This is a genomic window from Alphaproteobacteria bacterium, from assembly GCA_002869105.1.
In the GTDB taxonomy this organism is placed as follows: domain Bacteria; phylum Pseudomonadota; class Alphaproteobacteria; order UBA7879; family UBA7879; genus UBA7879.
This window is the reverse complement of record PKTP01000003.1, coordinates 115,344-173,014: the sequence shown is the minus strand read 5'-3', so window position 1 is coordinate 173,014 and position 57,671 is coordinate 115,344. Positions and strand designations below refer to the sequence as shown.

Genomic DNA, 57,671 nt, shown 5'->3' with positions numbered 1-57,671 from the left:
CCCCATTTCGCTGATACTTTACGCTTCACTCTATCAACGGCGGTTGTTTAAAACTGCGGGCCTTTATTGCCTGCTTTTGGCGGCCTTTACTGTTGTTCTTCCACATCTGATTTGGCAGGTGAACCATGGTTTCACAACGATAGCGCATACCCTTAATTCTAATATGGTGGTGAATAGCTATGGGACAAAACTTAACTTTTCTGCTTTTTTTGAGTATGTGATTGGTCAATTTGCCTTGTTTGGCCCCTTTTTAATGGGCCTGCTGGTAACGCGGGCTTTTTGGCGCCCCAAGACACCGTTTGAAAAATTTAATCACTGCCTGATTTGGCCGCTGTTTATAACGATGTGCCTTCAGGGGTTGCAGCCCAAAGTGAATTTGAATTGGGGAGTCTTAACGGTTCTTGGGGTTGTTTTGCTGTGTGCACACGTTGAATCAGAGACGTTTTTGAAACGGATGATTGTGACTAATACCACACTTGGTTTCATTGGAATGGGGTTGCTGCTCAATCCTGAAGCCTCTATGCAACTGTTTGGAGTCAAATATAAGGGGCTTAACCATTATCAGTTGTTGCAGAAAGCTCAGCACTATACCGATCAGTGGTGTAAGCCCAACCAGTGTCATTTGATTGCTGATCATCGATGTGTGGCAGCCCTTGCACGGTTTTATGGCAATTATGCTTCTGCCCACAAATGGTATCGCGGGGTTGGTGGCAAGGATTATTTTGAATGGGTCAGCCCTTATAAAGAAAGAAATGATGGTAAAAGAGGCTTATATGCCATTGTAACACAAAGACCCATCGACGACTTTGGACAATTTGATCAGCTTGACTCTCATCAAAAAATTGATCCAAATCACACCTTGTATTTGGTGACATCAAAACCTGGATTCAGCGGGCCTGAGGACTCCTAGTCTCCATAAGAGCCACGAACATTTCCTTGAAGTTAATGATGAGTTTGAGTAGGGTTAAGCGTTAAATTGAGGTTTTGGATGTACTCTGTTGTGATTCCCCTTCATAATGAAGAAGGAAATGTTGAAAAGCTGGTTCATGAAATTGCCGCAGTCTTTAGAGCAAGCATCAAGCGAAAACATGAAATTGTATTGATTGACGATGCATCGATAGATTCAACGGCAGCGCTTGTTGAAAAAATGATGCAAAACAATCCTGCAATTACGTTGCTACAGCACAATAAAAAAGCCGGTCAGAGCCGAGCGCTTAAAACAGGTATTGAGCGTGCACGGTTTGAAACCATTATTACACTTGATGGGGATGGGCAGAACAACCCGGCTGATATTCCCGCGATGATTGAAGCGTTTCATAAACAAAGCAATACAGGTTTGGTAATCGGGTGGCGGCAGAAACGACAAGATCCGGGCTTAAAAACCAAAGCATCAAAGGCAGCGTTTCGCGTGCGCCAATGGATCTTGAACGATGATACTCCTGATACCGGCTGTGGGCTGAAAATCTTTAAGCAAACCCTCTTTGTGGCGATGCCGTTTTTTAACCACATTCACCGCTACATGCCAATATTGACCAAACATTTTGGGGAGCCCGTGACCTCTGTTGAAATCAGCCACAGAGCCAGAGAAGCCGGACAATCCAATTATGGAACATGGGATCGCCTCACTGTTGGTTTTATGGATGTCATTGGCGTGCGATGGTTGGTTAAACGCTATGATTCAACGGTGCATGTTCATGAGCTGTGAAACTTGGATTTATATCTTAGGGTTTGCGGGGCAAGCACTGTTCATGTCCCGATTCTTGATTCAGTGGATTTATAGTGAAAAACATAAGAAATCTGTTATTCCGCGGGCTTTTTGGTATTTTAGTTTAGGAGGTGGCATCCTTCTATTGGCCTATGCCATTTTGCAAAAAGACCCGGTGTTTATTTCCGGACAATCCTTTGGCTTGTTGGTTTATCTTCGCAATATTTACTTTATCCGTAAGGCTGATCGGAAGCTGTAAAACAGCAGAATGAGCTCTCCACAAAGCATGCTATCTTTTTATTAGGTTTGCGCCGGCCTTATATGGAGATCAGTATTAAGAGGGTGGCTCTTGCTCCAAAGCCCAAACTTGACAACACCTTCTAACCCCCCTAAACATGTGCTCATGTTAAAATGTTTCATTGAGCGCTGATATGGCAGAAGATTTTTATAGTATTTTAGGGGTGAGCCGTACCGTGACGGCTGTTGAGCTAAAGAAGGCTTATCGCAGCCAGGCGATGAAATATCATCCTGATCGCAACCCAGGTAATAAAGAAGCCGAAGAACAGTTTAAGCTTTTGTCTGAAGCTTATGAAACGTTGAGCGATGATCAAAAACGTGCTCACTATGACCAAGTCGGCCATGACTCCTATAAAAATGGGGGTGCGAATTCAGGGCCAGGCGGCATGGGTGGATTCGGATTTTCTGGCGGTGGTTTTAGCGATATTTTCGAAGAAGTGTTCGGTGATTTCATGGGTGGTGGACGCAGAGGACAGCGTCAGGCAGCTCAGGAAAGCGGTGAAGATCTTAAATATGAAATGGAAATCACGCTAGAACAAGCCTATGCGGGTATTGAAAAAGAAATTTCCTATAATGCACCGGCTCCTTGTTCAACGTGTACAGGAACAGGGTCTCAATCAAAAAAAGGGTTGCGGACATGCCAGACTTGTCATGGAAGCGGCGCGGTTCGGATGCAGCAAGGCTTTTTTATGATCGAAAGACCGTGCGTGACATGTCGGGGGCAAGGACAAACCATTGATGACCCCTGTGGCTCTTGCCGTGGCCAAGGGGTGGCTGATAAAAAACAAAAATTAAAACTCAAAATTCCAGCCGGCGTTCCTGACAATGCACGCATGCGGGTGAGTGGTCGTGGTGGTGCGGGACCGAGAGGGGGACCTTCTGGAGATCTTTATGTTTTTATCACTGTTAAGCCCCATGATCTCTATCAACGAGAAGAGAATGACTTATATTGTCGCCTGCCCATCACCGTTTTTGAGGCAATACAAGGTACAAAAAAAACGATTAAATCTTTGGATGACAAAGATATTGAAATCAACATCTCAGCCGGCACACAGCCTAATGCATCTATCCTTCACCGTAAGCAAGGGATGCCAGTTCATGGGTATCGAGAAAAAGGGGACTTGCATATAGAGATTCAAGTAGAAGTGCCAACAAAACTGACCCCAAAACAAAAACAAGCTTTCTCTGATTTTTATCAAGATCTTGATCATAAAAAAGCACATCCCCAGGTGAATAGTTTTTGGAAAAAAGCTCAAAAACTTTGGGGATAGGTGCTTATGAGTCAGCATCCCCCAGCCAAACTTTATGATCGATTGCTGACGAAACAAGAAGTGCAGACCTTCATTGAGTGCCTTGAGAAAGCAATTCTCAACCCCCAGACAGAACTGCAGTTCATGAATCCGTATACGCTTTTGGTGGCAACATTATTGTCGGCGCAGGCGACAGATGTGGGCGTGAACCGGGCGACGAACGATTTGTTTAAAAGTGTGACAACACCCCAACAAATGCTCGACCTTGGCGAAGAAAAGCTTATTGAGCATATTCGAACCATTGGTTTGTTTAATACAAAAGCCAAGAACATTATGAAGGGGGCTCAGATGCTCGTGGAGCACCATCAAGGAGAAGTGCCTCAGGATCGAGAGGCGTTGGAACGGTTGCCTGGCGTTGGTCGTAAAACAGCCAATGTGGTGTTGAATATTGCTTTCGGACACCCCACTGTTGCTGTGGATACGCATATTTTTAGAGTGGGAAATCGAACGGGTTTGGCCCCTGGGAAAGATCCGTTAGCTGTTGAACTGAGCTTATTGAAGCGCCTCCCCAAACATTCTCTTATGAAAGCGCATCATTTACTAATTCTGCATGGACGATATCATTGTAAGGCACGCACTCCCCTTTGCGCTACGTGCCCGGTACAGCATGTTTGCCGGTTCAAAAAGAAAAAGGCTACACTGATAACGGTTTAACTTTTTCGAACATATTGGCAGTCATGAAATCCACCTATACCTTTGATCAGGCATTGGAATTGTATCAAGAGATGCTCACCGTTGAAAAAAACGTTTCTGAGCATACCCTGGAATCTTATAGCCGTGACATTAAGAAACTGGCGCACTATCTAAGCAATGATAAGATTACCGTGGATACTGTCTCGTTAGAGGATTTAAGAGGATTTGTTGCCTCGCTGTTTGATCACAACCTGTCATCCCGATCGACAGCCCGGATTATTTCAAGTTGTCGTGGATTCTTTCAGTTTCTGGTTTTAGAAGGTCAGAGAGACGATAATCCAGCCAAACAACTTGAGATGCCGAAACATCAAGCAGGGCTCCCTAAAATACTAAGCATTGAGGATGTGAACCAGCTGATTCAAACAGCCCATGCAGATTTGTCGCCAGAGGGGCTGCGATTAACGGCCCTTTTGGAAATTCTTTATGCGACGGGGCTGAGGGTTTCTGAATTAATTTCATTGCCTTTTTCCCTGTTTCGCGATGCCCCTGACATGCTATTGATTCGTGGCAAAGGCAATAAAGAAAGATACGTACCGATTGGCCACTATGCCTTGGATGCGTTACACACCTATCTAAAAGTTCGGGATGTTTTTATTTATGGGACAAAAACCCATCAATATCTCTTTCCCTCTCGTGGGCTTAGCGGCCATTTAACCCGTCAGCGCTTTGGGCAACTCCTTAAAGAGTTGGCTTTGAAGTCTGGGTTAGCTCCTGAAAAGCTTTCCCCCCATGTGATTCGACATGCTTTTGCAACACATTTGCTGCACAATGGCGCTGATTTGATCAGTATTCAGAAGATGCTTGGTCACAGTGATTTGGCCACAACGCAAATCTACACCCATGTTTTGAAAGATAAACTTATTGAAGCGGTGACAACTTTTCATCCTTTGGCACAGTATAAAAAGAAGCCTTAAGCCAAATAGCCAACAATAACAAAGCCGAGAATGGTAAGGACAATTGTAACCAGAAAAAGGGGAAGGGCATATTTGCTGAGGCGATGGGTAATGAATGCCCCATATTTCCAGATAATAAATGCTTCAAAATAATAGCGCATCCCCCGTGAAATCAAAGAAGAGACCAAAAAAGTGATTAAGTTGAGGTGGATGGCCCCACAGGTAATGGTGACCAGCTTATAGGGAATAGGCGTTAAACCCTTAATAACAATGATCCAAAAACCATACTCATTAAACCAGGACTTGAAGGTGGCATAGCTAGTGTGCAAGTTATAAAGATTGATGATGTACATGCCAATGGATTCAAAGAGAAAGTAGCCAATGGCATAGCCAAGGATGCCGCCAACCACGGATGATAGGGTGCAGAGCGTTGCAAAGAACCAAGAGCGCTTTGGGTTGGCCAACATCATAGCGACAAGCATAGGATCGGGCGGCAGCGGAGAAAATGAACTTTCAGCAAAAGAAAAAGCCGACATTGCCCAAGGTGCCTTGGGGTGAGTTGACATACGATGCATCCAGTTTTTGACTTTACTCATTATTTTATGAAAAATTTTAGATACTATGCCGATTCAATTGAGCCCCGTAAAGGAAAAAGGCATACTATATTTTGAAACTTTTGCAGAGTGATGATAAATGACTCAGTTAAAAACCCGCTTTTATGAGGCGTTTTTACCCACCGTTAATCAATACAAACGCTTGTTTGATGCCCTTGAATACGCAGGCGCCAGGCCGATTTTTTTAGGGGGCTGCGTGCGAGATGTGATCTTGGGACGCGCTTTTATAGATATTGATATTGAAGTATATAATGTAAGCCAAGAACGACTGGAAGCATTACTAAAAGACATTGGTGGGTTTCAATATACAGGGCGAGCCTTTGGTATTTATAGAAAAGGTCATTTGGAAATTGCTTTGCCAAGACTAGAGGTGAAAACCGGTACAAAGCACACTGATTTTGATATTAAGATTAATCCCCACTTATCCTTTGAAAAAGCGGCGATTCGACGGGATTTAACCATTAATGCTATGGGATATGATTGGTTTGGGAATCAGTTCTTAGATCCTTTCGATGGATTAATACACTGTCAAAACAAGATCCTGGAAGCAGTGAATCAAGATACCTTCCGGGAAGATGAGTTGCGCGCCTTGCGCGTTGCCCAATTTATTGGACGGCTGCAGTTTGAACCGACAAATGCATTGGAGCGGTTATGCGCAACGGCAAAATTGGGCGCTTTGTCAAAAGAGAGAATAGGCACAGAACTCCGCAAGCTTCTTTGGAAAAGTGAAGTACCATCAAAGGGGTTTAATTTCTTAGAGAAAACAGAGCTTATTAAACAGCTTTTTCTTGAAAAATATGCTTTAGAGCAACGATCTGCATTCTACCAGTTTTGTGATTTGATGGGGGCCCAACCGACGGGTTTGCTGAAGGAGAAGGGCATTTTCAGTGCCTTATTTTGGTATGCGCCCAGCGATACAAGATGGCTACAAGCTGAGCTCGTTTCTTTGGATTTTTTCAAAAAAGACGTGATCTGGGGTTTGCATACAAACTCCTGGTTGCAGCAATTAACGGCAGAAACTGTGGTGGTTGAGAGATTTCATGAAGCGCTTTATCAATTAGATTTGCTGGGAGTCGGGTTGGAAGAAGCTGCTGGGTTGATCAAAGCATTGACCGGCACTGAGGCACTTGTGGCGCGGATTCAGGCGGTGGATCCATATCTATTAATCCCGAAGGTTCAAGCCGTGGACTTGATAGAGGCTGGCGTTGTTCCTGGCCCAGCAATGGCTGAATATATAAAAAAGGCTCGGTTGGTTCAATTTCAGGAACCGGACCTGTCGAAGGCTGCTTTGTTGAATAGGATTTTGGGAGGTATTTAAATAAAGATTTAAACAGCAGAAGCTTTGTTATTCCTCCGGAAAGGGGCTGGAATGAAGTATGCACAGAGTGCTGTGTGAGAATGAATAAAAAGGTCTATACTCTTGAGATCACCTAAAAGGATAGGTGGCGTCCCCAAGGGGATTCGAACCCCTGTTGCCGCCGTGAAAGGGCGATGTCCTAGGCCTCTAGACGATGGGGACGGACTCTTGTTATTTAGACGTTCATCTTCTAAAAATCAAGCCTTTTTCACATAAAAAAGATTTTTTATACAATTTTTTAATCAAAGGGGGTTGACGTTAAAAAAGGGGCACATGGCCCCTTAAAAAAATCTGACATACATTCAGTGTGGTTTTACTCTCAGTATCCAGCTTCTTTCAAAGCGGCTTTAAACTCTTTTTTGTTCATACGCATCGTAAGCATAACATCAGCACCATCAGGATGAGAGAGAGTCAAAATTTGATACAATTCATCTTGTCCCTCAACCTTTATGCCCGTTCTTGTACGTTCGATATCAGGATTGGATTCAGCAGATGAGTTGAATGTGCAATTCCAGGTTGGGTGATCCTGTTGGACCTGATCAGGATCTCCTATTTTTGGATGGCCTTTATAAAGAAGGTGAGCACATTGATTTGTAAATTCTTCTTTTGACATGTCAAATTTCAGTTCCACCTTTTCGGCATCCGAAACCGTAAATCCAAATGTATTACTGCCTTTCTCCATAATAAGGTTACATGTTTTAAACATGCCTCCATTGAGTATGATGCTCCCATTAGAACGAGTAACTGACCCACCTCCAGGAAAGTCAAAGGTCATGGCCCAATCTTGATTTGCAGAAGCTGCAGCCGCAGGATGTCCTCGAGCTTCATCCGTGGTAAATTCTGGATTTGGGTCACTTGCTGATAGGGAAAGAGCAGAAACAAGCGCTAAAGTTGATAATTTTAGTTTTTTCATGAGATGAGTTCCTTAATTTTGTTTCGATAATATATCGTTAGATTTTAATATATTCAAGTTTCACACATGTCTTGCCAGGGTAGGGGCGCGGTATATATCTGATTGATCTGATTGTTCAAACAAAACTCAATTTGGGCCGCATGAAGATATAATCTTTTTTCCAGACAAGGATTATTTTTGAACTGTTCACGTGCTTTGGCATAACGATAATCCCCCATAATCGGGTGTCCAATAGAGGCCATGTGAACACGAAGTTGATGCATGCGACCAGTTTGAGGTATCAGCCGCACCAATGTATTGGTGCCTTGAAAGTCAATCCGTTCAAAATGTGTTAAAGCCGGTTTGCCCTCTGGGCTAATGCAAACCTTATCATTCACTCTCCCTTGAATAAGAAGAGGACAGTCAATAGACCCACTTTGTTGGAAAACATGGCCTTCAACCAAGGCAATATATGTTTTTTTAACCTGTTGCCCTTTAAAAGCTTGGGTCAAATCTTTTGTCAGAGCAAGGTCTTTTGAAACCAAAAGAAGACCGCTTGTGCTGCGATCAAGGCGGTGAACGAGATAAATAGCTCGATTTTCTTTTTCCTTAAAATAGGCTTGCGCCAGACAATCAACTGATGTTGAGAGCCCAGTCCCCCCTTGGGTGGCAAGGCCAGGGGGTTTATTGATCACAAGTAACTTTTCTGTTTGATCTAAAATCAGGCTTTCAAAAAATGTTTTCTCAGCTGAAGACAGTGTTTTCAGAGAAGGGGTGGTAGCCCTGCTTTTTTCATCAATTGTTTCAACGGGCAAGGTCAGCTGAGCATGAGGGGTAAGGCGATCCCCGGGCGCAGTTTTTTGATTATTAAGCTTGATCTTTTTTTGCCGACACCACTTGGCGATTAAACCATAGGGCCAATGGGGGTAGTGACGCTTAAGAAAATTATCTAAGCGGCTGTTTTCTTCTGATTCGGGGATAGTAATACAGTCAAATTTCATGAGATTTATATACCATAGATTCAAGTTGATGGCTTGAACAATGTGACAGTAAAAGATGTAGTCGATTTACTTTTTCAAGCATTCATGATTAAAGTTGAGCATGGCATTAGAAAAGACAGGTGCGCACCAATTAACATTACCCTTTAAAGGGATCGTTGACTACAGCATCAACTCTTATGCTGTGGGGCAGGGGAATGATCATATTCTTCAAGCTGTTTCGGCGGAGGACGCTTCAGCAGGTTTTTTTATTCAAGGACCAAAAGGATGTGGCAAAAGCCACTTGGGGCATGTCTTAGCCCATCGATTTCAAGGACAATACCTCCCGATTCACAGGCTGAAAGAAATCGACGTTGCCGATGATTTTTTCGGACAAAAAAGCATGATCATTGATGATTTCCACGAAGTTGCAGATGTCCACGAAGAATTACTGTTTCACCTTTTTAATGCCATTCGACGACATCAAAAGACTTTTTTTGCTTTATCACAAGTTAATTTAGAACACCTCTCTCTTAAAACACCTGATTTAATTTCAAGATTAAAGCTTTTGAACGCCCTTTCATTTTCCGCCCCTGATGAAAATTTATTGGCACAAATTTTAGTCAAACGCTTTTCAGATAATGAAATGACTATTGACGCTGCAGTTGTTGAGTATTTGATGCAAAGGCTGCCAAGGGATTATTCAATGATACAGCGGTTTTGTTCGGATTGTATGCAGGAAGCGCTTCAGTATAAAAAGAAAATAACAATCCCTTTTGTTTCTAAAGTTTATCAACAGAAGTTCAACCAACAATAGAATTGAACGAAGAAATGCAATTTATAAATCTTAAAGGTTTTTGCTATTGCTTATTAAGCAAACAAAGCATCCACTTAAACCCATATCTTTACGGTATGGGTTTCTTTTTGTATTTGGCTTTTCCACAAAGAATGATGTTTCACTTGATTTGATTTGATTTTATGATGTAGGTTACAGCCACTTGATATGAGACCTATATGTCAGTAACACCAAAAGATATTGAACGTGCCGCAAAACTATCTGCCTTGAAAAGCTCTGAAGAAGATTATGAGCTTTTTATGTGCCGAATTTCTCGGGTATTTGAATGGGTAGAAACCCTTCAAGAGATTGACACAAAAGGCATTGCTCCGCTTGCAAACCCCTTGGAGAACTTTCCTGAAATGATTCAAGAGATGCAAAAAGATCACCCTCATCAAACAAATACTTCTGAAGATATTTTAAAAGAAGCGCCTGGGCGCGAATTTAATATGTTCAAGGTTAAGAAAGTTATCGAGTAAACCCTATGACAGATTTAACAAAGCTCTCAGTAGATGCCTTGCTTGCTGGTTATGGCAGAAAAGAATTTTTGCCGTCAGATGTTATTCAAGCTTATCGCCAAAGATATGAGAACCATCGCCATTACAACACTTACACACAAACATGCTTTGATGAGGCACAACAAAAAGCTGAACTCGCTGATAAAAAGGTGCAGTCTGGATCTGAGCTTTTGTCCTTAGAAGGTCTACCACTTGCGGTAAAAGACAATTTTGCGCAGAAGAATAAAGTGACCTCTGCTTGTTCAGCCATCCTCAAAAACTTTAAACCCTTTTATGATTCAACCATAACAGCACGCCTTGAGCAGGCTGGGTGCATTGCCGTTGGTACAACAAATATGGATGAATTCGCCATGGGGTCATCGACAGAAAACAGTATATATGGCCCAACAATTAATCCATGGAAGAGTAAAAAAAATCCTGAGCTCCAGCTTTCACCAGGTGGTTCTTCCGGTGGGTCTGCAGCCGCGGTTGCGGCGCGTTTAGCAGCAGCTTCTATTGGAACGGATACCGGCGGATCCATTCGACAACCAGCTGCTTTTAATGGCTTGGTTGGCTTTAAACCAACTTATGGGCGATGTTCTAGATATGGGATAGTCGCGTTTGCTTCATCCCTTGATCAAGCAGGGCCGATCACCCGAACAGTCATGGACAGTATACGCCTGTTTGAAACGATGAGCGGCGTTGATACAAATGATTCAACAACAGCAAAAATCGAGCCTTTTAGATTTAGCCGAGACAGAGGATTTAATGGCATTACCTTTGGGCTGCCGGTGGAATTTTTAGAGGCTTGCACCAACAATGAGATTAAAACATGTTGGTTAAATACCGCGCGCATTCTGGAATCAAAAGGGGCGCAGCTTAAAGAAATATCTCTCCCTCATATTGGAAAAGCACTTGCAATATATTATATTATTGCGCCCGCCGAGGCAGCTTCAAACTTAGCCAGATATGATGGGGTTCGTTACGGAGAGCGCATCGAGGGGAAGAACCTACAAGAGATGTACATCAAGTCGAGAAGTGAAGGATTCGGCGAAGAAGTAAAACGACGCATTATGGTTGGGAACTTCGTTCTTTCCTCAAAGGCCTATGACGCTTACTATTTGCAGGGCTTGCGGGTAAGAAATCTGTTGTTTCAAGAATTGCAAACAGTCTTTCAGGACGTTGATTTGATTTTATCACCTACAACACCCACACCCGCATTTGCGTTGGGTTCAAAAGTTTCAAACCCTATGGAAATGTATCAGTCAGACTTATTCACAGTGGGTGCTAACCTTGCTGGAATCCCGGCAATATCTGTGCCGATTTCACAATGTCAGGATGGATTGCCGATGGGCGTACAACTGATGGCGAATGCTTTTCATGAAAATTTATTGTTCAATGCTGCTCTCGATTTAGAAGATGAATATCAGTTTCATGCAACCCTTCATCAGGAAATTCAATAATGGCACAGATAGATTCTTTACGCTCTTTGATTAAAACTGACACGGGCGCTTGGGAAGTAGTGATTGGGCTTGAGATTCATGCTCAAATCATGTCTGAGACCAAACTTTTTTCTCGAGCCGAAACCTCTTTTGCAGCAGAGCCAAATACACATGTAACCCCAATTGATGCGGGCTTTCCGGGAATGCTTCCCCTTTTGAACTCGTACTGTGTTCACCAAGCAATTAAAACAGGGCTTGGCCTCAATGCCCAAATCAACCTTTTTTCAAGGTTTGATCGAAAGAATTATTTCTATCCTGACTTGCCAAATGGCTATCAAATTACGCAGCTGTACCATCCAATCGTTGGTGAAGGACACCTTGATATTCCAGTTGCAGGCAACGAAAATTCAATTCGTGTTGGTATTGAGCGCATTCATCTTGAACAAGACGCTGGAAAGAGCATTCACGATTTAAGTCCTGATTCTAGCTTTATTGACCTTAATCGTGCCGGAACAGCCTTGATGGAGATTGTGACCAAACCAGACCTGAGAAGTGCTGATGAGGTTATGGCGTTTATGAAAAAAATACGCCTGATTCTGCGTTATCTTGGAACCAGTGATGGCAACATGGATGAGGGCAGCTTGCGTGCTGATGTAAACGTCTCTGTTCGTCGACCTGGTGAGCCGCTGGGGCGCCGTGTGGAAATCAAAAACGCCAATTCCATTAAATTCATTGGTCAAGCCATCCACTTTGAAATTAATCGTCAAATAGCCGCCCTTGAATCTGGCGCAGAAATTACTCAGGAAACGCGGTTATATGACCCTCAAAAAGGTGAAACTCGGCCTATGCGTTCGAAAGAGGATGCCCAAGATTATCGCTATCATCCAGATCCTGATTTGTTGCCGATTCAACTTGAAAATGATTACATTGATACCATCCGCCAATCAATGCCAGAACTCCCGGATCCTAAGCGATCAAGGTTTATTAAAGAGTATGGTCTTTCTGCTTATGATGCAGAGGTAATGGTTTCTGAAATAGAAACCCCTGATATTTATGAACGCGCGGTTCAAGCATTAAGCTCCTGGAAAGAGGGCCAACATGATACGCTTCAATCGAAATTATTGGCTAATTGGTTCTTAGGTGATCTTTTCAGCCAACTGAAAAAGGAATCTTTGAAAATAACTGACATTCCTTTTGAGATTGAACACCTCTCAGCGTTGGTTAACTTGATCTCAGATGACACCATTTCTGGAAAAATTGCTAAAGACGTTTTCCAAGAAATATGGAAAACAAATAAATCTCCCAAGGTTATTGTTGAGGAGAAGGGTCTGAAGCAAGTTACTGATGTTTCGATGATTGAAAATGAGGTTGAAAAGGTTATTGAGGCGAATCCACAAATGGTTCAAGATTACCTCGGGGGCAAAGATAAAATCATTGGATTTCTTATTGGCCAAGTCATGAAAGCCACCAAAGGAAAAATTAATCCTGGGGCCCTGAATCAAATTATGGTAAAAAAATTGAGTTCAATGAGGGGAGGTAAGTAATGAGTAAAAGTCAAAAATCTCAGCTTAACGCCGAACAAATCAAAAAATTCTACCACGATATGCTGCTCATTCGTCGTTTTGAAGAGCGCTCTGGGCAGCTTTATGGCCGTGGACTTATCGGTGGCTTTTGCCATTTATACATTGGACAAGAAGCCATCGTTGTTGCTTTAACCTCGCTCCAAAACCCCCAAGACACCGTTATCACGGCTTATCGCGATCATGGACATATGCTGGCCTGTGGCATGGATCCAAGAAGAGTGATGGCTGAGCTGACAGGAAGAAAAGAGGGGTATTCGGCCGGAAAAGGTGGCTCTATGCACATGTTTAGCCGCGAAAAAAACTTTTTTGGAGGACATGGCATTGTCGGTGCACAGGTTTCAATTGGCACAGGGATGGCGCTTGCTCATCAATATAAAGAGGATGGGGGCGTTTGTCTGACCTACTTTGGAGATGGGGCATCCGATCAAGGACAAGTATATGAGTCCTATAACATGGCATCCCTTTGGGACCTTCCTGTTCTCTATGTGATTGAAAACAATCAATACTCCATGGGAACGGCTCTTCACCGTCACGCATCTGGAGATGGTTTGTGGAAACGAGGTGCAGGGTTTGGCATTGAAGGGGCTCAAGTCAATGGTATGGATATCCGCGACGTTTTAATCGCTGGTGAAAAAGCGCTGACATACGTGCGCGAGAAAAAGCGCCCGTTTATTCTTGAGGTGGACACCTATCGCTATCGAGGTCACTCGATGTCTGATCCAGCCTTATACCGAACCAAAGAAGAAGTAAGCGGTTTTAAAGATACCAATGATCCCATCATTAATTTGAAAAAATATGCTTTTGACCAAAAACTAGCCTCTGAAGATGATTTCAAAGAAATTGACGACCATGTCAAAAAAGAAATGCTAGAAACCATTGAGTTTGCTGAAGAGTCCCCAGAGCCGGATCTTTCTGAACTTTGGACGGATGTTTTGATTGAAAACGATAAGGGTGCACAATGACGATGATTGCAATTCGTGACGCTTTACGAGACGCCATGGCCGAAGAAATGCGCCGTGACAAAGATGTTTTTGTTATGGGTGAAGAAGTTGCTGAATATCAAGGCGCCTACAAGGTGACCCGGGGTCTTCTACAAGAATTTGGGCCTAAACGCGTTATTGATACACCCATTACAGAGCATGGATTTGCCGGACTTGGAGTTGGTGCGGCTTTTATGGGCCTGAAACCAATTGTTGAATTCATGACCTTTAACTTTGGCATGCAAGCCATTGATCAAATCATTAACTCAGCTGCTAAAACGCTCTATATGTCTGGCGGGCAAATGGGCTGCCCGATTGTATTCAGGGGCCCTAATGGTGCAGCTTCCAGAGTCGGCGCGCAGCATTCTCAGTGTTTCGCGAGCTGGTATGCACATTGCCCGGGATTAAAGGTTGTTAGCCCCTACGATGGAGCCAGCTCTAAAGGTCTCTTAAAAGCAGCAATACGAGATCCAAACCCGGTGATTTTCCTTGAAAATGAGTTGATCTATGGCTTTGAATTTGATGTTCCGGATGATCCAGATTTTATCGTACCACTTGGCAAAGCAGAGGTTGTCCGTGAAGGGACCGATGTAACAATCACCGCCTTTTCCCGGATGGTTGGACTTGCCCTTGACGCCGCTGAAAAGTTGAAAGAAAAAAATATTAGTGTTGAGGTGGTTGACCTGCGCACGCTTGCTCCCCTTGATACTCACACTATTCTTCAGTCCTTCAAGAAAACCAATCGTTTGGTTAACGTTGAAGAGGGATGGGCCTATGCGGGCATCGGATCTGAAATTTCATACTTAATTATGGAATTGGGATTCGATGATATGGATGCACATGTTGAACGTGTTGCGGCGGCAGCTGTTCCCCTTCCATATGCACACAACTTGGAACAAGCAGCTTTGCCCCAGGTTGATGATATTATTAAAGCTGTCGAAAAAGTGACTTATCGGCAAAAATAGGAGGCCTTCATCATGACTATCGAAATTTTAATGCCAGCTCTTTCACCAACCATGACGGAAGGTAACTTGCTCAAATGGCATAAAAAAGAAGGGGATTCAGTTGCTCCTGGCGATATGTTGGCTGAAATTGAGACTGATAAAGCAACCATGGAAGTTGAAGCGGTTGATGAAGGTATCTTGGGTAAAATCTTAGTAGCAGAAGGCACTGAAAACGTTAAAGTTAATTCAGTGATTGCTGTTTTAACAGAGGAGGGAGAGTCAGTTGATGATCTTGCCTCCTATTCCCCTAGCTCTTCAACTGAACCAGCTCAGCAAAAAAGCCAGGCAGAAGAAGAGTCAGAGCCCCAAAGATCTGAATCTAGCTCCGATGATGGTGGCAAAGCCACAAAACAACCCCAGAATAAGTCTTCATCGTCATCAAATGATCGTATTATTGCCTCTCCTTTGGCAAAAAGAATTGCCTCCCAACAAAATATTGATCTTTCCAATGTTTCTGGAACAGGCCCCCGCGGGCGAATCATTAAGGCGGATGTTTTAGGCGCTGATCAAACCGCTCCTGCAAACCAGCATACTCCTAACACGTATGGTAAATCTGGATATAAAGATGCACCTATTGGTTCAATGCGCAAAGTCATTGCTAAAAGATTGACAGAATCAAAACAAACCGTACCCCACTTTTATTTATCTGTTGATGTTCAAATTGATAAACTTCTCAGTGCTAGAAAAGAGTTAAATCAGGCCATTGATCCAGAGAAAATTACAGTTAATGACTTTGTTCTCAAAGCCTGTGCGCAAGCACTTATTGAGGTAGCTGAAGCAAATGCTTCTTGGATGGGAGAGTCAATACGCCTGTATCAAAACGCTGATATTTCTGTTGCTGTGGCATTAGAAGAGGGGCTGATCACCCCCATTGTACGGGCAGCTAATTTGAAATCTCTACGTGCAATCTCTGGTGAAGTGAAAGATCTGGTTCAAAAAGCCAAAAATGGCAAGTTGAAACCAGAGGAATTTCAGGGAGGTAGCTTTAGTTTATCTAACCTGGGGATGTATGGCATTGATCAATTCCAGGCCATCGTTAATCCACCACAAGGATGTATTCTAGCGGTTGGCGCCGGCATTCAAAAACCGGTTGTTCAAGATGGAACTCTCAAAAGTGCCACGGTGATGAACTGCACTCTGTCGGTTGACCATCGTGTCATTGATGGAAAAGTGGGAGCTTTGCTCTTGGGCGCTATCAAGAAGTATCTTGAAAACCCCGTCTTGATGTTGGCTTAAGAGGTAAATATGACAAAATATGATATTGCGATCATTGGTGCGGGACCCGGCGGATATGTTGCTGCTATCCGTGCAGCTCAGCTGGGTAAAAAAGTGTGTATCATTGAAAAAAAACATCTGGGTGGTGTTTGTTTAAACTGGGGATGTATTCCAACAAAAGCGCTTTTGAAAACAGCTGAAATGTATACCGATATTCAACGCGCCGATGAATTTGGCTTAAGCGTCAAGGGAGCTGATTTTGACTTAAAAAAAGTAGTCAAACGGTCTCGTGCAGTTGCTGAACAGTTATCTTCAGGAATTCAGCATTTGCTGAAAAAAAACAAAGTTACTGTCCTTGAGGGACACGCGCGTTTTGTTAATAGCACGACACTTGAAATTAAGAACGGTCAAGACAAGACTGAGAAAATCTCTAGTGCGCATACACTGATCGCAACGGGGGCGCGCCCCAGGGAATTAGCAACTTTACCCTTTGATCAAACAAAAGTTCTGTCATCTAAAGAGGCGATGATTCAAGAAAAATTGCCCAAAAAGTTGCTGATCATTGGTTCTGGTGCGATTGGAATCGAGTTTGCTAGCTTCTATAACGCAATGGGTTCTGAAGTCACTGTTGTAGAAATGCAAAAGCATATCTTGCCTGCAGAAGATCAAGAAATTTCAACTTTGGCACAAAAAGCTTTTGAAAAAAAAGGAATTAAAATCCTAACAGAAACGACTATTGAAAAGGCTGAAGTTGGAAAAAGCAGCATTGAGGCATCCATTAAAGAGCCCAAAGGCACGCGTTCAGCATCATTTGATCAGGTTATTGTTGCGATTGGGGTTGTTCCGAATACTGAAGAATTAGGCATAGAAAATACTAAAATTCAGCTCGAAAAAAATGGCCAAATCAAAACCAATGAATTTTGCCAAACAGCTGAACCAACCATTTATGCAATTGGTGATGTCATTTCCCCGCCGTGGCTTGCTCATAAAGCGAGTCATGAAGGAATCTTAGCTGTTGAAAAAATCTGCGGTAAACCTGTTCATGCCGTGAAGCCTGAGAACATTCCAGGTTGTACGTATTCCAATCCTCAAGTAGCAAGTATTGGCTTGACTGAAGCGCAGGCTAAGGATCAAGGTTTAAAGGTTAAGGTTGGGAGATTTCCTTTCCAAGGTAATGGGAAAGCGATTGCTATGAGAAAGCCTGAGGGACTGGTTAAGATTTTATTCGAAGAAAAAACCGGAGAACTTCTTGGGGCGCATCTGATTGGCACAGATGTAACTGAGCTGATTCATAGCCTTGTGATTGCTAAAAAACTTGAAACAACAGAACAAGATCTCATGGAAACCATCTTTCCGCATCCGACTTTGTCTGAAATGATTCATGAAGCAACGCTAGATGCATTTGATCGCGTGATTCACTTTTAATCAGCTCTCTTTCTTCTTAAAAGAAAATAAGTTAGGCTAAATTTAATGTCAGAAATGCTGAAAAATAACCGCTCAAAACCAGATTGGCTACGAGTCAAAGCGCCAGTTTCTGAAACGTATCACGAAACACGCAACCTGATGCGCCGCTTAAAGCTTAACACGGTTTGTGAAGAGGCTGCTTGCCCTAATATTGGAGAATGCTGGTCCAAAAAGCACGCTACTGTTATGATTTTAGGAAGTATTTGTACGCGCGCCTGTGCTTTTTGCAACATTGCAACAGGCCGTCCTGATCAATTAGACCCTCATGAGCCAGATCATATTGCAGAGGCAGTTGCCAAACTAGCGTTGGAACACGTTGTGATCACTTCAGTAGACCGCGATGATCTTGAAGATGGTGGCGCGCATCATTTTGCCCGTGTGATCAGCGCCATCCGTATGGCGCACCCCAAAACAACCATTGAAGTTCTTACCCCTGATTTTCTCAGAAAAGAGGGCGCTGTTGAAAAAGTTATTGCGGCCCGTCCAGATGTTTTTAATCACAATCTAGAAACAGTCCCGCGGTTATATACCTCTGTTCGTCCAGGAGCCCGCTACTTTCATTCACTCAGCATTTTAAAAAAAGCCAAAGAAATAGCGCCAGATATTTTTACGAAGAGTGGCCTCATGGCTGGTTTGGGTGAGTCAAAAGAAGAGCTGTATCAAGTGATGGATGATCTGCGAGCAGCCGATGTAGACTTCATGACCATAGGTCAATATTTACAACCAACGCCCAAACATCATCCTGTTGCCCGCTTCATTCCTCCTGAAGAGTTTTCTGATTATCAGAAGATGGCATATGGTAAAGGGTTCTTAATGGTTTCGGCGAGTCCGCTTACCCGTTCTTCTTACCATGCGGGAGATGATTTTAAAAAACTACAAGCTGCCCGACTTAAGACTCTTAAAAAAGTAGCTGGGTAGCGATGGCTCTATCGATTCACAAAAGCCATATTTCACCTTTCCCCATTGAAACTGTATACAAAGTCGTTGTTGATGTAGAGCACTATCAAGACTTTATCCCTTGGTGCCAAAAAAGCACCATTGTTGAACGAATCAACGACGATCATTTTAAAGCCGATCTAAAAGTAGGACTTGGCCCTTTATCTGACACGTATCGATCAACAGTTGAATGCGACCCTTTTTCAAGAATTCATGTTTTTTGCCAAGAAAAGCCCTTGAAGCATCTTGAGTCAACATGGACTTTTAGAGAACTGTCTGAACAACAAACACAAATTAATTATGATATGATATTTTCTCTTCAGTCCTCCTTTTTTCAAGGAATGATTCAAAAAATTTTACAACAAAGCGCCGATCAAATTTTTACAGCTTTCGATCAAAGGCTTGCTCACGTGCACAAACAAGGACTTCAAATATGACATCTTACTTAGAACCCATGTTATTGACATATTCTATCTTCATGATGGGGGCGATCAGCCCAGGCCCTGATGCCATTGTGCTTCTTAAAACAGCTATCTCTAATGGACGTCAAAAAGCCTATTTTGTTGCCCTAGGGTTGGGGTTGAGCGTTTTTTTGATTACACAATACACGCTTTTTGGAATGAGCTTTATGTTCGAAAAATTCCCTTGGCTGATCTATGTGATTCAATATGGTGGTAGTTTATTTTTATTATATTTGGGAATTCAGAGCCTAAGAGCTAAAGGATCCTTTGATGTGAAGGATTTTGATACAGCTCCTTTAAAAAGCATAATGGCTTTTCGAAACGGGTTTATGACAAACTTTCTCAACCCGTTTGCTATTTTGTATATTATCAGTTTAATGTCCGCTCAAATTCCACCAGAAGTTCCTGGAATTCAAAAGCTTATATTTGGTGTTTTGCTGGGTTTTTCATATTTTGCGTGGAACTCTGTTCTTTCTTTTATTCCAACAAACCGTTATTTGGGCGCTTTTTTTAATAAATATAGCGTTGTTTTTAACAAAATATCAGGTGTTTTGTTGATTTATATTGCTATTTCTAACGCATTAAAAAACATTTAAGGACTTCCTATTTGATCCCTAATCTTAATCGAAGCCACGCATTAGATATTTTTTTTGTTTGTCTAAAATTCAAAGTACGGTTGAAGCCAAAAGTTTGGAGGCCGCGCTTTTCAGGAAATGGTCGTACAGTTTCTTGAAAATCTTTTGTTAGAAACTGTTCAAAGCCTTCGATAGTGGGAGGTTGCATTGAATATTGATAATTGATTGCTGCATTTTCAGGCCTTAAAAGAAAGTTTATAAATTTAAAAGCGTTTTCAGGATTTGTTGCGTTTTTGGGAACAACCATCATATCCAACCAAACCGAGAAACCTTCTTTGGGCTCAACATACCTGTAAGGGCTTGCCTGCCCCTTTTTTCTGAGCATGTGGATGGCCTTAAGCGCTTCACCAGAAAAACATTGAATCACACAAGCTTTTTCCCCTGCAATGGTATTGACAATTGTATCGGTTGACGAATCAAACTTCTTCACAAAATCAATAATATTGAATAAGGAGTCGGCTAACGCATCAATCGTTTTAGGTGACCTTATATTTAAGTTAGCACCCTTGTAGAAATAAACTGAAAAAAAGATTTCAATAGAATCATCAAGAAGATGAACCCCACAAGGACTTAGTTTTTTTATGTTTTCAAGATCATAAATCAAAGACCAGCTATCCTCGGGAAAGGCCTTTTGATCAAAAGCCTGTTTTACTTTTTCAACATGATACACATACCCAACGGTGCCCCAAGAGAGTGGAATGCCGGTTTCAAAAGAAAGATTGTTTGTTTTAAACATATTAATAATTTCAGGTTTGATCAGAGCGATATTAGGAACATCTTCACGCGTGATTTTTCGATACAAACCAAGTTCCATTTGCCTAAGATAAAAAGGGGATAAGGTCGGGGTAATAATATCAAAACCTGCTTCCCCCGTCAGGAGCTTTGCCTCGATAGACTCATCACTATCTAAGAGATTAACATTGACGGTGATGCCTGTTTCACGCTCAAATTTATTTATCAGTGTCGGATCTATGGTTCCGCCCCAAATAAGAATGTTCAGCTTTTTTGGGAGGAGGGGGTTTTTCTCTGTTTCAGCCCCTATCGGCAATCCAAGCGTTAACAGAAAAATAATTAAAAGAGAATTTTTAAACATATTGGCCCACAGGGTTTGATTTAAAAAAGATTATCAATGATTCTTAGGCATCATACAAGAACCATATCGTGTTTTCTTTTATGGGTAGATCTGATATTATTTTCCTGAGATGGACAGATGGTTGCTGCACGTGTGCAGAGGAAAGTCCGGGCTCCACCAGAAAAAAGTGCCAGGTAACATCTGGCGAGGGCAACCTCAGGGAAAGTGCCACAGAAAATAACCGCCTTAGGGTAAGGGTGAAAAGGTGTGGTAAGAGCGCACCGCAAACTTGGCAACAAGTTTGGCAAGGTAAACCCCACTTGGAGCAAGACCAAATAGAGAAAACACATAACATTTCTGGAGTTTGTTTTCTGGGTTGGTCGCATGAGAAAAGCAGTGATGTTTTTCCTAGATGAATAACCATCCTATGATATAATATTCATAGACAGAACTCGGCTTATCGTTCATCTCACTTTTTTTTGGAGGCGCCTATGAGAGTTATACTTTTTTCTTTATTGTTTGTGTCAATATCAGCCAAAGCAAACTTTGGGGGCATTGTCCGCAGTCTTGGAGATGTTGCAAATAGAAGTGCAGCAAATGCAGCAAAAGGAGGCAACTTAAAGGATTCCGTTGGGGCGGCCCTTGCTCAAAAATCTGGTCAAGACGGCGGTGTTCTTGGAACTCTTGAAGGCCTGGGAGCCAGTGGTCTTGATGCCGACATGGCCAGGCGAAGAGGGGGATGGGGAACAGCTGGGTGCTGTCCTTGCCAAGCTAATACATCCTATTAGAATTATTTGAAGTGCTACGAAAATACGTAGCCCACTTGTTTTTTTAATCATCATCCCAAGGTTCGTTGGGATATTGTTCCTTACAAAACTGTTTATCGGTGCGGGAGGATAGATCGACGAAATAGACTTCTCTCACTTGCTGAATCAATATGTGAATCCACACTAAAACAAAACCCTTACAAACATATACTTTATTTTCTTTGCCTGAGTGTTGGATTAAAACCCTCATGACTAGGTAATCAGAATCCGGGCATGCTGAAGGCTTCACTAACGAAAAGATGATCCTTAACAGCATTCAGGGAGTGACTGGGTGATTGACCTCAAAAGGAACCGATTTACTTACTATACTGAAAAAGTTCGCGGGCTGTTTTGGCTACTTTGTCCAGCCTTGTTTTTCTAAAAAGGAATAGAAAGTTTCTTTTTCAATTTTATTAAACTCTGCATATCTTTTGCCTATCAAACAATCTTCAATAAAATGTTCCAGGGATTCGGCTATGTATTCAGGATTTTCCCAATCCATATCATGTTTATGCATCAGATATGTTTCTCCCTGTCGATTTAAAACAAAGATGCTTCCATCAGCATCTTTTGCTACAGGGAAATATTGATCTCTCATATTCTCTTGCCAATAGTCGATTTCCTCCCAGATGGTAATGACATTCGCTTTTTCAGAGCCAAAAAATACGGCCCAGCCAAGGCCCAGGGAATCATATCGTTCAATGAAGTCAAAATAAAAGGGAGGAAGCCAAGCATAGTCTGTTTTTAGTTTGTTTAATTCTTGAGAGGTCCATTGATTTTCCTTTGCTCTAATATCAATTAAGTAAGGGTAACCAGCAATGTCTTTAAGAAACTTTTTCTTTTCTTCAATTAACAAGTCTATTTTTTCAAATAAAGTAAGTTTTTCTATCATGGTCAAAACGTTAGTTTGGTTATATATGTGCCAACGGGAAGATCTTTAAGTTGATGCATAATTTGTGCGCCAATTGATCGGTTAACTCCTTTATCCAGCATCCACATGGCCGAGGTATGGTCAATACCACCCAACTGCAGTTCATGTAAATGGTCTACGTCCATTTTCTCAAGAAGATTTTCCAGTTTTGCGTACCTATCATCTGGCAGGTGTTGTTTTTTAGCTTGGGCTAAAATATTTTTTCTATATTCTCTGGTGTCAATGCTTCTTAATGGGGCCTCTGATTTATATAACTTACCCCTCTGAGCTAAATCTTGCAAGGCTCGGGCTTTTCTTGAAAAGTCACGGGGATCAGCACCTGTTTTCATTTTAAGAAAAATTTCAGCTTCTTGTGACAAAGCCTCAGCAGCAGCGCGGACAGGTGTGGACCGGGCCAGGGTTGGAGACCGTGCCAGCTGTCTATGCAGATACAGCCTATCGGTCTGCGGATAATGAAGAGATATTGAAAGAAAAAGGCTTCATATCAAAGATTCATCACAAGAAGAAACGCGGGAAGTCGATGAACAAGAAGATTGCCAAAGGGAATAGCAGCAAATCAAAGATCCGAGCCAAGGTCGAACATGTGTTTGCGGTTCTTAAAGATCAAATGAAGCTCTTGATCCGAACCATTGGCATCAAACGGGCAGAGGTCAAAATCGTCCTGGTGCATCTAGCCTATAATATCAATCGCTTGGTATTTTGGGAGGAAAGAAAACGACAGACTCACTGCGCCTAAGGCTAGGAAAAAAACCCAAAATAAAGGCAAAAAAGATTGAAAACAGAAAATAATAGAACTGAGAAACCTCAAATTTTATTAAAAGTCTGGTTTTTAAGCTGCTAAAATATTTTGTCCCTCGTAACGCACAATTTTACTGATTAATCAGCAGCAGTTTAGTTTATCGGCTAGCCTGCTGCAAAAATTCCCTCTCTTATTCAACAAATTTTTTAAAAAGTTTTGTGTTTGCAAAATTGTATTCTCGTTAATATTTAGCCCTAATACCTTATTAGCAATTCATCATATTGCCTTTTATGAAGATTATGCAGTTTCAGAAAACAGCATAAAGCAAACATAAGATTGGCATTAATTAAATATTGGGAAAACATTACACCAGAACATATTGAAGTGGTCCTGGATTAGTGGACCAAAAAGCCACTGATTATAGGATAAAAAAAAGATTGGTGTGTGTTTTCATCAAACTTGTGCGACAGAACCACACAAGGCCAGACTGTCAATTTCCAACCTTGTGTTTTAAGAAAAAAACCCTTAATACTATAATGGATTTTTTAGATTATATGTTACCTTGATAAATAAGAGCTAAAATTGCAATATAACATTAAAACATTACACATAACCGTTGTTTCAATACTTGTGGTGGTTTCCTATGCTATTTTAGCTCACAGCTATTTTGGTCAAGTAGATCTAGTAAATGCCTTGAGGGGATTTTCTGCCTTAGAAGTCCTGGCGCAATATCAGTTTCCAGAAAATTTTGAACGTAATTACCCCGGAGGGGCTGGACTCTTCACCCAAAAATCTCTTATAACAATGCTGTATATTCCTTTGTTTAAAATAACAGGTTTATCTGGCCAAACTCTACAATATATAATGATTGGCTTAGAAGTTATATCAGTCACAGTAGCCTCCCTTTATTTAATGTTTATACTGATGAAAGCCGCGCAAGTAAGCAAGGTGGTGTGGCCAGTAGGAATAATTGGAATTAGCATTGTGATAAATCTTAGCTTTGTCATTAGACCAGATTTAGCTAATTTCTCTTTCCCATATTACCATGGACAATTTTATGGATTTGGAGATGCGGTGCGTTTAGCTGCTATAGCTTTTTTTATGCAAAAACGCTGGCCTCTTATGGCATTATGGTTGTCGGTTGGATTTGCTATTCACCCGATTAAAACAATTATGGCTATGATCTTTATGGCCGGGGGCATTATTGTCGATTATCGCAAGAGCCTGTCATTGGCGTCCATGTTTTGGGGAGCTGTTAGTCTGACCGCAATTGCGGCATGGTCCTATTGGATTTTAGGTTTAGGACAAACCGGAAGTCACAGCCTCGTGCCGTTGGAGCTATTTTCTGCGTACACCCGGATTTTCCAGATGCATTGGTACCCTATTGACATGGGATATTTGGGCAGCAATTATCACGCGTCGCTGGTGCCTTTTCTGGGTTTAATTAGCGTTATGTTTCTAGCATTGGCACAGAGCGAACTTCCCAAGGATTGGGTTATGCGCATTATTGCTGGTTTTGTCATTTTAGCTATTGTGACGGTAGGTGGGATTTGGGTGTCTTATGATTTGACTTCAATCACGTTGCTCAAGGTTTGCCTTATCCGGGCCTCTACATTAATGACTCTTTTAGCGCCATTTTTGATTTTGGTTGGGATTTTGGTTCAGTGGGATAAAGGTTCTTGGCATTGGGTGGCCTTTTACATTGTCTTTCTGATGTTTGGATTTGTGAAAGTCGAATTAATGTCTCCAGTCTTTTTTGTTTTGGGTGTAACTTATTGGATTTGGGAGAAAAGATCTTCTCATTGGCCTATCATAACCCTTGCAGGATTAGTTTTATTAGTTCAGTTGATCCTACTCGTTCAAAACCCAGGAGCAGAAAATCCATTTAAAATTTTTATTAGCCTTAGGGGTCTCATAGGTGGGACTCTTATCGCCACAGTAGCTAGCATATTGATTACAATTCATCGTTGGCCAACTTGGTTGCGACTCGGCTTGTCGGTTGACCGTAGTCGCTATATAGGTGTAATATGTATCTTTATTATGGGTGCCTTACAATGGGGGTATTTTGAAAAATCTCTGAGTGTTAATTATGTGTATAAGGCAAAAAATTATAAAGAAGCTCAGATTTGGGCTAAAAATAACACAAATGAAACAGATTTATTCATGGTCGACCCCTGTATTAGTTACGGCTGGAGAGACTTTTCCCATCGCTCCAGTATTGGAACACCAAGGGAGTGGTATATGACAGGCTGGTTGTACTTGGGAGAAAAGAGGCTCTTTGACCTCGGCTTAGAGATTGGAGAAACTTTTGGTTTAAACCTCCAGCCATATTTGCCAAAAAAAGGTGAAAAGCCAGAAATTAATACTCATGATGTGTGCTGCATGGCAACAGATTTATACTACAACCCAACAATGACATCAATTCGCAACATTTCCCAACGCTATAACGTAGATTACTTCGTGTTTGACAAACAAAAACTGAACACTGTGTCTGATTGGCCCAATATTAAGCCTGTATTTGAAAACGACCATTTCTTAGTGGTGAGAAAGGATGATTTGCTGAGATGAATAATCCCACTCTCTCACTAGTGATCCCGGCCCTGAATGAGTCAAAAATTATCATGAACCATGTACGAGAGATTCAGATATGGATGGTAGATAATATGCCAGATATCTCATATGAGATAATTATAATTAATGATGGCTCTACAGATGGAATGGGAAAGGTGCTAGAGATAGAAAGTGCAAAAAATTTCAATCTTCGTATTATATGTCATAGTGTAAATATGGGGCGTGGCCGTGCTGTTCGCACAGGAATGGAGAATAGTCAAAGTGATTATCTGGTTGCTTTGCCGACCTGTCATATGGTCCCGATCATATTAAAAAGATGCTAGAACCATTAATGGCGGGTCGTGCAGACCTTACTTTGGCCTCACCATACCATTCGGAAGGCGTGGTAAAAAACGTACCAGCTTTTCGTGTTTGGCTTTCTAAGTGGGGTAATCGTATCCTGTCAAGAGCTTTTAAATCAGGAGTGAAAACGGTTACTTGCGTAGTGAGAGGTTACACTCGAAATCTGATGGACCACCTTGAGCTAATCAATAATGGTAAGGACTTCCATTTAGAGGTTCTCTATAAAGCTGAGTTGTTGGGTTTTAAGGTTGAGGAGGTGCCGGCAAAGCTTGTTTGGCGTGATAAATCCCGTGGAAAAGTTAAGAGGCAAGGAAATATAATCACGCGCAATCCACTGTTTAAAATGCGGAAGGAAATCCTATCTCACCTCGCATTTAATTTCTTCTCTCGCCCACAAATTCTATTTATTTTACCTCTACTCTTTTTGCTAGGTACTATAGTACATGGAACAATTAGCATAGCTTATGCTTGGGTTGACTTAGTGGCTAATGGTCAAAATATTACGCAGGCATTGAGAACAGCATTACTAAATGGTCAGCTAACATTACAGATCGTCGTGGGGTCTTCTGTTTTATTTTTTGTATTGATATTGTTTCTATTCCTAGCCTTGCAATCAAAAAAATATTTTGAGGAACAATATATACAAAACGCCCGTATTAATGTACGTCTTAAGCGTTTACAGAAATCAAAGGGAACTTAACCTGTGTGCGGAATTGCTGGACTGCTTGGTGTGGATACTGATTATATTGATCAATCCATGACGCGCATGGTTGAACGTATCGCTCATCGTGGGCCTGATGGTACTGGCCAATGGCGAAGCCACGACAAAAGAGTGGCACTTGCACATACACGCCTTGCCATTCTAGACACTAGCGATGCGGGAAAACAGCCAATGCATTTGGAGTCGCATGATCTACATCTTGTAGTAAATGGAGAAATATATAACTATTTATATTTAAGAGAAGACCTTGAGAGATCCTATGGCATTCAATATAGTTCCAATTGTGACAGTGAAATAATTTTACATGGCTACGCTCACGAGGGAACAGCATTTTTTAAAAGAATGAATGGTATGTTTACGTTTGCCCTGGTGGATTGTAAAAAAAAATTGTTCATATTGTTCGTGATCGCCTCGGTATTAAACCTGTTTATGTATGTCATAAGGATAATAAGTTTGCCTTCTACTCAGAAATTAAATCACTCATTGCTGCTTTTAAGTCCACTGAATGGAAGATTGATAGACAGGGCTTGAGTGAATATCTTTGTTACCAGACACCAATGAATGGACGTACGCTTTTTGATGAAGTTCAACTTCTAAACCCTGGACATCACATGATAATTGATTTACAGAAAGTGGCAGTTGTCCAAGATGAACCTTATTGGTTTTCCACCCTAAATGAAAGCAAAGAGAGTTTTCCGACTGCGTTGGAGAGGGTTAAGAAGAGTTTTGAGAGGAGTGTGAAACGGCATTTACTTTCAGATGTGCCTGTAGCAGCCACGCTCAGTTCTGGATTTGATAGTGCCAGCGTAGCTGCACAGGCGGCCCAATTAATTGGGCAAGGCCTTGATACTTATACGGGAGTCTTTAATCAGAGTGGTAGTTGGTATGATGAAACAAATGCTGCAGCTGATTTGACCAAGTCAATCAATGGAACACATCATATTGTGAATATCCAGGCAGATGACTTCCTGAAACATTTTGACGATATGATATATGCACTTGATGAGCCGCGCTTGGGCATGGGTACGTTTCCGCAGTATATGGTTGCTCGTCAGGCCGCCAAAAATTTTAAAGTTATTCTAACGGGGCATGGTGGGGATGAATTGTTTTCTGGATACCCAGTTTTTAAACTAGCCCGCAAGGGCGGATGGCGGAGCGTGAGTGGGTCAGAGATACCTCATCTGATTTACTTTGCATTGTCAAAAATGAAGTCATTTTTAAGTGCGGAGTATGGTCGTCATATGCCCGTCTTGTGGAATAGATCTGCGCGAGAAAAACTATTTGGCCGCATTGACAAAGTAAAATCTTGGAGTTTTTTATCTGAATTACAAGATAAATACTCTACACCTATCAATCAGGTGTTTCAAACCTATTTGAAAGTATATCTACCGAATTTATTGCTTGTTGAGGATAAGATCTCTATGGCGCATGCCATTGAATCTCGCACGCCAATGCCAGACAATGAGATGATTAGCCTTAGTCTTTCTATCTCGCAGGATATTAAATTACATCAAGGGAAACTAAAAGCTCTGATTAAGGGGGTAGCAAAAACCCTTTTGCCTAAGAGTTACCACAAACAACCCAAGCGTGGTTTCCCAATCCCCCTTCGTCAATGGTTGCGTGGGCCTTTGTCTGGGATTGTAAATGATCGTCTGCTTTCCGAAGAGACGCCTCTCCATCGAATTATGGATAAGGATGGTTTACGAAAATGGGTTGCCAATTACCAAACATCTTGGAAACGAAATTTTCGACCTTTGGATGAAATTCAGTCACATCAGATTTGGCAGCTCCTTTCTCTAGAGAGCTGGATGCGAGTCTGGGAAGATCGGAATGGTGTGCATCTCAAATGAAAAAATGGATGTTAGCATTACTGATGATTATTTTTGTGATTGGGGCAGGTGCCTATCTTGCCTGGTACGATATGCAGAATGAGAAAGCCAATTTTCTCCTTGCTTATTACGTATCTCAACCCATTTTAATCCTTATTCTTATAATTTTTATATGGCGTAGTGTTATTCTTTCTAGGGAGAAAGTTAGTTATTCAGTATCAATGCGTGCTAATGCACTTGTCTACTTAGGAATGTGGTTATTTCCAGCACGTTTGAGTGAGTTAATTAAGCCCTTCTATTTCAAGAAAAGATCTAATTTACCCCAACAACAGGGATGGGCACTCGTCATCAAAGAGCGAGTTTGGGATTTGTTTGGATTTTCTTGTTCATGTCTGATAATTCTAGCTATGATGATGGAGCAATTCATTCATGATAATATGGTCGTGAGCATAATTTTATCATGTGGTGCAACCATCTTCCTTTTGATTGTTTTTTTTATTCTTCCTTGTTTGATTGAGAAGATTTTTTTCCTGAAAAAATTTCAGGATTTTGCCGATGCTCTACGGGGAGGGGACACAAAAGAACATATTATACAAGCGCTAACAGCATGTATTTTATGGGCTTTATCAGCCATTCTAGCATGTGTTTTTTATTATGCTTCTGGTCTACCAACGTTGCCGATAGTTGATGTAATGTCTATCTTTCTGGTGTCCAGTCTTGGTCTTTTTATTACTATTACTCCAGCAGGTCTTGGTACTTATGAGGCAGCATTAGTTGCCGCTTTGGCAGGTTACGGGATAGGCGTACAGGATGGGATCGCTTTTGCGCTTGGCTTTCACTATGTTGGATGTTGTTACCTTCACTCATTGGCGTATGGGTTGTGATGCACGAAGGGACAAGTGTCCTCAGCATTCAAAAGGAGAGCGCATGACAGGCTATCTCGTAAAGATGTCATTACTACATTCATGCAACTGATTGGGGGTGAAAGAGGCTCAATTAAGTTGCGCTCACTGGTAATACAGCAAAGCAAAGGTCGGTTTAAGGGGTGGCACATTATCGAGCTACCAGACTGGGCATCGGATATTGTTCCCAAAGGATATAGAGGTTTAGTGGTTCCTCTTTGGGATGATTCAATGGGGGCAAAATGGGACCACTATGACTGGTGGCGTGCAGCACATTATATGATGACCAGTGAGTGGGAACGTTTTCATGAAAAGAAAAACGGTCCAGTGCACTCTTATTCTTATCACTATGATATAGAGGATCAGCGCATATTTGATCATGCCTGGGTCAATCGTATTATTCTGTTTCTTCGCCGCTGGGGTGCCATCAAGAATGAGGCTGATGAGCTGAGTACCTTTGGCCCAATCCCCAAGCCCATCATTCACTTAACCCATGATGTGGATGCGATTTCAAAAACACTTCCCATACGCATAAAACAGGCTGCATTTTGGATATATAATCGATATCCCCTCCGCGCAATTAATTTTTTCTTTTCTCCAGCCAATTTATTGGCAATTTGGAAACATTATGAAAATAGAGCATTCATTTGGTCATACCAGTACATGGAATATATATGGCGGGAAAGGGGGATGGTTACGATCACCCAAAGAGATTTTATTCGATCCATCTTATTCCGTTATGTCAAAAACCCTTATCAATCAATTGAAAGCTTTGTGTAGTCAAAATCATACTATAGGTTTGCATTCAGTCTTTTAATGCATGGCACGATCCTGAGGCCATGCGACGTGAAAAAGAAACTATAGAAAAGGCGTTAGGTCAGAAAATCATCACCTGTCGTCAGCACTGGTTACGTTTTTCATTCAGTCAGACGTGGGAAGCACAAGCTAAAGCTGGACTAAAAAACGATATGACCCTCGGATTTAATGACAGGCCAGGTTTTCGCAATGCAGCTGCTGTTTCAATGATAGATAAATACAGTGGTATGAAAATTATTCCAATGGTTTTAATGGATTCCCATTTATATGATTATACGAATCTGAGTGAAGAGAAACGCGAAGAAATGATGGCCGGCATTTTACGGGAACTTCTGGAAACCGGGGGGGAGGCTAGTATCATTTGGCATCACCGTGTTTTTCATTCTGATTACAACTGGGGTGCAGGATATCACCGCCTTCTGCAAAAGATGAGTAAGATGGGATTTGAAACTGTATGAGTAGTAATCCGTACCTTTCAATCTTACATCGCAATCTTCCTCGTTTATTGGGACAGGTAAATCGTGATCAAACAGATCCTTATCATGGATGTGCGGACAGGCAATTTTGGGCCTGGAAGCTGATTGATTTTCCCAATGCCACTCACCACAAGCCAGTGTGCATGGATTGGCCTTATTACGTGCTAATTAATATGCTTCCTAATGATTTGTCTTCTGATTCTTGTCTTCAGTTGGTTCTTGATATGATTGCAGTAATTCCAAAATTATCTGACCGTCATGGAGGTTTGGCTGAGGCACTTCCCTATGAGGGGTCATTTTGTGTAACGGCACTAGTTCTGTCCAATGTTCTTGCTGCATTGTCTCTAATTGAGAGTGATTTACTTGATGATAATAAGCAGAATATCCTTTCTATTTGCTCGACTATGGCTACGTTTCTCAAAAAGCAAGATGAGCATCACGGTATGATCTCAAACCATCTGGCAACAGCCGCTTTAGCCATGCATCTATGGTATCACCGAACTGGAGACCAAAAATCCAAACAGAGACGTGATATGTGGCTAGCGCGCATTAGGAGACATGCCGACTTGTCCGAGGGATGGATGAGTGAATATGGAGGAGCAGACCCTGGATATCAATCCTGGGCGTTGACAGAGCTAGTACAATTGGACAGAGAGGGTATTTCTTGTGGAGATTTGATCAAGTCTGGTTATCAATTTCTGTCTTATTTTGCAATGCCTGATGGATCTTTTGCGAATGGGGTTGGTACACGGCTGACTCGTTTTCTTTTCCCGGGCGGGGTAGAGATGGCAGTTGTTCCATTGGCTGACTTTGCAAGAAAAAATATCCAACAGAGTAAATTTGTCAGTTTGGATTCCATTGATGCTTCAAATTTTGCACCTTTCTTTAATGACCTAGCCTTAGCGGCTGTTCACAAGAAGGTAGGAGAAAAAGGAGAACTGCCGCATGAAACAATGGCAATTGGAGAGATTAAAATTTTTGAAAAAGCGGGTCTATTGTCTTATCGCGGAATAAATACATATAGAGTTTTATCCATAGAACGCTGTGATGATTATGTAGGAACAGATAGTAAAAGAATTTATGCAGCCGTGAATGGATTTATTGGTATAGTAGATCGCAATCATATCACGCTTCAAGGTAATATCGTTCCTGTTAAAAGGATGATGCCAACGGCTTTATACTTCATGGTATTGAGGCTATTGAGTATTAGTATTTTTCAATTCCCTGCATTAGGTAATAAGATCAAGATTTTTCTGGCACATTTGTTGATTAAATCAAAACCAAAACCGGTCGGCAGCCTTACTTGTCACATAGACTTAGAAACAGGAGAAAGGACAGATGAAACCAAAGGAGTCCAACTGAAGCATTTGCTCAATAAAAAGGGGTTCAGCCCTACTCATATGGCGTCTCAAGGATATTGGCAAAGAGGGGACACAAAATGATTCCTCGTCTCAAAGCTCATTTAAAAATTAAAGATCTTCTTGCAATTTGGCCAAGAGGAAATAAATTCAATGACATACTAAGATTTGAACAAGAATTTGCCAAGTTAGCTGGCCAATCTCATGCAATCTTCTTTCCCTATGGTCGAACCGCACAGCTTGCAATACTGAATGCATTAAAACTTATCGAAAAAGGAAAAACAGAGGTTATTCTTCCCTCTTATAGCTGTGTTGTAGTAGCTCATGCTATTAAGAAGGCTGGTTTAACGCCTGTTTTTATTGTGATGTCGGTAGTGATTACAATATGCGATTTGATTTACTCTCGCAGGCAATTAGTGAAAAAACGGGTGCAGTAATTGCAACATCAATTTTTGGCCACCCTGTTGATTTGGATGCATTGGATTGCTTCCGTCAAGCTCATCCTAATATTCCGATTTTGCAAGATTGTGCACACAGTTTTTTTGCCCAACATAGCAATGGACAATTTGTTCATAAGAATGGATTGTGCGCATTTTATGGCTTGAATATTTCTAAGATCATGACAAGCATTTTTGGAGGTATGGTCACCACAGATGATGCTGATTTTTCAGAGCGTGTGAGAGAAGAAAGGCAGGGTCTTTTAAAGCCAACAGGGTTTATTTTTTCTATAAAAAGATCACTTTATCTAATAGCAGTTCTTATTGCATTTTACCCCGCCATCTATAGGCTGGTAAATCGATTAGAGCGCTCTGGGGCACTAAACCGCTTTACAAAATATTATAATAAGAAAATTATAGATTGGCCCAAAAATGGGTTTGGTTGGCCTGCTGGTATACAAGCACGTATTGGATTTATTCAATGCCATCGCTATCAAAATATAGTTGATCATCGCAGAAAAATTGCAAACATTTATGACCGAGAATTACAAGATATGCCAAATATAGTTTTGCCACCTAGAGAAAAAGGTGCTACTTACTCTCACTATGTTTTACAAACAGAAAGGGCAGAAGAAATTGAAGATTATATGTTAAAAAAAGGCATACAACTTGGGAGGTTAATTGATTATGAGGTTCCTGATATGCCTGTATACCAAGATGCCTCATATTATGGGAATCGGTTTTCACGTGGATTGCCAGATCGAGTTATTAATTTGCCTGTTTATTGGGGCGTAACACCAAAGGATGCACTTGCTATTGTTGAGAATATTAAATTATGTGTGAGTGAATGAGAAAAACAATCCTGATTATTGGTGACGACAGAATGGGACGTAGGGCAATTTCTAGTATCAGGGCCGCTTTCCCCGATATTATGATTTATCGTAATCGTTCTAACAGCTTGACAAGAGTTACAAAACTAGTAAAAAAAAAGATTATTCCATTTCCAGCATTATTACAGATGGTATGGGCTGAACTGCGCCGACCTGCCCTTGCAGAACCCAATTTTCCTGTTCTATATACCAACCAGGCGATCCGTGATATGCTGGCACGTGAAAAACCAGATGAAGTCATTTGTTTTCGTGCTGGCCTTGTTTTAACAGAAAAGACCTTGGCCTGTGCGCCAGATTTCTTAAACGTACATTATTACTAACCTGCCAAAATGGGGTGGGCTGGGAACGATATATAAGGCTTTGAAGGCCCAGGCATATGATCAAAATTCTTGCCTTCACGAAATGGTGGGGGAGATTGATGCAGGTGAAGTTTATTATCGTGAACCATATAAACTCGACCCCACTATTGGATATAAAGCCAATGAGGATAGAGCCTTTGAATCTGGGCTTAAATTGCTACACAATTATATTTCTGGATCTTTATCATGACCATTGCCCGTATCCTCCCAAACTGCCTATCAGCTCCCCTTTTTGGTGATCGAAAGGTCCTTCGGACTTTTTCCTGATGAAACAGACCCGCAATGGAAGGAATGGAAAAAAAAATATATCCATTTCTATCAATCTAACCAAAAAGAAGGGATTGGTAAACGTATTAATAGTTCAGGATATGAGATTCTCAGGAAAATCGATTGGCGGGACAAATCCGTTGTTGAAATTGGACCAGGACTTATACCTCATATGGATGTATGGGATGCACCACCGGGTCATTACACGGCCGTTGATATTGATGAGAATTTCTTGAGTGAAACGAAAAAGAGGCTGCACCAAGCTTATCCAGATTGCCCTTTCACAGGGGTGCACAAACATACCGAGACTCAATATTACCTTTAGATAATGAGACAGTGGATATGATTGTGACCTTTTATTCTCTGGAACACTTGTACCCTTTAGATAAATTTCTAGATGATTACAAACGTGTATTAAAACCAGGTGGGTTATTAGTCGGAGCTATACCCAACGAAGGTGGGCTCGCATGGGGGTCTGGGCCGCCTTCTAACAAGTCGTCGCTGGATTCATAAAAATACGAGTATTAATTACGATAAGATTATTTGCTGGGAGCATCCAAATTTTGTTGATACAATCATTAATGGTTTGGATAAGAGATTTGCTCGCTGCTACTTGTCTCAATATCCGCGCTACGACTGCCCATTTATGATATTAATCTAGTAACGCGCTTTATTTATTGTAAGTCGGATGTGCAGAATCAAGATTGATTTTTGTGACCCTCTAAACCAAATGACCTCTTTAATTTCCCTATTTAAGCAACACTGCCGATCAAGTCTTATTTGCAGCTAAGCATTATTTTCCATAATATATATTATGGAAATAAAACGTGTAAGCGCAAAATAGTAATATCGTGTTTGTGTTGACCTTATAATATATGACTGCATCTTTTTCATAACTGGGCTACAGTAACCATATGTCTCATTCACTTCTCATACTATTCTGGGATCAATTAATTGATCCTAAGGTTCTCGCAGAACAATGCACTGCGTCACATATTTATATGATAAGCCATGTTGGTGTTGCCCGACACCGCAAGAGAATCACAAGCAAAAGCTTGCTTTTCTCTGGTCAGCACAAGCAGCTTACATCAATGAATTAGAGCAATTTAACTTTCAAGTTAGATACCAGCCCTTGGAAAGTTCATTAAAAGAAAAATGCTGGACTGATGAGCTGATAAAAAACCTTAAAGAAAAAAAAGTGACAGAGGTTTTTTATTTTGAGCCTGCTGAATGGCATATCAAAAATACGCTAAAGAAAACACTGAAATCAGAAAATGTTAAAACTTCTTGTCTTGCTGATCCAAAATTCATCTGTAATGAAAAAGATTTTAAAAGTTGGGCTCAGAACCAAAAGTCACTGCTGATGGAGAATTTTTATCGAAAAATCAGAGAATCAAATAATATCTTGATGGATGATAGCAATCCCGTTGGTGGAAAATGGAATCATGATCATGATAATCGAAAACCATTACCCCGAAATTATAAGGTTGCCCCTCATTTAAGGTTTCAACCCTCAGAAAAAACGAAAGAAGTCATTGAATTTGTTGATAAAAATTTCCCAGATCATATAGGAAATACAACCGAATTTTCATGGGGTGTAACACGCGCACAAGCCCACGCGCATCTTAAAGCTTTTATCAAAGATCATCTTTCCTGCTTTGGTAATTATCAAGATGCCATGAGTGCGAAAGATCCCGTTATTCATCACAGTCTGATATCACAATATATCAATATAGGTCTGCTCAATCCCTTAGAGGTTTGCCATGAAGCTGAGAAAGCCTATAAGAAAGGCGCTGTTCCGCTAAACAGCACCGAGGGATTTATTCGTCAAATTTTAGGATGGCGTGAATATATGCGAGGCGTTTACTGGTTGAAAATGCCCGAGTATGATCAAAGTAATTTTTTTAACCACAAAAGGAAGCTCCCTTCGTTTTATTGGACTGCTGATACAGATTTAAATTGTTTGAAAAGCTCTATTCAAAACACCATTGACCATGCTTATGCTCATCACATACAACGCCTTATGATCACTGCAAATTTTGCAACATTGGCCGGCCTCGACCCCGCAGAAGTCAATGAGTGGTATTATGTTGTCTATATCGATGCGTTTGAATGGGTGCAACTTCCGAATACCCATGGCATGGGTCTATTTGCAGATGGAGGTGTTTTATCAACAAAACCCTATGTTTCAAGTGGCGCTTATATTAACCGAATGTCTGACTATTGCGCGAACTGTAAGTATGACGTTAAAAAACGCACAGGTAAGGATGCCTGCCCTTTCAATTTTCTTTACTGGCACTTTATGGATAAAAACCAATCAAAGCTAAAAAAGAACCCCCGCATGCGTTTGGCATACATGGGGCTTGGCAAAATAAAGTCAGAAATGAATGCTATCAATGAACAAGCTGATCAATTTTTTAAGTCCGATCTTTTTAAAAAGTGATAAAAACCCCCTATTTTCAAGACCTGTAATAATGATAAATCGATTGAGCCAGAGATTTGCTAATACCTGAAACTCGCTCAAGGTCTTCAATGCCAGCTCTTTTTATGGCTTCATGGCTACCAAAATAGATCATAAGCGATTTTTTTCTCTTCGCGCCTATGCCCGGCAAGTCCATTAAGCTGGACTGGGTCATCTTCTTTGCCCGTCCTTTACGATGTGTGCCAATAGCATATCGATGTGCTTCATCGCGTAATCTTTGGATGAAGTAAGTAACAGGAGAATTTTTCTCAACAAGTTTGCTGGTTCCATCTGTAAAAACCAACGTCTCTTTTCCTGCATTTCGCTCTTCTCCTTTGGCAACACCAACACAAACAGTCTCTAAATTGTAGCTGTTCAATACTTTGAGAGCGGTGTTGAGTTGCCCTCTCCCCCCATCAACTAAAACCAAATCAGGCATATCCTTTTGAGAAGCATTTCGGAACCTTCTCTGGAATACCTCTGTCATCATGCCGTAGTCGTCACCTACTGTGCCGCTTTCAGATTTAATTTTAAATTGACGATAGCTCTTTTTATCAAAGCCATTAGGGCCTGAAGCCACCATGGTGCCATAAGCATTACTTCCTTGAAGATGGCTATTATCATAAATTTCGATTCGATTTGGTACGGTTGGCAAAGCAAAAAAATCTCCAACTTGCTGCAAAAGTTTTTTGTTCGAAAGCTGTTCTAAATGATGTCTCTCAAGGGCTTTTTTAGCATTTAGAATCGCTTGGTCCATCAAGTTTTTTGCAGCACCCTTTTGTGGAACCTTTAATTGAACTTTCTTTTCTGCAATTGAGTTCAAAGCTTTTTGCAAAAGATCCATTTCTGATGTTTTGATCGAAACATAAACATTTTCCGGGACCGGCTTTGATTGATAAAATTGGGCTATAAATGTTCCAAGAATCTCTTCTGTGCTTTGGTCTTTGTCATGTTTTGGAAAATAAGATCTATTGCCATAAGATGTACCATGGCGGTAGAAAAAAACTTGGATACAACATTGGTCATGCTCTCGATAAATCGCAAAAATATCAGTGATCATCATAGAAGGCCCAAGTTCCTGGGTCTGTTGTTGAACCTGATTTAAAGAGCGAATGTGATTTCGGTAAATAGCAGCTTGTTCATAGTTTTGCGCTTCGCTTGCTTGAATCATATCTTTTTCAAGAGATTTTTGAATATGACGCGTTTTCCCTTTAAGGAAATCCATAGCATAGTGTACATTTTTTTTATATTCTTCTTGGCTAATGTAATTGACGCACGGGGCTGAACATCTTTTTATATGGTATTGAAGGCAAGGTCGGCTTCTGTTCTTAAACGTATGGTCAGAGCAGGTTCGGAGTTTGAACAGTCTGGTAAGTGTTTCCGTTGTTTGATAAATGGCTGTATTTGATGCAAAAGGGCCAAAGTAAACATCCTTAGAATGAGCTATTGGCTTTCCTCTGAATTTGATTAATTGGGGGGCGGCTTCATGATCACGCATTAAAATATAGGGAAAAGATTTATCATCTCGGAGCAAGATATTAAATCGAGGCTTAAGCTTCTTGATAAGCTGCGCCTCAAGCAATAGTGCTTCTTCCTCACTTTTCGTGATAATAAATTCCATGTCTACGGTGAGTGCAACCATGCGTTGGAGACGAATAGGAAGTCCAGAAATTTGAGTGTAGCTTAGGATCCGATTGCGAATGTTTCTCGCCTTGCCCACATAAAGAACTTCTTTATCGGCTGAGAGCATTCTATAAACACCAGGATCATCTGAGACAGTTTTCGCCTTAGCTCTGATAATCTGTATGCCGTTTTCAAGTGAAGATTTTGACATAACCGCTCCGCAGGACTTAATCAATAATTGAGATTAAGTATACTCCCTCTGCAAAGTTTTTAGAACTTTTTGATGATTTTTTCCACAATGGGCGTATAAGGGTGGCCGGTAATGATGATATCCAAAGAATTGCCGAAATCTGGATCATATCCAGCAGTTATGTATTTTGCATCGCCATAAGACATATACGTTCTGTACATAACAGGAACTTGCGCGCCCCCTTCTCCTTCAATACCTCTAATGGTGTTTTGCAGGGCAAGTATACTACTTTCAGAATTGTTAATTTCATCAGCGTTTAAATTTAAAGGATGTTTTGCTTTAAAAAACTTTGCTCTGCTTTCGTCATAAGCATTCTTTCTCATAAAGGCTGCCATCTTACGAATGGACTCATCTTTAAAGTCAGAGCTTAAGGTTACCATCCCGAAGTAGAAGTCTAGCCGATGTGTGGTGGCAAATTTATGTAAGCTTTTCCATAAAAGAGGCATCAAATATTGTTTTTCTGAAGCTCCTTGATCAAGGATGAAGCGCCCCATTTCAGCAGAGTTTTGATTTTTTTCGAAAAACGTAGCGTCAATATCATAAAGCGAGGAAGTATAAAATTGATCATACCCAACATTTCTAATTTCCCGGGTAAGACCCATACGATAATATCCCAGAATCTTTTTCTTTTCGTCATCAAACAGGTAGATATGGCGATAAATGGGGTCGTATTGATCGATATCAAACGTTGCCTCAGTATAACTGCCGAAGGCCTGTGTTCTGAGTTGGCAGATTTCTTTTTTTAAATCTGGTTCTATATCATCCCATTTTTGATCAAAAATTTTAATCTGTTGGTAGACATCTAACAGGCCTTTATTAAACTCTTGAGAAATGGTAGGAGAATTCATTATAATAACCGAAAAAAATATGTCCTTTAAAATCGTAAAATTTGATCAAGTGTTCCAAAAATTTGATCAAGTGTTCCAAAACCTAGGGATCAAATTACCTCGTGGGCTGAAAAACAAAATTTGTAAGTTTCTCTATTTATATCAAGCCGATAACCTTGTCTATGAAGCAAAACAACAATCGTTAAAAATTGCTGAAATCTCTGGCTATGCACTTAAGCATATCAACATTACTTATGAATTTGATTCAGGTCAACTTCAACCTTATGTTGGTCAAAAAAATCTAGTTGTCTGCAATCATGCGACTGGTTTCCTAGAAGTGTTCATGTTAATTGATATCCTTTATAAAGCAGGGTTTAATTTTAAATTCTTAGCAAATGACTTCATCAAAATCATTCCAGAGATTGAGCAACTCGTGATACCCATTGATGTCTATTCGGAAGATCCTCATAAGCGCATCCAAGCTGTGCGAACAATTATGGGAACTTTAAATCACAACATCACACTAGCCGCATTCCCATCTGGTGAAGTTGCGCGTTTTAAATGGAAGAAGATGAAAGTGGCAGAACATCCCTGGAGCAAGAATTTGCTCGATATGGCCAGACGATCTGGGGCAAATATTATTCACCTAGAGCTGAAGGCCTCTAACTCATTTTTATTTTATTTTTGCGCCTTATTAAACCCTCTACTTCCAACATTTTTATTGTTCAGAGAATATTTCAATAAGAAAAACCATAAGTACAAAGTGATTCTTAAAAATATTGAGCACGCTAAAAAATAGAAAAAGTCGCTCTCAATCTTCTAGTTGCATAAGAATAGCAAATCAGCTAGCTTGCTGGTGTTAATTATTGCTGAAAATTATGCCCAAAAAAACGTTTTCGTCTCCCCTTAAAAGAGCTATTTACTCTGGTCGTCGAAATCGTTACGTGCCCCATTTGCAATTTTTCTCAAAAGCTTTTCAGGGCATTTTGTATAATCAAATTTGGGAAGATCCTGAAATTGATTTAGCGGCATTAAAACTTGAAGAAAATTCAAAGGTTCTTGCGATAAGCTCAGGGGGCTGTAACGGGCTTAATTATTTGACAAAATGTCCTGAAAAAGTGTCCTTAGTAGATATTCAGCAAGATCATCTGCACATCGCTAGAATTCGCGCCGTTGCTGCGCGCGCTGCCCCGACATATCAGCATTTGTTTGATTTTATGGCCGTTGGCAAAGGTGTGCAAAATATACTGTTTTATCAACACCATATAGCCCCTCACTTGTCTGAGGAAGAAAAGCATTATTGGCAAAGTCCAATGCAACAGCTTTGTAAGCGATACAAACATAGAATTGATATCTTTGAAAAAGGTTTTTATCCAGCAAGTAAAGCAGCTTTGGTGGCGCGTATAATTTTTCCACTCTTAGGAATTAAACGGTCTCGTGTGCGTGAGTTTCTTAAATTTTCAGACACAAAAGAACAAACTATCTATTTTGATGTCATTATTCTTCCAAAAATTTTGAAACGTTGGCGCCATTTGCTTTTTAAACTTCCTGCTTTATGTGCATTTCTGGGCGTGCATCCAAATCAAATCAAAATATTACAAGATGAAACAAATCTAAGTTTAAAAGATTTATTTATCGAGCGCGTCAGGCAAACGCTTACAGATACACCTTGCTATCGAAATTATTTTGCCTGGCAGATTTTGCTTGCTCAGTATAACTTAGATTGCCAAGAGGCCCTCCCCTTATACCTTCAAGAGAAGAACTTTGATCTCATCAAGCAACAGCTTAATCATCAAAAATTAGACCACTCTTATGGATCAATTGTGAAAAAAGTCGCTGATAGCCACCCTGGTGATTATAACCGTTTTGTTCTTCTGGATGCTCAAGAATGGATGAGTAAAGAGGATATCACCGCATTATGGCAAGATATAATTAGTGTTGGCGGCCCTGGCGCGCGGATCATATTTAGAACGGGGACCCTTAAATCTTATTTAGCAGATCAATTACCAGTCCATTTGATGGAAAAACTGTATTACCATGAAGAGCAGTCCCGTACTCTTTTCAAAAAAGACCGTTTGAAAGTTTATGGTGGCTTTCATTGTTATGAAGTTCGAGGATAAAAACATGTCATCAAGACAAAAAAACCTGATGAATAGCATCTATAAATTCCAATCCCCCTTTTATAACTTAACGCGTAAATTTTATCTTCTTGGCAGGGATTTTTTACTTAAACAAATTGCAAAAGATCATCCACGTTCCATTTTAGAAGTTGGTTGTGGAACTGGCAGAAATCTTTTTAAGTTGAACAAGTTTATGCACGAAGCCACTCCTGTACCTCTATTGGTAGGATGTGACATATGCGACTCCTTACTTTATCAAGCTGAAGTGCGTAAAAGATTTTCGGACACGCATTTACATTTCATTTGTGAGGCAGCTGAGAATTTTGATGCTGAAAAAAATTATTTCCCAAAATTTGAAGCTGCATTTTGCTCATACAGTCTTTCGATGATCCCTGATACTGAAGGAGCTCTTAAGGCTATTTGGAATAATCTGGCAAATAATGGTTCTTTATATATTATTGATTTTCATGACTTTAAAGGTTTGCCACTCATGATTCGTAAGCTTCATGATCACTGGTTGAATTTTTTTCATGTTTCCTATCGTGAGCAAACCTTTGAAAAACTAGAAAAATCAAATCTTTTCCAGATTGAGGAAGATGTTACTTTGTATGGCGCATATGCGCGCTTTTTGAAATTGAAGAAGCTTCCTGAAGCTGACGTTCAAGAAAAATAATATATTTATCAATGTGGCTCTGAGCTTTGGCTTGGTTTATCCGTTGATATGTTTCTGAAAGATTTTTCCATAGGCGCACGTTGTCTGGCTCTCTTTTGAGGGCCTCAATGATTTTCTTTTGTTGAGAGACCTTTCTAAAGTAAACCTCGGATGTGGGGCTGTTGAGAGCGTGAAAAGGAAAGTCCGGCAATCCAGGTTGACCAAAAATCATATAGATCGCGATGCTTATCACCCCCCCAATGCCTATAAAAGCCCCCCAATGCCTATAAAAGACAGAGAAATCATGGTTTTTTGATATCCATGTGCCCGCCATAAAACCAATAATAAAAGAAGAAAACATATAATAATAAGGATCATTTTTTTCGCAAAATATAGGTGAGCATCACTATCAAAAAAAGAAGCGGCAAAGCCCAAAAAAAGATAGAAGATAGCGTCACCTGGGGATTAACCATGATCTCTTCTCCATATTGTTTGCGAAAACTTTCTAATATGGCACCTGGCTTCTCCCCTGCCAGCAGTTTTTCTTTAATAACCTCTCGCAGTTTTAAGGATGAAGGTGAGGAAGACGCATCGATGGTTTGGCCTTTACAAGATAAGCATTTAACTTTTTTCCCAATTTCAATGACTGTTTGTTGAAAGTCACGCATTTTGAACCTTTCTAAGAGATTCTTTAAATTTTTTTTGACCTTTTTTTCTAAAAGACCCATCAAATTTTGAGTCAACTTCTCCCCTGCTATTAATAATGAAAAGAGAGGGGATTGACTTAACATGCCACTTAGGAGAAAGGCTCAGAGAGACATCTCTGAAAACGCCCTGCGCAACCTGTTTTTGTTTGTCTGTTAAAGGTGCCCGATCATGATAAAGCACAATCCAAATGGGGAGGTTGACCCCCTTTAAATCTGCAAGGATTTCGTGACAATGGGGACACCAAGACGCAATAAAAAGAACAATGCAAGGGCCTTTGATCTTTTTTGTAGGATGTTTTAAATAGTCAGCTTTTGATGGCGCAAGAGTTTGAAGAAGGTCGCCTTCAGGCACAAATTGTGCTTTTCTATTGCTGAGCTGTTGAAGGGCTGATGCCATAACGGTAAGCGTCAAGGCTGCCACAACTATAAGAGTAAGTTTATTTTTTCTCATAGACCCTGTCTTCCTCCCTTTTGATTATCACGCCAACAATGCAGCCAATAAAAATGAAAACCCCGCCAAGCCACACAAGTAGGAGCAAAGGGCTTTTTTTTTACTCTGATTTGCCACGATCCATCATCGTTGGGTTCACCTAAAGTTATATTATATAAAATCAATCTACTAAAAACCATTGCCGAAATAGGAAAAAAAGCATCATTTTGATAAAAATAGCGTCTCTCTGGAAGGACTATTGCATGGTTGCCTGAGAGAGCCGCTTTTAATTTGATTGAAGCGACAGTTGAAAGGGAGTTCAGCTCTGGATTTTTATATAGTTCTTCAATTGTATATTGATCTCCGTGAATGAATAAAGGCTTGCTTGGCACAGCATCTGCATAACTTTCCTGTTCAAGGCTGTAAGCACCCGTCAATCCTATGATAAAGATTCCCAATCCAAAATGGCTCAAAAATTGACTCAAGCGGGTATTCTTTGATTTACCATTTTTTGAGAGCCCTAAGATAACGGATGTGAGAGCAATGCCAACCCCTAAGAACAGCATCACAACCGTCAAGACAAGCTCTATAAGGGATAGTGATTTGAAGACCTTTCCACAAATTAAGCCTAACAAAAGACAAAAGGATAAAAAGATAATCAAGAGAACAACAGCTCTTTTCTTGACCAGTTTTTTTTGAGTCAGAGAAAAGTGATAAAATAGCAGCAGAATGACCCAAAAGAAAAAAACCGGTAGCAATAAGGTGCTGAAGTATCTTGGGCCTAATTAAAAATTTTCACCCCCCATCATCTTAAATATAACCGGTCCTAAAACGCCTAGTAACACAACCAAGAGCGCGTAACAAACATGTAATATGAAGGTTCATCACCCTTTCATTTGATCTGTTGAAGGGGAGTTGAAGGTCCACAATCCTTTTTTAATGGTGCTTCTTAAACCAAATATTAGAAGAATCAAAAACACACACGCTAAATAAATCGTTCCAATACCATCGATCGCAAAGCTATGAACAGAGGTTAATAATCCCGAACGGACAATTAAGGTTGAAAGGACAGAAAATAATAAAGCCAAGACATTCAAAATAGCAGCAAACGATCGGGGATGTTTCACATTTTTTTGAGCCCCTTGCGCATGGATACTCATCAATAAAATCAGCCATGGGAAAAGTGAAACCGCTTCAACTGGGGCCCAATACCACCACCCTCCCCATCCAAGAACATAGTAAGCCCAAAAACTACCAAGGCTGATACCGAGTGTTAAAAAAGCAAAGGAGATTAAGGTCCATCGTCGTACAACACCCTTATAATGGCTACCGTTAAAGGGCTGCGTCACGGCTAAAGAATACAACAATGTAAAAAAAAAGTGACCGCTAAAAAGCACGGGTGGATGATACGTTAAACCTGGATCCTGCAATAGAGGATTCAATCCATTTCCCTCCATTGGAAAAGGCAAAGAGCGTTCAAAAGGATTTGCTACAATTAAAATATAAGACCCAATCAGAAGCAAGATTAAGCTCTGAACTCCTTGTATGATGGCCATTTGTCTGCCTGGAATTTGTTTTTCAATGATAAGAAATAAGAAGCTTACAAAAGAAATCCCAACAAACCAAAAGAAAGCCGATCCTTGATGCTGGCCCCAAACACTTGCCAACTTATAGGTGGGGCTCATCAAGCTATGTGTATTGTTGGCAACAACACTCACTGAAAAGTCTGAAGTCACATGAGCCCATATCAAACAAAAAAAAGAAAGAATCTCAAACCCAAATTGAGCATAAACAAGCCAACGATAATGAACTTTAAAGGAAGTTGAGGGCATCAGAGTGAGCGCCTGATTTATACAAACAATAAGTGCAGATATAAAACTATAAAGGCCAAGTTCTATCATGCATGCTCCGGCGGCGTGTAATTTTCGTCGTGCTTTGCCAAAATTTTTGTGGCTTTTAACAGATTATTTTGGGCAATCCACTGGCCAATGACGACAACGCTCTTCCCTTCTCTGAAGAGGGATGGAATGAAGCCTGTATATTCCACATTAACTTTTTGAACTTGATCGGTTACAACAAACAAAAGTTTGTCGTTTTTATCCCTTCTTACAGACCCCTTTTGAACAAGGCCGCCTAAACGAACCGTTTGAAGGTTATTGCTTCGATGCTTAGAATGCAGATCACTTGGCGAAAGGAAGTACATCATATTATCTCTAAAAGCGGCTAAAATCATGAAGATCCCGGCTGAAATAGCCATTAAAAAAAGTGTATAAATGAGAGCTCTTTTGACCCAGATTTTCATGAGATTAATCTAGCAAATTAAAGGGAGTTGCGGTAGCCTCATTAAAATATAATCACTGGTGGCAGAATGATGCGTTTTCTTTTTTTATTTGTAGCTTTCCTTCAAATTTCTTTTTTTGATGCTCATAGCCGGTGGGCAACCCGAGAAGATGTTGGCGTCGCTGTTAATTTTTTTCAACGTGATATTAATATAAAAAAAGATGGAACGTATCAGGAACGTTTTCATATAAAGATGACTATTTTAAATGAGAGTGGCCGTGATCAGCTTGCTCTTTATCCAATCTTTTATAATGGATCTTCTGAGAAAGTAAAAATCTTAAAAGCACAGACAAATGACAAAGGCACATCTTACAAGGTGAGTGAGAACAACATTGTTGATAAAGCGATCGCCAGTTCTGAGTTAGGTTTTGATGAACTTCGCAAGGTGTCCATAGCCTTCCCAAAACTTGGGGTAAATGCGCAAATTGAGCTGATCTTTGAAAGACAGGTTCTAGAGCCCTCTTTATCAAATTTTGCTTCTTTTTCACTCTCGTTTGGAGAGATCGGCATTTGGGAACACTGCGTGGTGAATATTAAAACAGAAATGCCCTTATACGTTGATATCAATGACCCCCATCATATATTAGAGACTTCTTACGTTAACCCAGAACAATCGATGAAGGGTTTCTCTATTCATCTAAAGAATAAAGATTTTACCAGTTTGAAAGTCAATGAGCCTCAGGGCTCTCTTACAAACCCTAAAAAATTAACCTGGGTTGATGTGTCATCAGAGAAAATCTGGAATCGGTTTAGCGGTAAACTGTTGCCGGGTTATCAGTCAGTTATGAATCAAAAACACCCGCCGATTCTTGAAGCTATTTGGAAAAAAGCTTCAGAAGTAAAAGGAGACGTTGAACAAATTAATATGATCACGTCTGAGATCATTCGTCTTTTTCACTATCTAGGCGACTGGCGCACAGTCAAGAATCAAATTTTTCCAAGAGATCTAAAGACAATCGTTGAAACACAAACTGGGGACTGTAAGGATTTTTCTGTCATGCTGGCCTCTATTGCTCAAAAGTTGGGATACGAGACAAGTTTTGTTTTGGTCTATAGGGGATTTAATAATATACTGGTTCCAGAGGTCTTCCCTCTCCTCCAATCTTTTAATCACGTATTTGTCAGGCTCAAAAGTCAAACGGGTAAGACGTATTGGGTTGATCCAACAAATGCAGTGAGCATGGCACAAGGTATTTTTCCTGATGTGGCCGATCGGCCTGTGTTGATTATTGGGGGAAATGATGCACAGAAGTATCAGAAAAGCCCGGCGGTAAACCCAGAAAAAAACGGCGTAGCAATTGAGCATACAATTCGTTTTGACTCTTCTCCAGCACAACACATAATCGATTATGAGGCAACAGGACATGATGCTGCGCTTATAACCGGACTTAGCTTATATATGTCAGAGAAATCCCTTGAAGAATATTTATTTGATTACATAACAGCAGAGCCTTTAAAAGATGAAGATGCCGCCAAAATGATTTTACCAAATCTCAATTCCCGTGATGTGAAAACTGTTAAAATCAAAATAACTATGAAAAAGAAGCAATATTTTAAAAAAACAAACCTAGGTCCTGGTATTCCACTAGGATATCAAAGCCTTGAAAAAATATTGTTTAATTCGGAACAACAAGTTAACGATATGTCACTTGGGATTCCAAAAACTCTTTTTAGAAAAACACGGCTTAAGAATACGTCAATACCTGGTGGAGAGGCATTTAATATATCAGTTGACACGCCATACATAAGAATAAATCGCGAAATGGTGAGAGAAAATAAAGATAGTCTTATTATTGATAAACTGACCATTAAAAAACCTTATTTGCCGGCCGAGGCTCTTAATTCTGAGGATATAAAAAGATTTCGTGAGCTGGTAAAAGAAAATATTTTAGAATCTATATATATTATGCCCAATCTTGACTACGCAAAAATCAGTTAAATTTTTGAAGCTGTAGCGCCTCTTTGAAATTGGGTCTTGTTAATACACAAGCTACACCCAGGTATCCTCACCCTTACTCCTGCACCCGGGCAAAGGAGTAATTGTTTTCTTGAAGAATATCTGGGGCCGTGCTAGATAACTAGCTGCGCCTCGTCCTCGATTGCTTTTGCATGCGCTCCAAAAATAACTTTCTTTGAAATCTTCTAAAATATCTAATTTTATTATTGTCATTTCGTAAATAAGCTATCATTAAATAATTTGTTAAAAATAAAGATATGATGTTTTTCAAAATAGCCCACGTTTGTAAGTTGTGGTTTAAAAAGCTTACAGTCTACTGTCTCTGCGCCCTCCTCCTTAATCAACAGCTGTTTTATCTATCTGCCAGCATCCGGCAGATTTCCGTAGAGCTTGGTCAGGATGATTCAATATTAAGAGTTCGTGTTGCTCCTCTTGATGAACAACAACTCGGCATTACTGTTCTAGAAGCTCCTGAAGACTTAAGTTTATTTCCCCAAGAAAATAGGGCTTATCAACGTGGATTTGGTGGATTTACAGAAACCGCAATCACCGATCAAGGCCTTGATTTTAAAATTTTTGATGGCCAAGGTGAACGGTTTTTTTTCACTTGGCATAAAGATAAGCTCAAAATTCATACTCCAAAAACAACCGAAGTACCATCCTATGATATCAGGTTCAATGGGACCGTTGAACTTGAAAGCAGTGATCAGTACGGGCAAATAAATTTGTCATCTACCAACGCGCTCTTCAATGGTAAAATTGGTGTGGATGTACTAGACTTAAAAACACATCTTTTATTGAACTACGGCGAATTAACTGTTTTTGAACGCGCCACAATCCAGACCGAGAAACTGGATCAATTAGAAACAAATACACTCAAAGCAAAAAATCTATTCCTATCCGTAGATAATTTAAGGAATGAGGGGGAAATAGGCGCTTCTAATTTACTGGTCTTAACAAAAGGCGGGGGCGAACACAAGAATACAGGTTTGATTGGCAGTGCAGGAATAGCGTTTCTAGACTTCAGCGCTATGCGTTCCGTAATAGATTTACATAAGCCCAATAGGAACATTGAATTAGGCACGTTGGCTGGTAACGATATGTTTATCAGACCCCCGGGTCATCCAAATGATGGGAGTGAGTATTATATAACTAAAAGCCTTATTGAAGCTAAAGAATATCTACATATTTTAGATGCAAAGCCACTAAATGACCTATTAAGCATTGTTTCCCCTGACCAACTAGAGCAACCAGGGGCATTGATAGAGGCCCTGGAATCTCATGGCTATCTAGATAAGAAACCAGGAAAGCTGTTCATTGAAAACTCTCAAATTATTACACCATATATGTTTACCTCAGCAAATTCCATTTCTGTTGAGCGAGGTTTGGAGAATGTGGGACGCCTACGAGTGCTTCTGCATCCAATCAGACCAGACATGGCCGGGGAGAATGCCCCCCGTAATCATTTTAGACTAGGTGAGAATTTCACTTTAGGAGGCGTGCTTGAGTTTGCTGAGCCCGGCGTTCCTCATGATCTTTCTCAAGCTAAAAAGGAATATGATGCACTATATGCCCCTATTAAGACCCCAGATATTCACAGTTATAGGTACGACTATGAAATTTCATTAGATCCTTTTTATCATGACAAAACAGTCATCTTAAAGGCTGAAGGATTACGAGTCTTTGGTCATAAAACATTAATCCGTATCAGACGTTCTTTCTTGATTGATCTACGCCAAGGAGATGGAGAGATTGATATTTATGCCAAGCACTTTGATTTAGAACAGGGCTATGTTCTTGCCAAAAAAGGTGCCATTCGCGCGCCCAACACCTTAAAGATTGGCCGCTTGATACCGGATCCAGTTTATGACGTTTTTTCAACTTATTATGAATGTAATTTTTCCACCAATATATTCCATGGATTATTCGGTTATAACGTCTGCCATGATGACTTAGCTATTCATCGAGATCCTTTTTATATTCCCAACAACTCTGGCATAGATATAAAAGGTAAATTAGAGATTTTAGGCCCCCTTTTACTTAAATCAATTTTAAAGGCAAAGGAGCTTGAACTCAGATTAACAGATATTTCATATGTAGTAGCCGGATCCATACATGCCTAGAGATTGCAAATTGCTCTCAATAAACTTATTAATAGCCCAGCTATTCTTACAAAAGGTTTAGCTCGCTCCAGCATTTATGACTGCAGAATTCATAGAACATTTAATACAGAATATAGGTTTGACGGATATGACTGGAAACCATTTGTCCTCTCAGATCCATCCACAATTCGGGCCTTAGAGTTTTTAACTACAGAAGGGGGTAGCCTAGAAAATAAAGCCAGCATATTTCATGCTCAAACGACTCGTCCACCAGTAAATATAACAAGTGTTGATGTTAAAACTGGGCTCCACCAAAAAAAGATAGAGAGATCTATTCTCCTAGATTCTAAAATCGATTTTGATTCTTCTCATTATCTCCCAGGTCGATTGCTCAAACGTAGATCATGCCCCCGAGAAAGTAGATATGTATGCAAATGGAGTTACAACAGTGGCCCAAGTTCATATGATCCTATGGTGTGGAGGAGAAACCTCGAGTCACCATACCTGCTGACAAATTCATATTTTGATTTCATGAAATTAACAAGCAACTTTTCTGGAGCACAACAAAGCTTCCCAGCTCAAACTAGTTTTGGGGGAGATGTGGTTTTAGATCACCCTCGTTTGCTAGAGGGATTTATTTCTGCTTCAGAGGCACTGGTTAAAGTTGGACTCGGAGGTCTAATTCTAGGGTCAAAAAATCCATTCCTTCTTCGTTCCAAATCTCCTCTTGTTGAATCAACAACTTGGGATGCGCTTAAAGGTTTTATCACCCTTAACCCATTAGTTGATGCACAGCTTAGAAAAAACACGCCTTTTGTTTTTCTAACTCAAGATACTTGGTTTGATCAAGATCAAGCCAGTTCATTTTATGAAAGTTTAAAAGACCATCTGGTTATACGTACTCCTAATGGACAATTTTCCCGCCATCAGGGCTCAGCTCTTTTTTTGATGCCCCCAAGTCGCTTGATAGAGTGGGTGCAAGAAGCTGTTCAAAAAAGATTAATGCGCGGTAACATAGAGCATAATCAATCCATTAATAAAGAACTTGTACAGGAACTTCATCGCCAAGCCTCTGTATACTACTATAATTACTTTCATGGCGTTAAAGAAGTTTCTGAAACCTCTCTTGCAACCCTCTTTAATCGATCCAGGAGCGATGAAAAAACTAAGCCCTTTTTATTTTATAGCCCCAAGCTTATAAATACCCACGTTGTTCTTGCTCCAACCTTATTCATCCCCTGCCATTTAATTGATGAGGTGCACCAAAATGCGGGGGCCATGGTTGGCAACCGCTTTGTTGCAGCGCCCGCCAGAGCATTTGAAAATGGTTCAGGTCCTGCGCTAAGTGCCTCTGGAGAAGAAAAAGGACACCCTCAAGCAATTGTCCCGGCCCAGGAAGAGCATGAGAGATCAGGCCCGATCGTTATTAGAAGCCCCATTAATTCAGAAGGGCCAATCTTAATCATTTCTGATGGAAATATTGATATACAGGACAAGCTTAAGGGGCGTGAAATACTTATCCTCTCTCTTAAAAAAAACGTCAATTTGAAAGCTCTTTTCGAACGCAAATTGACCCCGAGCGGGTTTGAAGAAGAGCTTAAAAGTCAACCCAAGCTTGAAGCCCTGGGAGATATTGTTGTTAGCTCTCCGGAAGGCGATACGACTCTAAGCGCAGCTCTTATTGATGCAAAAAATGGCCGCGTTGTCATTCAAGGCCGCAATATCGATATTAAAGCCCAGCTTCTTGAAGCCTATAAGGAGTATTATAACAGCCGTCATCGATCAGTTCGGCCCGAACTCAGCCATATCAAAGGAGGTCTAAAAGTTTATTTAAATGCACCTGGAATCCTAAGATTTGCTGGCGCTGATATAGAAGCTGGAGAAGAAGGTGCCTATTTAGAAGGTGGTCAGGTTCAATTAAATGGAACCTCCGAGAGTGCACGCACCGACTCTAGCTACGAAAGACACACTTTTTGGAGTAGCAAAATTATAGAAGCACATGAGGAATTCGCCCGAATGATCGCCGATATAATTAAATCAGAGGGAGATACTTCTATTCTATCTAAAACAAATCCGTTAATTGCTTGGGGGACACAATTTGTGAACCCCGAAGGTAGAACTGTCATATCTCCTCTGTACCTGGAGCCAGACTTGCGGCAGCGACATCTACCACCATAAAAGACGAGTTTCGACGTATTGAAAACCATATCCGCACCATCCAAAAATCTAGCCAAATATTTGATCAGACATTTCTGCCTGTGAGTGTTGAGGGAGGTGGTACATTTACATTCAACCAACTTCCATCTCCTGATGGTCAAACCAGCAGTCAGCCCGCCCTTACAATTGAGACGTTTACAAATTCAAAAACTGGCGAAATCAGGGTCCGGGTTCCATTGGAAAGAGCACTTCCTGGCCTTCAAGAGATCCTTGCAAAAAATACTGGTGAGGTCGAGATCGTCCCAATTCAAAATACTCATCATGCGGACTATTTTGAAGTGGTTTCGTTGAGTCCAACGCTAAGTGTTGCCATTGCAATTGCTGTGGCAGTTCTCACCAAAGGCATGGGGTCTAGTTTGCTGGGCGCTACTGGCGAAGCTGCTACCTTCTTTGCGGATGCGGGCTTCACAGCGATCAGTAAAAACCTAGCCCACGGCTTTGCCGGTGAGTTTGTAGGTGATCATCAAGCTTTAGAACGTGCCTTCAATGCGGATGCCGTTAAACAAATGGCGGTTAATATCGTTGGTCAATACATGGGCCAACAGGTGGCAGGTGATTTAGGGATCGATCCCAACGGCCGGACTTGACAATCTTCCCGATCTCTTAAAAGGCATTGGTATTGAAACCCTAATTCAGGGTCCACTCAGGGCAACAATTTTGCAAGAAGCGCCAGATAAAGCCCTTGCTAACGCGGCATTGGATGCAGCGGTGCGTAAAGTTAGCAGCGCCATGGCAGGAAGGAATTGGCTCAATCCGCCCTGATCTAGACTATCTAACGCACAAGCTTCTACATGCCATTGTGGGCGGAGCTTCTGGCGCCCTCCGCAACCCTGATGATCCGGGAGCTGGCGCTGCCAGTGGTGCTGTCGGGGCCGTTGCTGCTGAAGTGATTGCCGAAGCTTTAACGCCAAGCTTGGTTGAACGCACCGAGAAAATTGAAGCCGCTATGCAAGAGCGAATGAGCTCTGCCCAAAGCCCCCTTTCTGAAGAGGAAAAAAACAAACTCCGTGCCGAGGTTGCAGAAACTCTAAACAAGGAACTCATCGACAATATTCAGTTTAAATCTCGGATGCTTACTGCTTTAGGGACCAGTTTGGTGGGACTTAACCCAGAAACAGCTGATGTGTCTGCTGCCACCGCTCTTGAAAACAATTGGTTACAGTTTGTCATTATGGGCGGTATGGCTGCATGGGCCATCTATGACACCTACACTGTTTATGACGACGCCATTAAAGCCGGCAAACCACAGGAAGAAGCTGCATTAGATGCCATGATCCACTTGGGTTTTGAAGTTGTCATTGGTGTTGTTGGCGGTAAAGTCATTGCTAAGGGCGCTAAGATTGCCGCACCGTCTGTTCAAGCAGCTTGGAGTTATGTCTTAAGCAAAAACCCTGTTCTGAAAATATTCATGAACAAAATGGGAGTGAAAGTAGGAAATTTCGCTGAAACAGTCAGTGGCAAAATAGCCCGTCTAGATCAGGCAGGAGATGCATTGATCGCCCGCGGCTTTAACAAAGTCACTGGCAAAGTTGAAACCGCTGCGGCTAAAGGTGCAACTGGAGAAGCGGCAGCGGCTGCTGAAGGCGCGGCCATTAATCAACGGCCCTATCACCCAAGAACAATGGAAAGCCATCTAGAATCAAGATATCCGGGTGAAGTCAAATCTCACACCATCGCAGGAAAATCTGCCCCCAATGCCAAACTTGCCAATACTGTCCACCCAGAAACTGGGGTTCCATTCGATCCTAGGGTTTTCCCTATCTTTGATAATCATGTTATCTTTGAGACTAGAATTACGGGAGATTTGATAAAAGAAACTTCGGTTGATCACATACTAAAAGCTACTAAAAATTTAAAAGCATCTCTTAAGTCAGGGCACATACCCAAAGAACAATTTAATTCAATGCAGCTGAGCGATATTTATGCAGGCAATCCACGGATATCTGGCCTGACGTGGCATCACCATCAAGAAATGGGTAGACTACAGTTAATACCACATAAAGTTCATAAAACAACAGGTCATCAAGGGGGGATGTCTCTATGGGGGACGGAATGATTAATTTTACTAGTTGTCTTAGAGCCTTAGACGCAATTGAAGTTAAAACTCTTCAAAAATATACAAAATATAAATTTCCCAATAAATATATTAATACCATTGCAGAATGTGACTATGGCTGCCCGCAAGATCAGCGAGTGATTTTTTTTGATAATACGTTAAAAAAAATTGATATGAAATTCTTAGGTAGATTTTTATCTGCATCACAGAATAATTATGAAACAGAAACCATTTGGGAAGAGCTCTCTAACCCTCCTGAGTTTTTCCCAGAAAAAATCATTGCCTTCGCCGTCGATCCATTCGGCAACTATTTCTGTTTCGACTATCGCCAAGATCCCAAGACAGATAATCCCCCCGTGGTGTTTTGGAATCATGAAGGAGCTGGCACAGAAGAAGCTGTTTCGTTTTTGGCAAAAGATTTTGAGGCCTTTTTAGACATGCTTAAAAGCGAAGAAGAAGCCGAAGAAGAATATCAAAAACTCAAAGCACAGCATCAAGCAGACTAGTTTCCAGAAGAGCACAATCTAAGACCTGAACAAAGCACCACATCAGTGATGCCACCGCCCAAACAGCCCTAGAAAACAATTGGTCTACGTATTTTTCTTTCGTAGCACTTCAAATAATTCTAAGGATGTATTGCTTAGCAAGGACAACACCCAGCTGTTCCCCATCGTCAAGAAGCCTGGTTTTTACACGGGTGGCGGTGATGGACACACTAGAATCGTTGACCCAAATGACCTAGAAGCCATTGGCCGCACCGCCCGAGAACTTTTTCAATATAGTAAGTAATTAGTAAGGGCCGTGTGGCGCAAATCAGAAAATTAGAAAAACTTACCTCTGTCCGAATTTATCCAAAGCTTATCTAGTGGGTGCTTTGATCTGATCCCTCAAATGAATGATTGTCTTGAAAAAGTCAAAGCCGATAAAAATCTTCACCTTTTTAAATTGCTTAGAGGACTGCTTGCCCAGCAAAACATATCAAATGAAATTGATCTAGCTCGTACTTATTATTCAAATAAAAAAAAATGGTCTATCCACTTAACAGAAGTTATTGCAGCTTTATATTTTAGAAAAACAAAAGCATTTGAAGAGAGTTTTCAGCAATTAATGAAAGGCTACAAAGCCAAATATAAATACGAAGTGCCTGAATACAAATTAATCGCTATTTTCCCGCTTGGTCTGGTACAACTGGCCCGGCACTATGGTATGGATGTGCAGATTCAGCATGAACTTATTCCGCAAGATTTGATCAAGCCTGTGGAAGCGCAAAAATAAATCTTAGCACGAAAATTTCCCCATAAGCCATTGGTGATCGAAATGGCCTCAGAAATGCCCTTCAGCGAGCGAGCCGTTAAACGCATGACCATTAACATGGTGGCGCAATATGTGGGTGGAGAGGTTCTTAATGGCCTAAAAATTGATCCAACACCAGGTCTAGGAAATCTATCTGGCCTAGATCTTGTTAACACCCAAACAGTGCTTGAAAAATCTAAATACAATGGAAACCCCGGCACTCTTTCTCTATCTTCTTCGCCTAAAAAAGGCACTTCTGTGAGCTTGAGGTTTAGTGAGCAGTGCTTCCCTCCTTAATCATCGGGAGAAATAAATAAAACATCTGAGAAGCCGCCGTCGTATAGATCTCTAACCTAGAGCGCTCCTCAACCTCTCAACAACACCGGGCATTATTTTAAGAGGTGTTTTTTCTTTTTGTTTTTTTGAAAGGGCTTCTTTGCTGTAAAGTTGGCCATATTTTCCTGCTAAAAGTCGATCTGCAAATGCTAAGATTTTATTTTTCCCCCGGCTTTTTGACGGCAAGTAATAAATAAAAAAGGGCGTAGTCAAACTGGCAAACTCACTCATCATGGACACGGAGTCACATGTTACCACGAGAGCATCACTTTGTTTCAGGATATCAAAATAAGGGTTTTCTCCAGATCCTGACCAAATATAGTGGGAATCATCTAATGTCGCATATAAGGCGCTCATTAATTTTTTAGGCGTCCGACGGGAGGGCGTGATCAATAGCTGATACGTTTTTGACAAGTCTTGCATATCCTGCACAAGTTGATCCATCACAAATTCATTAAAGATAAAATGCTTACTCGGCCCTCCAATAAACACGCCGACGCTCATTTTATGATGCTTATTTTTTTCAAATGGACTCTTGAGCGGAAGTTGATCAAGCTTTTGTTCTGAAAGATCATGAAGCGTTCCCAAACATTTAATCACATTTTTACCCGATATCTTGTCATGTTCAGGGCATATCACGGCATCAAAATACTCAGGACTTAATTTTGGATCCATTAAATGAATGGCTTTTGTAAGCACATTTCTTTTTTGAGCCCTTTTTTTAATTTCAATCCCGGCGTTTACAGCTGTGCGCCCGGATGTGATGACATAATCAGGAAAATCAGTTGCTTTGGAGGCGATCGAGGAAAAGTTAAAGTTTTTATAAGCCAGTTGGCTGAAAATCCAAAGCCTGGCCGGTAATAAAGACCACGGGAACCGAATCTGAAGTGATTGTTCAGTTACCTGCAAGTTGAGGGCTTGAGCAAGAGCTCGGCAAGGCTTAACCGTCCCAATACGTCCATTTGTGAGGATTAAGCATGATTGCTTTTGTGTCACTTAGATAAATTCAATTTTCAAGATTTCGTAAAACTTAGTCCCGCTGGGCGCTTTAACCTCAACGCTGTCCCCCACAGATTTGCCAACCAACGCCCGTGAAAGAGGCGCTTGGATAGAGAGTCTTTTTTCCTTAATATTTGACTCTTCTTCCCCAACAATCTGATAAGTCGTTTCTTCATCGGTATCTTCATCAACCACTGTCACCGTTGCGCCGAAAATGACTTTATTGCCAGATAATTCACTGACATCAACAACTTCAGCAAGCCCAACTTTTGCCTCCAGGTCCCTTATCCTGGCTTCAATATAGCCTTGCTTCTCTCTTGCTGCATGATATTCTGCGTTTTCAGATAAATCACCATGCGCACGTGCTTCTTGTATCGCCTCAATAACAAGGGGGCGTTCAATATTTTTGAGCCTCTCCAACTCGGCTCTTATTTTATTCAGGCCTGCTTTTGTTATGGGTATTTTTTTCATGTTTTTACATTTAATAATTAAAGATTGAATATATTAGAGATTATAACCGCAAGCAATATATTCTTAAGACCTAATAGATTTTTTTCTTGAGTTTATTCATTGTAAGCGTAACATAATATTATCAATTTAAAGAGATCAAAATGTTCCTTAAAAATCCTCACCTTCACGTCTTTGTAATATTAGCCCTTCTTACGCTGGGCGCATGTGACAATAGATTCTCTTGTTCGACAAAAGAAACCCAGTCTATTTTGGATAAAACAAATGCTCTTTTGAAAAAAGAGCTACAAGTTCAAGAAGACGTTTTTAATAAATCCATCCTAACTATTGAAAACGACCATATAAAGATCACTCAGCCACACCTTGATGATGCCATCACCGAGCAATTTACACTTATCGTGCAGACATGCACAGCTCAGAAGAAGCCAAGAAAAAATATCTTGAGCGATGGAAAGATAAAAAACCATCAACATCTGCTATTCTTGAAGCAAGTATAAAGATGATGCAAGATAAGGAAAATAAAAGCC

Annotated in this window: 63 protein-coding genes, 1 tRNA gene and 1 other RNA gene (1 of these 65 only partly in view); 48 read left to right on the top strand and 17 right to left on the bottom strand. The window is 40.8% G+C overall.

What is annotated here, in order from left to right; translation table 11 throughout:
* From C0582_01770 to C0582_01745, 6 genes are all read left to right on the top strand, one after another.
* On the top strand, positions 1-910 hold the 3' portion of the coding sequence (locus C0582_01770) for a hypothetical protein (protein ID PLX30261.1). It extends 512 nt beyond the left edge of the window; 910 of the gene's 1,422 nt are visible here — the last part of the coding sequence; its start codon lies beyond the left edge, outside the window; the stop codon is at positions 908-910.
* 78 nt (positions 911-988) lie between these two features.
* On the top strand, positions 989-1,705 hold the full coding sequence (locus C0582_01765) for a dolichol-phosphate mannosyltransferase (protein ID PLX30260.1): 717 nt from the start codon (positions 989-991) through the stop codon (positions 1,703-1,705).
* The gene (locus tag C0582_01760; protein PLX30259.1) at positions 1,641-1,964 is read left to right on the top strand and encodes a hypothetical protein; all 324 of its coding nucleotides are present in this window, start codon (positions 1,641-1,643) and stop codon (positions 1,962-1,964) included. The genes C0582_01765 and C0582_01760 overlap by 65 nt, the downstream gene beginning before the upstream one ends.
* Before the next feature lie 172 nt (positions 1,965-2,136).
* On the top strand, positions 2,137-3,273 hold the full coding sequence (dnaJ, locus tag C0582_01755; GenBank protein ID PLX30258.1) for a molecular chaperone DnaJ: 1,137 nt from the start codon (positions 2,137-2,139) through the stop codon (positions 3,271-3,273).
* 6 nt (positions 3,274-3,279) lie between these two features.
* Positions 3,280-3,966: an endonuclease III gene (gene nth, locus C0582_01750; GenBank protein PLX30286.1), complete on the top strand. Its 687-nt coding sequence runs from the start codon at positions 3,280-3,282 to the stop codon at positions 3,964-3,966.
* A 23-nt stretch (positions 3,967-3,989) separates the two neighbouring features.
* Positions 3,990-4,919, top strand: a complete 930-nt coding sequence (locus C0582_01745; protein ID PLX30257.1) for a recombinase XerD — start codon at positions 3,990-3,992, stop codon at positions 4,917-4,919.
* Here the strand turns inward: C0582_01745 and C0582_01740 are convergent.
* Positions 4,916-5,494 carry a cytochrome B gene (locus tag C0582_01740; GenBank protein ID PLX30256.1) on the bottom strand — a complete coding sequence of 193 codons (579 nt, stop codon included), beginning with the start codon at positions 5,492-5,494 and terminating at the stop codon, positions 4,916-4,918. The genes C0582_01745 and C0582_01740 overlap by 4 nt on opposite strands.
* A 97-nt stretch (positions 5,495-5,591) precedes the next feature.
* Here C0582_01740 and C0582_01735 point away from each other — a divergent pair, with 97 nt between their 5' ends.
* The gene (locus C0582_01735; protein PLX30255.1) at positions 5,592-6,830 is read left to right on the top strand and encodes a hypothetical protein; all 1,239 of its coding nucleotides are present in this window, start codon (positions 5,592-5,594) and stop codon (positions 6,828-6,830) included.
* A gap of 125 nt (positions 6,831-6,955) precedes the next feature.
* Here C0582_01735 and C0582_01730 read toward each other — a convergent pair.
* From C0582_01730 to C0582_01720, 3 genes are all read right to left on the bottom strand, one after another.
* Positions 6,956-7,031 (bottom strand) — tRNA-Glu (locus C0582_01730).
* A 157-nt stretch (positions 7,032-7,188) separates the two neighbouring features.
* On the bottom strand, positions 7,189-7,782 hold the full coding sequence (locus tag C0582_01725; GenBank protein ID PLX30254.1) for a hypothetical protein: 594 nt from the start codon (positions 7,780-7,782) through the stop codon (positions 7,189-7,191).
* Between the two features lie 53 nt (positions 7,783-7,835).
* The gene (locus C0582_01720; protein PLX30253.1) at positions 7,836-8,762 is read right to left on the bottom strand and encodes a hypothetical protein; all 927 of its coding nucleotides are present in this window, start codon (positions 8,760-8,762) and stop codon (positions 7,836-7,838) included.
* A 100-nt stretch (positions 8,763-8,862) separates the two neighbouring features.
* Here C0582_01720 and C0582_01715 point away from each other — a divergent pair, with 100 nt between their 5' ends.
* The 11 genes from C0582_01715 (at position 8,863) to C0582_01665 (ending at position 19,751) form a co-directional block, all read left to right on the top strand.
* Positions 8,863-9,555, top strand: coding sequence for a hypothetical protein (locus C0582_01715; GenBank protein PLX30252.1), 693 nt, complete (start codon positions 8,863-8,865; stop codon positions 9,553-9,555).
* 197 nt (positions 9,556-9,752) lie between these two features.
* On the top strand, positions 9,753-10,052 hold the full coding sequence (gene gatC, locus C0582_01710) for an Asp-tRNA(Asn)/Glu-tRNA(Gln) amidotransferase GatCAB subunit C (GenBank protein PLX30251.1): 300 nt from the start codon (positions 9,753-9,755) through the stop codon (positions 10,050-10,052).
* Positions 10,053-10,057: 5 nt separating this feature from the next.
* The gene (gatA, locus tag C0582_01705) at positions 10,058-11,533 is read left to right on the top strand and encodes an Asp-tRNA(Asn)/Glu-tRNA(Gln) amidotransferase GatCAB subunit A (GenBank protein ID PLX30250.1); all 1,476 of its coding nucleotides are present in this window, start codon (positions 10,058-10,060) and stop codon (positions 11,531-11,533) included.
* Positions 11,533-13,056, top strand: a complete 1,524-nt coding sequence (gene gatB, locus C0582_01700; protein ID PLX30249.1) for an Asp-tRNA(Asn)/Glu-tRNA(Gln) amidotransferase GatCAB subunit B — start codon at positions 11,533-11,535, stop codon at positions 13,054-13,056. Before gatA ends, gatB begins: the two co-directional genes overlap by 1 nt.
* Positions 13,056-14,057, top strand: coding sequence for a pyruvate dehydrogenase (acetyl-transferring) E1 component subunit alpha (gene pdhA, locus C0582_01695; protein ID PLX30248.1), 1,002 nt, complete (start codon positions 13,056-13,058; stop codon positions 14,055-14,057). The genes gatB and pdhA overlap by 1 nt, the downstream gene beginning before the upstream one ends.
* Positions 14,054-15,040 carry a pyruvate dehydrogenase complex E1 component subunit beta gene (locus tag C0582_01690; GenBank protein PLX30247.1) on the top strand — a complete coding sequence of 329 codons (987 nt, stop codon included), beginning with the start codon at positions 14,054-14,056 and terminating at the stop codon, positions 15,038-15,040. The genes pdhA and C0582_01690 overlap by 4 nt, the downstream gene beginning before the upstream one ends.
* A 12-nt stretch (positions 15,041-15,052) precedes the next feature.
* Positions 15,053-16,315 carry a pyruvate dehydrogenase complex dihydrolipoamide acetyltransferase gene (locus tag C0582_01685; GenBank protein PLX30246.1) on the top strand — a complete coding sequence of 421 codons (1,263 nt, stop codon included), beginning with the start codon at positions 15,053-15,055 and terminating at the stop codon, positions 16,313-16,315.
* A gap of 9 nt (positions 16,316-16,324) precedes the next feature.
* The gene (gene lpdA / locus C0582_01680; GenBank protein ID PLX30245.1) at positions 16,325-17,719 is read left to right on the top strand and encodes a dihydrolipoyl dehydrogenase; all 1,395 of its coding nucleotides are present in this window, start codon (positions 16,325-16,327) and stop codon (positions 17,717-17,719) included.
* Between the two features lie 45 nt (positions 17,720-17,764).
* Positions 17,765-18,676 carry a lipoyl synthase gene (gene lipA / locus C0582_01675; protein ID PLX30244.1) on the top strand — a complete coding sequence of 304 codons (912 nt, stop codon included), beginning with the start codon at positions 17,765-17,767 and terminating at the stop codon, positions 18,674-18,676.
* Positions 18,677-18,678: 2 nt separating this feature from the next.
* Positions 18,679-19,131, top strand: a complete 453-nt coding sequence (locus C0582_01670) for a hypothetical protein (GenBank protein ID PLX30243.1) — start codon at positions 18,679-18,681, stop codon at positions 19,129-19,131.
* Entirely contained in the window at positions 19,128-19,751 is a 624-nt protein-coding gene (locus C0582_01665; protein PLX30242.1) for a hypothetical protein, read from the top strand. Before C0582_01670 ends, C0582_01665 begins: the two co-directional genes overlap by 4 nt.
* Positions 19,752-19,758: 7 nt before the next feature.
* Here the strand turns inward: C0582_01665 and C0582_01660 are convergent, their stop codons facing one another.
* Entirely contained in the window at positions 19,759-20,883 is a 1,125-nt protein-coding gene (locus C0582_01660; protein ID PLX30241.1) for a hypothetical protein, read from the bottom strand.
* A gap of 105 nt (positions 20,884-20,988) precedes the next feature.
* On the opposite strand from C0582_01660, the gene rnpB reads away from it, so the two are divergent.
* Positions 20,989-21,338, top strand: an RNA gene (gene rnpB, locus C0582_01655) — RNase P RNA component class A.
* A 355-nt stretch (positions 21,339-21,693) separates the two neighbouring features.
* Here rnpB and C0582_01650 read toward each other — a convergent pair.
* The 3 genes from C0582_01650 to C0582_01640 form a co-directional block, all read right to left on the bottom strand.
* On the bottom strand, positions 21,694-21,918 hold the full coding sequence (locus C0582_01650) for a hypothetical protein (protein ID PLX30240.1): 225 nt from the start codon (positions 21,916-21,918) through the stop codon (positions 21,694-21,696).
* Between the two features lie 105 nt (positions 21,919-22,023).
* A complete protein-coding gene (locus C0582_01645) occupies positions 22,024-22,560 on the bottom strand; it encodes a hypothetical protein (GenBank protein PLX30239.1) in 537 nt (178 codons plus the stop codon).
* Positions 22,561-22,562: 2 nt separating this feature from the next.
* A complete protein-coding gene (locus tag C0582_01640) occupies positions 22,563-22,928 on the bottom strand; it encodes a hypothetical protein (protein PLX30238.1) in 366 nt (121 codons plus the stop codon).
* Between the two features lie 23 nt (positions 22,929-22,951).
* On the opposite strand from C0582_01640, the gene C0582_01635 reads away from it, so the two are divergent.
* From C0582_01635 to C0582_01555, 17 genes are all read left to right on the top strand, one after another.
* A complete protein-coding gene (locus C0582_01635) occupies positions 22,952-23,335 on the top strand; it encodes a hypothetical protein (protein ID PLX30237.1) in 384 nt (127 codons plus the stop codon).
* 633 nt (positions 23,336-23,968) lie between these two features.
* Positions 23,969-25,906 carry a hypothetical protein gene (locus C0582_01630; protein ID PLX30236.1) on the top strand — a complete coding sequence of 646 codons (1,938 nt, stop codon included), beginning with the start codon at positions 23,969-23,971 and terminating at the stop codon, positions 25,904-25,906.
* Entirely contained in the window at positions 25,903-26,232 is a 330-nt protein-coding gene (locus C0582_01625; protein ID PLX30235.1) for a hypothetical protein, read from the top strand. The genes C0582_01630 and C0582_01625 overlap by 4 nt, the downstream gene beginning before the upstream one ends.
* A complete protein-coding gene (locus tag C0582_01620) occupies positions 26,226-26,951 on the top strand; it encodes a hypothetical protein (protein PLX30234.1) in 726 nt (241 codons plus the stop codon). Before C0582_01625 ends, C0582_01620 begins: the two co-directional genes overlap by 7 nt.
* 3 nt (positions 26,952-26,954) lie before the next feature.
* On the top strand, positions 26,955-27,503 hold the full coding sequence (locus C0582_01615; GenBank protein ID PLX30233.1) for a hypothetical protein: 549 nt from the start codon (positions 26,955-26,957) through the stop codon (positions 27,501-27,503).
* Positions 27,504-27,529: 26 nt separating this feature from the next.
* The gene (locus C0582_01610) at positions 27,530-28,822 is read left to right on the top strand and encodes a hypothetical protein (GenBank protein ID PLX30232.1); all 1,293 of its coding nucleotides are present in this window, start codon (positions 27,530-27,532) and stop codon (positions 28,820-28,822) included.
* Complete coding sequence (locus tag C0582_01605; protein ID PLX30231.1) at positions 28,819-29,685, top strand: hypothetical protein; 867 nt, start codon at positions 28,819-28,821, stop codon at positions 29,683-29,685. Before C0582_01610 ends, C0582_01605 begins: the two co-directional genes overlap by 4 nt.
* A gap of 81 nt (positions 29,686-29,766) precedes the next feature.
* Positions 29,767-30,483 carry a hypothetical protein gene (locus C0582_01600; GenBank protein ID PLX30230.1) on the top strand — a complete coding sequence of 239 codons (717 nt, stop codon included), beginning with the start codon at positions 29,767-29,769 and terminating at the stop codon, positions 30,481-30,483.
* A 59-nt stretch (positions 30,484-30,542) separates the two neighbouring features.
* Positions 30,543-30,977 (top strand): hypothetical protein, encoded by a 435-nt coding sequence (locus C0582_01595; GenBank protein ID PLX30229.1) that lies wholly within the window; start codon positions 30,543-30,545, stop codon positions 30,975-30,977.
* Entirely contained in the window at positions 30,974-32,437 is a 1,464-nt protein-coding gene (locus C0582_01590) for a hypothetical protein (protein PLX30228.1), read from the top strand. Before C0582_01595 ends, C0582_01590 begins: the two co-directional genes overlap by 4 nt.
* A complete protein-coding gene (locus C0582_01585) occupies positions 32,434-32,790 on the top strand; it encodes a hypothetical protein (protein PLX30227.1) in 357 nt (118 codons plus the stop codon). The genes C0582_01590 and C0582_01585 overlap by 4 nt, the downstream gene beginning before the upstream one ends.
* Positions 32,739-33,641, top strand: coding sequence for a hypothetical protein (locus C0582_01580; protein ID PLX30226.1), 903 nt, complete (start codon positions 32,739-32,741; stop codon positions 33,639-33,641). Before C0582_01585 ends, C0582_01580 begins: the two co-directional genes overlap by 52 nt.
* A complete protein-coding gene (locus C0582_01575) occupies positions 33,638-34,000 on the top strand; it encodes a hypothetical protein (protein PLX30225.1) in 363 nt (120 codons plus the stop codon). Before C0582_01580 ends, C0582_01575 begins: the two co-directional genes overlap by 4 nt.
* Positions 34,001-34,040: 40 nt before the next feature.
* A complete protein-coding gene (locus C0582_01570) occupies positions 34,041-34,229 on the top strand; it encodes a hypothetical protein (protein PLX30224.1) in 189 nt (62 codons plus the stop codon).
* A 45-nt stretch (positions 34,230-34,274) separates the two neighbouring features.
* The gene (locus C0582_01565) at positions 34,275-34,631 is read left to right on the top strand and encodes a hypothetical protein (GenBank protein PLX30223.1); all 357 of its coding nucleotides are present in this window, start codon (positions 34,275-34,277) and stop codon (positions 34,629-34,631) included.
* 17 nt (positions 34,632-34,648) lie between these two features.
* Positions 34,649-34,819 carry a hypothetical protein gene (locus C0582_01560; protein ID PLX30222.1) on the top strand — a complete coding sequence of 57 codons (171 nt, stop codon included), beginning with the start codon at positions 34,649-34,651 and terminating at the stop codon, positions 34,817-34,819.
* 466 nt (positions 34,820-35,285) lie between these two features.
* Positions 35,286-36,749 carry a cryptochrome/photolyase family protein gene (locus C0582_01555; GenBank protein ID PLX30221.1) on the top strand — a complete coding sequence of 488 codons (1,464 nt, stop codon included), beginning with the start codon at positions 35,286-35,288 and terminating at the stop codon, positions 36,747-36,749.
* Between the two features lie 16 nt (positions 36,750-36,765).
* Here C0582_01555 and C0582_01550 read toward each other — a convergent pair whose 3' ends face one another.
* Positions 36,766-38,601 (bottom strand): excinuclease ABC subunit C, encoded by a 1,836-nt coding sequence (locus C0582_01550; GenBank protein ID PLX30220.1) that lies wholly within the window; start codon positions 38,599-38,601, stop codon positions 36,766-36,768.
* Between the two features lie 59 nt (positions 38,602-38,660).
* Positions 38,661-39,488 carry a hypothetical protein gene (locus C0582_01545; protein PLX30219.1) on the bottom strand — a complete coding sequence of 276 codons (828 nt, stop codon included), beginning with the start codon at positions 39,486-39,488 and terminating at the stop codon, positions 38,661-38,663.
* A gap of 19 nt (positions 39,489-39,507) precedes the next feature.
* On the opposite strand from C0582_01545, the gene C0582_01540 reads away from it, so the two are divergent.
* The 3 genes from C0582_01540 (at position 39,508) to C0582_01530 (ending at position 42,260) form a co-directional block, all read left to right on the top strand.
* Positions 39,508-40,266 (top strand): hypothetical protein, encoded by a 759-nt coding sequence (locus C0582_01540; protein ID PLX30218.1) that lies wholly within the window; start codon positions 39,508-39,510, stop codon positions 40,264-40,266.
* Between the two features lie 67 nt (positions 40,267-40,333).
* Positions 40,334-41,587: a hypothetical protein gene (locus C0582_01535; GenBank protein ID PLX30217.1), complete on the top strand. Its 1,254-nt coding sequence runs from the start codon at positions 40,334-40,336 to the stop codon at positions 41,585-41,587.
* Positions 41,553-42,260: an SAM-dependent methyltransferase gene (locus C0582_01530; GenBank protein ID PLX30216.1), complete on the top strand. Its 708-nt coding sequence runs from the start codon at positions 41,553-41,555 to the stop codon at positions 42,258-42,260. Before C0582_01535 ends, C0582_01530 begins: the two co-directional genes overlap by 35 nt.
* On the opposite strand, the gene C0582_01525 is transcribed toward C0582_01530, so the two are convergent.
* The 5 genes from C0582_01525 to C0582_01505 form a co-directional block, all read right to left on the bottom strand.
* Complete coding sequence (locus C0582_01525; protein PLX30215.1) at positions 42,187-42,600, bottom strand: hypothetical protein; 414 nt, start codon at positions 42,598-42,600, stop codon at positions 42,187-42,189. The genes C0582_01530 and C0582_01525 overlap by 74 nt on opposite strands.
* Positions 42,601-42,613: 13 nt before the next feature.
* The gene (locus tag C0582_01520; protein ID PLX30214.1) at positions 42,614-43,030 is read right to left on the bottom strand and encodes a hypothetical protein; all 417 of its coding nucleotides are present in this window, start codon (positions 43,028-43,030) and stop codon (positions 42,614-42,616) included.
* Positions 43,031-43,393: 363 nt separating this feature from the next.
* Positions 43,394-44,134, bottom strand: a complete 741-nt coding sequence (locus tag C0582_01515) for a hypothetical protein (protein ID PLX30213.1) — start codon at positions 44,132-44,134, stop codon at positions 43,394-43,396.
* Positions 44,135-44,260: 126 nt separating this feature from the next.
* Positions 44,261-45,277 (bottom strand): hypothetical protein, encoded by a 1,017-nt coding sequence (locus tag C0582_01510; protein PLX30212.1) that lies wholly within the window; start codon positions 45,275-45,277, stop codon positions 44,261-44,263.
* Complete coding sequence (locus C0582_01505) at positions 45,274-45,678, bottom strand: cytochrome c maturation protein CcmE (GenBank protein ID PLX30211.1); 405 nt, start codon at positions 45,676-45,678, stop codon at positions 45,274-45,276. The genes C0582_01510 and C0582_01505 overlap by 4 nt, the downstream gene beginning before the upstream one ends.
* A gap of 66 nt (positions 45,679-45,744) precedes the next feature.
* Between C0582_01505 and C0582_01500 the strand changes: the two genes are divergently transcribed.
* The 8 genes from C0582_01500 (at position 45,745) to C0582_01465 (ending at position 55,638) form a co-directional block, all read left to right on the top strand.
* Complete coding sequence (locus C0582_01500) at positions 45,745-47,655, top strand: hypothetical protein (protein ID PLX30210.1); 1,911 nt, start codon at positions 45,745-45,747, stop codon at positions 47,653-47,655.
* 275 nt (positions 47,656-47,930) lie between these two features.
* Positions 47,931-49,796, top strand: a complete 1,866-nt coding sequence (locus C0582_01495) for a hypothetical protein (protein ID PLX30209.1) — start codon at positions 47,931-47,933, stop codon at positions 49,794-49,796.
* Between the two features lie 510 nt (positions 49,797-50,306).
* Positions 50,307-51,953, top strand: a complete 1,647-nt coding sequence (locus tag C0582_01490; GenBank protein ID PLX30208.1) for a hypothetical protein — start codon at positions 50,307-50,309, stop codon at positions 51,951-51,953.
* 80 nt (positions 51,954-52,033) lie between these two features.
* A complete protein-coding gene (locus C0582_01485; protein ID PLX30207.1) occupies positions 52,034-52,579 on the top strand; it encodes a hypothetical protein in 546 nt (181 codons plus the stop codon).
* A gap of 113 nt (positions 52,580-52,692) precedes the next feature.
* Entirely contained in the window at positions 52,693-54,048 is a 1,356-nt protein-coding gene (locus C0582_01480) for a hypothetical protein (GenBank protein ID PLX30206.1), read from the top strand.
* A complete protein-coding gene (locus tag C0582_01475; GenBank protein PLX30205.1) occupies positions 54,033-54,554 on the top strand; it encodes a hypothetical protein in 522 nt (173 codons plus the stop codon). The genes C0582_01480 and C0582_01475 overlap by 16 nt, the downstream gene beginning before the upstream one ends.
* Before the next feature lie 385 nt (positions 54,555-54,939).
* The gene (locus C0582_01470; protein ID PLX30204.1) at positions 54,940-55,323 is read left to right on the top strand and encodes a hypothetical protein; all 384 of its coding nucleotides are present in this window, start codon (positions 54,940-54,942) and stop codon (positions 55,321-55,323) included.
* Positions 55,324-55,365: 42 nt separating this feature from the next.
* Complete coding sequence (locus tag C0582_01465; protein ID PLX30203.1) at positions 55,366-55,638, top strand: hypothetical protein; 273 nt, start codon at positions 55,366-55,368, stop codon at positions 55,636-55,638.
* Positions 55,639-55,689: 51 nt separating this feature from the next.
* Here C0582_01465 and C0582_01460 read toward each other — a convergent pair whose 3' ends face one another.
* A complete protein-coding gene (locus C0582_01460; GenBank protein PLX30202.1) occupies positions 55,690-56,673 on the bottom strand; it encodes a hypothetical protein in 984 nt (327 codons plus the stop codon).
* Complete coding sequence (locus C0582_01455; protein ID PLX30201.1) at positions 56,674-57,147, bottom strand: transcription elongation factor GreA; 474 nt, start codon at positions 57,145-57,147, stop codon at positions 56,674-56,676.
* Positions 57,148-57,287: 140 nt separating this feature from the next.
* On the opposite strand from C0582_01455, the gene C0582_01450 reads away from it, so the two are divergent.
* A complete protein-coding gene (locus C0582_01450; protein ID PLX30200.1) occupies positions 57,288-57,641 on the top strand; it encodes a hypothetical protein in 354 nt (117 codons plus the stop codon).
* Positions 57,642-57,671 lie beyond the last annotated feature (30 nt).

Bases quoted from the DNA above. Each gene is read 5' to 3' on its own strand.
- C0582_01765 (PLX30260.1), top strand. From the start codon at position 989: ATGTACTCTGTTGTGATTCCCCTTCATAATGAAGAAGGAAATGTTGAA.
- C0582_01760 (PLX30259.1), top strand. From the start codon at position 1,641: ATGTCATTGGCGTGCGATGGTTGGTTAAACGCTATGATTCAACGGTGC.
- dnaJ (PLX30258.1), top strand. From the start codon at position 2,137: ATGGCAGAAGATTTTTATAGTATTTTAGGGGTGAGCCGTACCGTGACG.
- nth (PLX30286.1), top strand. From the start codon at position 3,280: ATGAGTCAGCATCCCCCAGCCAAACTTTATGATCGATTGCTGACGAAA.
- C0582_01745 (PLX30257.1), top strand. From the start codon at position 3,990: ATGAAATCCACCTATACCTTTGATCAGGCATTGGAATTGTATCAAGAG.
- C0582_01740 (PLX30256.1), bottom strand. From the start codon at position 5,494: ATGAGTAAAGTCAAAAACTGGATGCATCGTATGTCAACTCACCCCAAG.
- C0582_01735 (PLX30255.1), top strand. From the start codon at position 5,592: ATGACTCAGTTAAAAACCCGCTTTTATGAGGCGTTTTTACCCACCGTT.
- C0582_01725 (PLX30254.1), bottom strand. From the start codon at position 7,782: ATGAAAAAACTAAAATTATCAACTTTAGCGCTTGTTTCTGCTCTTTCC.
- C0582_01720 (PLX30253.1), bottom strand. From the start codon at position 8,762: ATGAAATTTGACTGTATTACTATCCCCGAATCAGAAGAAAACAGCCGC.
- C0582_01715 (PLX30252.1), top strand. From the start codon at position 8,863: ATGGCATTAGAAAAGACAGGTGCGCACCAATTAACATTACCCTTTAAA.
- gatC (PLX30251.1), top strand. From the start codon at position 9,753: ATGTCAGTAACACCAAAAGATATTGAACGTGCCGCAAAACTATCTGCC.
- gatA (PLX30250.1), top strand. From the start codon at position 10,058: ATGACAGATTTAACAAAGCTCTCAGTAGATGCCTTGCTTGCTGGTTAT.
- gatB (PLX30249.1), top strand. From the start codon at position 11,533: ATGGCACAGATAGATTCTTTACGCTCTTTGATTAAAACTGACACGGGC.
- pdhA (PLX30248.1), top strand. From the start codon at position 13,056: ATGAGTAAAAGTCAAAAATCTCAGCTTAACGCCGAACAAATCAAAAAA.
- C0582_01690 (PLX30247.1), top strand. From the start codon at position 14,054: ATGACGATGATTGCAATTCGTGACGCTTTACGAGACGCCATGGCCGAA.
- C0582_01685 (PLX30246.1), top strand. From the start codon at position 15,053: ATGACTATCGAAATTTTAATGCCAGCTCTTTCACCAACCATGACGGAA.
- lpdA (PLX30245.1), top strand. From the start codon at position 16,325: ATGACAAAATATGATATTGCGATCATTGGTGCGGGACCCGGCGGATAT.
- lipA (PLX30244.1), top strand. From the start codon at position 17,765: ATGTCAGAAATGCTGAAAAATAACCGCTCAAAACCAGATTGGCTACGA.
- C0582_01670 (PLX30243.1), top strand. From the start codon at position 18,679: ATGGCTCTATCGATTCACAAAAGCCATATTTCACCTTTCCCCATTGAA.
- C0582_01665 (PLX30242.1), top strand. From the start codon at position 19,128: ATGACATCTTACTTAGAACCCATGTTATTGACATATTCTATCTTCATG.
- C0582_01660 (PLX30241.1), bottom strand. From the start codon at position 20,883: ATGTTTAAAAATTCTCTTTTAATTATTTTTCTGTTAACGCTTGGATTG.
- C0582_01645 (PLX30239.1), bottom strand. From the start codon at position 22,560: ATGATAGAAAAACTTACTTTATTTGAAAAAATAGACTTGTTAATTGAA.
- C0582_01640 (PLX30238.1), bottom strand. From the start codon at position 22,928: ATGAAAACAGGTGCTGATCCCCGTGACTTTTCAAGAAAAGCCCGAGCC.
- C0582_01625 (PLX30235.1), top strand. From the start codon at position 25,903: ATGAATAATCCCACTCTCTCACTAGTGATCCCGGCCCTGAATGAGTCA.
- C0582_01620 (PLX30234.1), top strand. From the start codon at position 26,226: ATGCTAGAACCATTAATGGCGGGTCGTGCAGACCTTACTTTGGCCTCA.
- C0582_01610 (PLX30232.1), top strand. From the start codon at position 27,530: ATGAATGGACGTACGCTTTTTGATGAAGTTCAACTTCTAAACCCTGGA.
- C0582_01605 (PLX30231.1), top strand. From the start codon at position 28,819: ATGAAAAAATGGATGTTAGCATTACTGATGATTATTTTTGTGATTGGG.
- C0582_01600 (PLX30230.1), top strand. From the start codon at position 29,767: ATGCAACTGATTGGGGGTGAAAGAGGCTCAATTAAGTTGCGCTCACTG.
- C0582_01595 (PLX30229.1), top strand. From the start codon at position 30,543: ATGCGACGTGAAAAAGAAACTATAGAAAAGGCGTTAGGTCAGAAAATC.
- C0582_01590 (PLX30228.1), top strand. From the start codon at position 30,974: ATGAGTAGTAATCCGTACCTTTCAATCTTACATCGCAATCTTCCTCGT.
- C0582_01585 (PLX30227.1), top strand. From the start codon at position 32,434: ATGATTCCTCGTCTCAAAGCTCATTTAAAAATTAAAGATCTTCTTGCA.
- C0582_01580 (PLX30226.1), top strand. From the start codon at position 32,739: ATGCGATTTGATTTACTCTCGCAGGCAATTAGTGAAAAAACGGGTGCA.
- C0582_01575 (PLX30225.1), top strand. From the start codon at position 33,638: ATGAGAAAAACAATCCTGATTATTGGTGACGACAGAATGGGACGTAGG.
- C0582_01560 (PLX30222.1), top strand. From the start codon at position 34,649: ATGATTGTGACCTTTTATTCTCTGGAACACTTGTACCCTTTAGATAAA.
- C0582_01555 (PLX30221.1), top strand. From the start codon at position 35,286: ATGCACTGCGTCACATATTTATATGATAAGCCATGTTGGTGTTGCCCG.
- C0582_01550 (PLX30220.1), bottom strand. From the start codon at position 38,601: ATGTCAAAATCTTCACTTGAAAACGGCATACAGATTATCAGAGCTAAG.
- C0582_01545 (PLX30219.1), bottom strand. From the start codon at position 39,488: ATGAATTCTCCTACCATTTCTCAAGAGTTTAATAAAGGCCTGTTAGAT.
- C0582_01540 (PLX30218.1), top strand. From the start codon at position 39,508: ATGTCCTTTAAAATCGTAAAATTTGATCAAGTGTTCCAAAAATTTGAT.
- C0582_01530 (PLX30216.1), top strand. From the start codon at position 41,553: ATGGTGGCTTTCATTGTTATGAAGTTCGAGGATAAAAACATGTCATCA.
- C0582_01525 (PLX30215.1), bottom strand. From the start codon at position 42,600: ATGTTTTCTTCTTTTATTATTGGTTTTATGGCGGGCACATGGATATCA.
- C0582_01520 (PLX30214.1), bottom strand. From the start codon at position 43,030: ATGTTAAGTCAATCCCCTCTCTTTTCATTATTAATAGCAGGGGAGAAG.
- C0582_01510 (PLX30212.1), bottom strand. From the start codon at position 45,277: ATGATAGAACTTGGCCTTTATAGTTTTATATCTGCACTTATTGTTTGT.
- C0582_01505 (PLX30211.1), bottom strand. From the start codon at position 45,678: ATGAAAATCTGGGTCAAAAGAGCTCTCATTTATACACTTTTTTTAATG.
- C0582_01500 (PLX30210.1), top strand. From the start codon at position 45,745: ATGATGCGTTTTCTTTTTTTATTTGTAGCTTTCCTTCAAATTTCTTTT.
- C0582_01495 (PLX30209.1), top strand. From the start codon at position 47,931: ATGATGTTTTTCAAAATAGCCCACGTTTGTAAGTTGTGGTTTAAAAAG.
- C0582_01490 (PLX30208.1), top strand. From the start codon at position 50,307: ATGAAATTAACAAGCAACTTTTCTGGAGCACAACAAAGCTTCCCAGCT.
- C0582_01480 (PLX30206.1), top strand. From the start codon at position 52,693: ATGCAGCGGTGCGTAAAGTTAGCAGCGCCATGGCAGGAAGGAATTGGC.
- C0582_01475 (PLX30205.1), top strand. From the start codon at position 54,033: ATGGGGGACGGAATGATTAATTTTACTAGTTGTCTTAGAGCCTTAGAC.
- C0582_01470 (PLX30204.1), top strand. From the start codon at position 54,940: ATGAATGATTGTCTTGAAAAAGTCAAAGCCGATAAAAATCTTCACCTT.
- C0582_01465 (PLX30203.1), top strand. From the start codon at position 55,366: ATGGCCTCAGAAATGCCCTTCAGCGAGCGAGCCGTTAAACGCATGACC.
- C0582_01455 (PLX30201.1), bottom strand. From the start codon at position 57,147: ATGAAAAAAATACCCATAACAAAAGCAGGCCTGAATAAAATAAGAGCC.
- C0582_01450 (PLX30200.1), top strand. From the start codon at position 57,288: ATGTTCCTTAAAAATCCTCACCTTCACGTCTTTGTAATATTAGCCCTT.